This is a genomic window from Streptomyces sp. NPDC042346 (assembly GCF_055581845.1).
The window spans coordinates 152,094-206,619 of record NZ_JBVJEH010000006.1; the positions used below are offsets into that span (position 1 = coordinate 152,094).

Genomic DNA, 54,526 nt, shown 5'->3' on the forward strand with positions numbered 1-54,526 from the left:
CCCGCGGGGGCCCCCCCCCTCCCCCCCCGCGGGCCCCCCCCCCGGCCGGGTGGCCCACATGTTTTTGGTCCGGCAGGGGGCCCCCCCCCCCCCCCGCGGGGGCCGGGGGGGGGGGCCCCCCCCCCCCCCCGCTGCGGTACAGCCGTGCTCAGCCACGATCGGCCGTGCTCAGGCGGTCGGACGCGATCAGGCGTCGACCTTCTCCATGACCTCGTCGCTGACGTCGAAGTTGGCGAAGACGTTCTGCACGTCGTCGCTGTCCTCCAGCGCGTCGATCAGCTTGAACATCTTGCGCGCGCCATCCTCGTCGAGCTCGACCTGCATGGTCGGGACGAAGCTGGACTCGGCCGAGTCGTAGTCGATGCCGGCCGCCTGGAGAGCGGTACGGACCGCGACCAGGTCGGTGGCCTCGCTGATGATCTCGAAGGACTCACCGAGGTCGTTGACCTCCTCGGCGCCGGCTTCGAGGACCGACTCCAGGACGTCGTCCTCGGACAGCTCGCCCTTGGGGAGAACGACGACGCCCTTGCGGTTGAACAGGTACGAGACCGAGCCCGGGTCGGCCATGGAACCGCCGTTGCGGGTCATGGCGACGCGTACGTCGGAGGCGGCGCGGTTGCGGTTGTCGGTGAGGCACTCGATGAGCACCGCGACACCGTTCGGGCCGTAGCCCTCGTACATGATCGTGGCGTAGTCGACGCCGCCGGCCTCAAGGCCGCCGCCGCGCTTGACCGCGGAGTCGATGTTCTTGTTCGGGACCGAGCTCTTCTTCGCCTTCTGGATGGCGTCGTAGAGCGTCGGGTTGCCGTCCGGGTCGGCACCGCCGGTGCGGGCCGCGACCTCGATGTTCTTGATCAGCTTCGCGAAGAGCTTGCCGCGCTTGGCATCGATCACGGCCTTCTTGTGCTTCGTCGTAGCCCATTTAGAGTGGCCGGACATCTGCCTGTCTCCTTCGCGTAACCCTTTACTGAACGAACCCGAGAGATCCTACCGGGATCGGATCAGCTCGCGGCGCGCACCATGTCGACGAACAGGCCGTGGATTCGGTGATCCCCCGTGAGCTCGGGGTGGAACGAGGTCGCCAGGATGTTCCCCTGCCGCACGGCCACGATGTGGCCGCCGTGCTCGGCCAGGACCTCGACCTGCGCACCGACGGACTCGACCCACGGGGCCCGGATGAAGACGCCCTCGACGGGGCCGTCCTCGACGCCCGTGACGGTGACTCCGGCCTCGAAGGACTCGTTCTGTCGCCCGAAGGCGTTGCGGCGGACGATCATGTCGATGCCGCCGAAGGTCTCCTGGCCCGAGCGCGGGTCGAGGATCTTGTCGGCGAGCATGATCAGCCCGGCGCAGGTGCCGTAGACCGGCAGCCCCGCGGCGATGCGCTCGCGGAGCGGCTCCATGAGGCCGAAGAGCACGGCCAGCTTGGAGATGGTGGTGGACTCGCCACCGGGAATGACCAGGCCGTCGACCTCGGCGAGCTCCTCGGGGCGCCGGACCGGCCTGGCCACGGCGTCAGCCGCGGCCAGGGCGATCAGGTGCTCCCGTACGTCGCCCTGGAGGGCCAGGACACCAATGACGGGAGAGGGGTTCATCGGTGGTTACCAGCCCCGGTTGGCGTAGCGCTCGGACTCGGGGAGGGTGTCGCAGTTGATGCCGACCATGGCCTCGCCCAGGTTGCGGGAGGCGTCCGCGATGATCTTCGGGTCGTCGTAGAAGGTGGTGGCCTTCACGATGGCGGCGGCGCGCTTGGCCGGGTCGCCCGACTTGAAGATGCCGGAGCCGACGAAGACGCCCTCGGCGCCGAGCTGGCGCATGAGCGCGGCGTCGGCGGGGGTGGCGACACCACCGGCGGAGAACAGCACGACCGGCAGCTTGCCGAGCTCGGCGACCTCCTTGACGAGCTCGTACGGGGCGCGCAGCTCCTTGGCGGCGGCGAACAGCTCGTTGTTGTCGAAGCCGCGCAGCTTGGCGATCTCGTTCTTGATCTGGCGCAGGTGGCGGACGGCCTCGACGACGTTGCCGGTGCCGGCCTCGCCCTTGGAGCGGATCATGGCCGCGCCCTCGGCGATGCGGCGCAGGGCCTCGCCCAGGTTGGTGGCACCACAGACGAAGGGGGTCGTGAAGGCCCACTTGTCGGAGTGGTTGACCTCGTCGGCCGGGGTCAGGACCTCGGACTCGTCGATGTAGTCGACGCCGAGGGACTGCAGGACCTGGGCCTCGACGAAGTGGCCGATGCGGGACTTGGCCATGACCGGGATGGAGACCGCGCCGATGATCTCTTCGATCATGTTCGGGTCGGACATACGGGCCACGCCGCCGTCCTTGCGGATGTCCGCGGGGACCCGCTCCAGGGCCATGACGGCCACGGCGCCGGCGTCCTCGGCGATCTTCGCCTGCTCGGCGTTGACCACGTCCATGATCACGCCGCCCTTGAGCTGCTCGGCCATGCCGCGCTTGACGCGCGCGGTGCCGGTCTCGGGGGACTGGAAGGTGGTGGAAGGCGTGGTGGACACAGGTACCTCACTCGTGACAACAGGGGTTGACGACAAGATGAGGAAACAGGCCACAAGGGGTCCACATCAAGGGCCAATGTGGACCCGGTGGATCGTTTTCCCAGGTGACGAGGGTTCAGGCCGGGCGATCGGCAAGGGCCACCGGCGGCTCGTCGTCCATTTCGAAGGCCAGCGGGAAGGGCGCGTGGCCTGCGAGGCGGAACCAGCGGACCTTGCGGTGGCGGCGCAGGGCGCGGGCGGCCCGTACGGCGTCGTTGTGGAAGCGGCGCGCCATCGGCACCCGGCGCACGGCCGCGGCCAGCTCCTCCGCGGCCTCCGGGCCGCCGGGCGCCTCCCGTACGAGCTCCACCTGCTCGGGCTCGCCGAAGACGGCCCGCAGGGCCTGGCTGAGTTCGCTCTCGGCGACCTCGCGCTGGTCCTCCTCGGCCTGCCGGGCGGCGTGCGCGGCCTCGTACAGCACGATCGAGGCGGCGGGGTCGAGGACGCCGGAGGTGGCCAGCTCCTGGGTGACCGAGGCCCGGCGCAGGAGCTGGGCGTCCAGGGCGGCGCGGGCGGCGTCGATGCGGGAGTGCAGCCGGTCGAGCCGCCCGGCGGTCCAGCTGAGATAGACGCCGATGAGAATCAGCGCGACGACGGTCCAGATCAGGGTTTCGGTCACGGGCGCACAGGCTACCGGGACGGCCCCCCACCCCGTTGTGGGCATGCGTCCCGCGGGGGCGGGACGGGTGCCCACACGGGGTGGGAGTGGAGGCGGGCGGGGCCTCCCTACAGGCCCAGTCGCGCGCGGAGGCCGACGCGTTCGTCCGTGTCCACCGCCGCCGCCCCGTCCGTGACCGTCTCGTAGACGGCGAGGATGTCCGCGCCGACCGTGCTCCAGTCGAAGCGCCGCACGTGCGACGAGCCCCGGGCGCTCAGCTCCGCGCGCCGCGTCTCGTCGCCCAGGAGCCGGATCGCCGCGTCCGCGAGCGCGTCCGCGTCCTCGTTGGCGAAGAGCTCGCCCGCGCCGCCCTGGTCGAGGACCTGGGCGAAGGCGTCGAGGTCGGCGGCGAGGACCGGCGCGCCGGCCGACATCGCCTCGACGAGGATGATGCCGAAGCTCTCGCCGCCGGTGTTGGGCGCCACGTACACGTCGACGCTGCGCAGCAGCCGCGCCTTGTCCTCGTCGCTGACCATGCCGAGGAACTCCACCCGGGAACGCATCGCGGGCGGCAGCGAGGCCACGGCCTCCTCCTCGTCACCCCGGCCGGCGACGAGCAGCCGGGCCCCCGGCCGCTCCGTCAGGATCCTGGGGAGGGCGCGCATGAGGACGGGCAGGCCCTTGCGCGGCTCGTCGATCCGTCCGATGAAGCCGAGCGTCTCGCCCTGCCACTCCTTCTTCGGTTCGGCGCGGGCGAAGAAGTCCACGTCGACGCCGTTGGGGATGAGCACGGCGTCGCCGCCGAGGTGCTCGACGAGGGTCCGTCGCGCGTACTCGCTCACCGCGATCCGGGCGCTGATCTTCTCCAGGGCGGGCTGGAGGATCGGGTACGCGGCGATCATCGCCCGCGACCGCGGGTTGGAGGTGTGGAAGGTCGCCACGATCGGCCCCTGCGCCGCCCAGCAGGTGAGCAGTCCCAGCGACGGCGAGGTCGGCTCGTGGATGTGGACGACGTCGAAGGTGCCGTCGTGGAGCCAGCGTCGTACCCGGGCGTGGGAGAGGAAGCCGAAGTTCAGCCGGGCCACCGAGCCGTTGTACGGGACGGGTACGGCCCGGCCGGCCGAGACCACGTACGGCGGGAGCGGCGTGTCCTCGTCGGCGGGCGCGAGGACGGAGACCTCGTGTCCGAGCCGGATGAGGTGCTCGGCGAGGTCGCGGATGTGGAACTGGACGCCGCCCGGCACGTCCCAGGAGTACGGGCAGACGATGCCGATCCTCACGCGCCGCGCTCCCCGTCCCGCGCCGGGGCCTCGGGGCGCGCCGGGGTCTCCGGGCGTGCCGGGGTCTCCGGGCGTGCCGGGCCCTCCTTGCCTGCCGCGTCCTCCGGGCGTTCTTCCAGGTCGGCGAGCCACAGTCGTTGCAGCATGTGCCAGTCCTCCGGGTGGTCCGCGATGCCGGCGGCGAAGGCGTCGGCCAGCGCCTGTGTCGTCACGGCCGTCCTCTCGGCCCGCGTACCGGACTCCGGTACGTCGACGGGCGGGTGGATCCGTCCCCGCATGACCGACGTGTCGTCGTACCAGAGCGTCACCGGCAGCAGCAGCGCGCCCGTCTGCTGCGCGAGGATCGCCGGGCCGGCCGGCATCCGCGCCGTGTCGCCGAAGAACGTGACCTCGATGCCGGACGCCGACAGGTCGCGGTCGGCGACCAGGCAGACCAGCCCGCCGGCCCGCAGCCGCCGCGCGAGCGTCCCGAAGGCGGAGCCCCCGGTGTGCGGGAGGACCTCCATGCCGAGGGACTCGCGGTAGGCGACGAAGCGGTCGTACAAGCTCTCCGGCTTGAGCCGCTCCGCGACCGTCGTGAACGGCAGACCGAGCGAGCGGGTCACCCACACACCCGCGAGGTCCCAGTTGGCGAGGTGCGGCAGCGCGATGATGACGCCCCGCCCGGAGGCGACCCCTTCGAGCAGGTAGTGGGCGTCCTTGATGTCGACGTCGCTGTCGACCCGCTCCTTGCTCCACGTCGGCAGCCGGAAGGACTCCATCCAGTACCGCATGTACGAGCGCATGCCGGCCTGGGAGAGTTCGGCGAGCCGCTCGGGCGTGGCGTCCGGCACCACGCGCGCGAGGTTGGACTCCAGCCGCAGGACGCTCTTGCCGCGCCGCTTCCACGTGAAGTCGGCGATCCGGCGGCCGAGGCCGGTCGCGACCGGCTCCGGCAGTTTCTTCACGGTCGACCAGCCGAGGCCGTACAGCCCGTCGGTCAACCGGTCCTTGAGTGCGCTCACGACGTCGCCTCGCTCCCCCTGGCCGCGGCGTCCGCCTCGGCCGACTCGCGCCGTACGGTCACGACGCGCTGCCCCAGGGTCACCGCGCTGCCGACCGCCACGATCCACAGGGCGATCGGGAGCAGCACCTGGACGCCGGGCACGCCGAAGGCGTGCAGTCCGGCGAGACCGGCGGCGACCAGCGAGATGACGAGGCGCTCGGCGCGCTCGATCAGCCCGTTGACGGCGACCGGCAGGCCAATCGATTCGCCACGGGCCTTGGTGTACGAGACGACCTGGCCGCTCGCGAGGCAGAAGATCGCCACGGCGCACATCACGTTGTCGTCGCCCTTGCCCGCGTACCAGAGCGCGAAGCCGCCGAAGATCGCGCCGTCCGCGACCCGGTCGAGCGTCGAGTCGAGGAACGCCCCCCACCGGCTGGAGATCCCCGCCTGCCGCGCCATGTTGCCGTCGACGAGGTCGGAGAAGACGAAGAGGGTGATGACGATCGTGCCCCAGAAGAACTCTCCCCGGGGGAAGAAGACCAGCGCACCGGCCATCACTCCCGCCGTGCCGATGAGCGTGACCGCGTCGGGGCTGACGCCCCGGCGGAGCAGAAACGCGGCGAACGGTGTGAGGACACGCGTAAAAAAGGCACGCGCGTACTTGTTCAGCATGGCCTTCCCGAGGTTCGGTGGGCCGCGCGGCCCCTACGACCACCGGCTCACCCATCGTAGCCACGCGCGTGCCGCCGACGCGGCGGGCACCCTTCACCGCCGCGTCGCCGTCCCCCCGCGGCCCCGTCCGTGTACGACGTATGGACGCGTCCCGAAGCCGGTGCAAAGCTCGAAGGACCACCGCGGGCACCCGCAGGAGCCGCACCGCGACACGCCACTCCCCCGCGCCCGCGTCCCGCCGCACCGTGCGAGCAGTCGGGAGGAACACATCATGGGTGACAAGGCGAACACGGCCGCCGGAGCCGCCGGCAGGGCTTTGACGGCCGACCGGCCCGCGTCCGTACGGAACGTGGTGCTGGTCGGCCACAGTGGATCGGGCAAGACGACCCTCGTCGAGGCGCTCGCCCAGACCGCCGGGGCGGTCAACCGGGCCGGCCGCGTCGAGGACGGCGGGACGGTCTCCGACTACGACGAGATCGAGCACCGCCAGCATCGCTCCGTACAGCTCTCCCTCGTCCCGGTCGGCTGGGACGGGTTCAAGATCAACCTCCTCGACACCCCCGGGTACGCCGACTTCGTCGGGGAGCTGAGGGCCGGTCTGCGGGCGGCGGACGCGGCCCTCTTCGTCGTCTCGGCCGCGCAGGAGGCCGATGCCGTCGCCGCCTCCACCCGCATGGTCTGGGAGGAGTGCGCCGCCGTCGGCATGCCCCGCGCCATCGTCGTCACCCACCTCGACACCGCCCGCACCGACTTCACCGAGCTCACCGCCGTCTGCGCCGACCTCTTCGGGCGCGACGACCCGGACGCCGTCCTCCCCCTCTACCTGCCCGTGCGCGGCTCCGAAGGGGCCGACGGGCACGCGCCCGCCACGGGGCTCGTCGGTCTGCTCTCGGAGCGGATCCTCGACTACTCGACGGGCGTACGACGCGAGGAGGAGCCCGACGAGGGCCAGCGGGAGCTGATCGCGGAGGCCCGCGCCCGGCTCATCGAGGGGATCATCGCCGAGAGCGAGGACGAGACCCTCATGGACCGCTACCTCGGCGGCGAGGAGATCGACGTGAAGACGCTCGTCGACGACCTGGAGAAGGCCGTCGCCCGGGGCAGCTTCCACCCGGTCCTCGCGGCCGCCCCCGCCGCCGACGGCGGGACGCAGGGCCTCGGCACCCTCGAACTCCTGGAACTGATCACCGGCGGCTTCCCCTCCCCGCTGGAGCACGTGCCGCCGGCCGTCACCACGCCCGACGGGCAGCCCCGGCCGCCGATCGCCTGCGACCCCGACGGCCCGCTGGTCGCCGAGGTCGTCAAGACCGCCGCCGACCCCTATGTCGGCCGGATCTCCCTGGTACGGGTCTTCTCCGGCACCCTCCGCCCCGACGAGACCGTGCACGTCTCCGGGCACGGCCTGACCGACCGGGGCCACGAGGACCACGACGTCGACGAGCGGATCGGCGGCCTCAGCTCGCCGTTCGGCAAGCAGCAGCGCCCCCTGCCGCACTGCATCGCCGGGGACCTCGCCTGTGTCGCCCGGCTCGGCCGCGCCGAGACCGGCGACACGATCTCCGCCAAGGACGACCCGCTCCTGATGGAGCCGTGGAGCATGCCGGAGCCCCTGCTGCCGCTCGCCGTCGAGGCGCACAGCAAGGCCGACGAGGACCGGCTCTCGCAGGGCCTCGCCCGGCTGGTCGCCGAGGACCCGACCATGCGCCTCGAACAGAACCAGGACACCCGCCAGGTGGTGCTGTGGTGCCTGGGCGAGGCCCACCAGGACGTCGTCCTCGAACGGCTCCGGGGCCGGTACGGGGTCCAGGTCGACGCCGTGCCGTACAAGGTGTCACTGCGCGAGACCTTCGGCGGCGCCTCGGGGGGCCGGGGGCGGCACGTCAAGCAGTCCGGCGGCCACGGCCAGTACGCGATCTGCGAGATCGACGTGGAGCCCCTGCCGGCGGGCAGCGGCATCGAGTTCGTCGACAAGGTCGTCGGCGGAGCGGTCCCGCGCCAGTTCGTCACCTCCGTCGAGAAGGGCGTCCGGGCCCAGGCCGCCCGGGGCGTCGCCGCCGGCTACCCGCTCGTGGACGTCCGGGTCACCCTGCGGGACGGCAAGGCCCACTCGGTCGACTCCTCGGACGCCGCCTTCCAGACGGCCGGCGCGCTCGCGCTGCGCGAGGCGGCCGCCGACGTCCCCGTCCACCTCCTGGAGCCGGTCGCCGAGGTCAGCGTCCTCGTCCCCGACGAGTACGTCGGCCCGGTCATGAGCGATCTGTCGGGGCGGCGCGGCCGGGTCGTCGGCACCGAGCAGGCCGGTCCTGGGCGGACGCTGGTCAGGGCGGAGGTGCCGGAGCTCGAGATCAGCCGGTACGCGATCGACCTGCGCTCCGTCTCGCACGGCGCGGGCCGGTTCGACCGCGTGTACGCCCGGCACGAGCCGATGCCCCCGCACCTCGCGGACAGGATCCGCGAACAGGCCGAAAAAGGTGCGTAGTTGACGGAGCGACAGCGGTGAACGTCCGCCCGGCGCGCACCGGGCGGACAGCATTCGGCCGTCGATATCCACAGGCCGTGACGCATCAGCCAGTACCCGGTTACGCTGTGGTGCCCAGCTCAGAAGGTGTGCCGGGCGCGGCAGTTGGGAACAGCCCGCACAAGTACTCGCGGCGATGGGGGCGGCAGTGGCTTTCGACGGATTCGGACCCGGGGCACAGATTCCTCTCCAGGGGTCGGACGGACGCACGGCGGCGACCCATGCCCTGGCCTCCGTCGCGTACCGCGACAGCCCGGTCGAGGCGATCCTGGACGCCAACAACGACCTGCACAAGTCGACGGTCAAGGAAGGGAGGTGGAACAAGCTCTTCCATCCCGACCTCGGCGAGGCCTTCTCCCGCGCGGTGCAGGTCCGCATGCTCGGCGGCGGCCGCAAGGCCCTCGTCCAGTCCTTCGGCGCCGAACCCCAGCCGGTCGTCGAGCACTGCCTCGCCGCCTCCCGGATCCGCCGGCAGCGCGACAGCAGGCTGACCCTCGTCACGTTCTTCTGCGGCGTGCTCTTCCTGCCCGGCCTGCTCCTCTGGCTCGGCGTCATCCAGCTCCGCCGGATCGCCGCCGGCTCCGCGAGCAGGCGCACGAGCACCGTCGGCACCGCGCTCCTCGTCGCGGCGGGCCTCTTCGCCCTGCTCGTGCTGATCAAGCTGCCCTTCGACGGGATCCTGCCGAACTATCTGCGCGCCATGATCGTGGCTCCGGTCGCCGGCTGGTTCTTCGCGCGCCGGATCTGCGAGAAGACCGCCGTCGACCTGCGCGCCCAGTGGACGTCCCTGCTCAGCGGCGGCGGCGCCGGCCCGAAGATCCCCGAGGCCGTGCCCCAGGATCCGGGCGAGAAGGCCGCCGAGGCCCTCCGGCTGAACCTGGAGAAGCTCACCGCCGAGCAGCAGTCCAACATCGTGTTCTACGCGGGCACGAAGGGCATCCTCGGCATGGGCACCCGCTGGGGCAGCTGGACCCTCGCCGAGGAGCTCGTCCCGCAGCCCGGTCGGGAGATCCACGACTTCCGCGCCTGGGACGTCATACGGAAGATCCACGACCAGCTCACGCTCCTGGAGCGCGGCTCCCTGAAGACGGGCTTCCCCAAGCCGACCGTCAAGCACTGGATCGTCTCGCCGGTGGGCGAGGGCGCCGACGAGGTGACCCGTCCCGAGGGGGACAGCATCGTCCACTTCCAGGTCAAGCCGCACGAGATACAGCGCATCTGCAACGACCAGCAGTTCGGCGCCGGCAACCGCCACTACCTCGGCGTGCAGTTCACCCTGTGGGACGGAAACCTGGTCCTCACGATGCTGGTCACCGTCACCTCGCTCCACCACACCCTGCGGGTCGAGGTCACCGGCCACGCCCTGGGCCCCGTGCACTCCCTCTTCACCGCGAAGCCCAAGGCGAAGACCAAGGAGGTCTCGAAGGCCGTCCGCTTCTGGGAGACGCGGGAGATCCAGCAGCCGCTGATGGAGACCGACGAGGTGGTCCGTCTCGCGGTCCGCGCCCCGCTCTCCTGGTACCCGCCGCTCCTGGACTTCCTCGGCGGCAAGCTGGTCCTGCCCGAGCCCTTCGGCCTCCGCCACGCCTGGGCGGGCCCGCTCTGGAAGAACCGCTTCATGGCCGACGACGCCATCCGCATGGCCACGCCGGTGCTGCGGGCCGTCCACTCCGCGACGGTCAAGATGCTCGACGACCACGGTGTCGACACCGAGCGCTTCACCAACCGCTCGCTGCTCCTCGGCGGCGGCGTCCAGGACCCGGGCCCCAAGAAGGCCGACGTCTACGACGCCTGACCGGTCACGCACGACGGACGACGGCCCGGGTCGAGTGACCCGGGCCGTCGTCCGCGTACGGATCGGACCGCTCAGACGCCGGTCGGCCAGGCGTCGGCCAGCATCTTCCGGGTGTCGGCGAGCAGCTGCGGCAGCACCTTGGTGTGCCCGACGACCGGCATGAAGTTGGTGTCGCCGCCCCAGCGCGGCACCACGTGCTGGTGCAGGTGCGCGGCGATCCCGGCGCCCGCGACGGCGCCCTGGTTCATGCCGATGTTGAAGCCGTGCGCACCCGACGCCGCCCGCAGCGCGACCATCGCGCGCTTGGTGAAGTCGGCGAGCTCGGCCGTCTCCGCGACGTCCAGGTCCGTGTAGTCCGCGACGTGCCGGTACGGGACGACCATGAGGTGACCGCCGTTGTACGGGTACAGGTTGAGGACCGTGTACACGCTCTCGCCGCGGGCGATCACCAGACCGTCCTCGTCGGACTTCGCCGGAATCGAGCAGAACGGACAGCCGTCGTCGGCCCCCGGCCCGGTCGGCTTGTTCTCGCCCTGGATGTACGCCATCCGGTGAGGCGTCCACAGGCGCTGGAACGCGTCCCGCGTCCCGACTCCGATCTGCTGCTCCGGCTCAGTCGTCATGCTGTGCAGCATATTGCGTCGCCCGTTCGGAACGTGTCGCCGGGGCGGAAGATCCATGCAGCCGCCATGCTGATCCGATGAGCGAAAGGCCACCGAAACCGCCCCGACAGGAACGCTGGGACCGCCGCATGGAGACCCCGCTCGCCGTGGCCTCCCTCGCCTATCTGACGGGCTATGCGATCCGGGTCCTCGGTCACCGCGGTCTCCCCCAGGCCTGGCTCGACCTCTGCCTCGCCGTCACCCTCGCCTCCTGGGCCGTCTTCATCGCGGACTACGCGGTACGCCTCCGCCTCAGCCGCCTCGGCCCGCTCCGCTTCGTCCGCACCCATCTCCTCGACACGGTGGTGCTGGTGATACCTCTGCTGCGTCCGGTGCGGATGGTGAGCATCTACGACCGGGTGCAGCGCCGCCACGACAAACCACGACTCGGTCTCTACGCGCGCGTGATGGTCTACGCCGGCCTCACCACGAGCCTGCTGGGCTTCGCCGGAGCCCTCACCGTCTACAAGTACGAGGTGGACGCCCCCGGCGCCACGATCGTCACCTTCGGCGACGCGGTGTGGTGGGCCTGCGCCACGCTCGCGACGGTGGGGTACGGGGACGTGACCCCGGTGACCACCATGGGCCGGGTGACGGCGGTGGGCGTGATGGCCTGCGGGCTCGCGCTGCTCGGCGCGGTGACGGGTTCGTTCTCGTCCTGGCTGATCCAGGCGTTCACGCGGGAGGACGAGAAGAGGCCCCCGGGGGATTCCCCGGGGGCCTGATCACGCATGAGGCCTGATCACACGTGAGGCCGTCAGACCTGGACGCGGTCCTCGACGATCTTGGCGATCTTGGCGATGGCCTCGTCGACGGGGATGCCGTTCTCCTGCGAACCGTCGCGGTAACGGAAGGAGACGGCACCGGCGGCCATGTCCTCGTCACCAGCGATGATCATGAACGGGACCTTCTGCTTCTGCGCGTTCCGGATCTTCTTCTGCATCCGGTCCGAGGAGGAGTCGACCTCGACCCGCAGACCCTGCTTCTTCGCCTTGGCGGCGAACTCCTGGAGGTAGTCGATGTGGGCGTCGCCGATCGGGATACCGGTCGCCTGCACCGGCGCCAGCCACGGCGGCATCGCACCCGCGTAGTGCTCCAGGAGCACCGCGAAGAACCGCTCGATCGAACCGAAGAGCGCACGGTGGATCATGACCGGCCGCTGCTTGGTGCCGTCCGGGGAGGTGTACTCCAGGTCGAAGCGCTCCGGCAGGTTGAAGTCGAGCTGCACGGTCGACATCTGCCAGGTACGGCCGATGGCGTCCCGCGCCTGCACCGAGATCTTCGGGCCGTAGAACGCGGCGCCGCCCGGGTCGGGGGTCAGCGGGAGGCCCTGCTTCTCGGCGACCTGCTGGAGGACCGCGGTGGCCTCCTCCCACACCTCGTCCGAGCCGACGAACTTCTCCGGGTCCTTGGTGGACAGCTCCAGGTAGAAGTCGTTCAGACCGTAGTCGCGGAGCAGGTTCAGGACGAAGGTGAGGGTCTTGTCCAGCTCGTCCGCCATCTGCTCGCGGGTGCAGTAGATGTGCGCGTCGTCCTGGGTGAAGCCGCGCGCCCGGGTCAGGCCGTGGACGACGCCGGACTTCTCGTACCGGTACACGGTGCCGAACTCGAACAGGCGCAGCGGCAGCTCCCGGTAGGAGCGCCCGCGCGCGTCGAAGATCAGGTTGTGCATCGGGCAGTTCATGGGCTTGAGGTAGTAGTCCACGCCCTCGTCGAGCTGCATGGGCGGGTACATGCCCTCGGCGTACCAGTCCAGGTGGCCCGACTTCTCGAACAGCTTGCCCTTGGTGGCGTGCGGCGAGTAGACGAACTCGTAGCCCTCCTCCTCGTGGCGCTTGCGCGAGTAGTCCTCCATGACCCGGCGGATGATGCCGCCCTTGGGGTGGAAGACCGCGAGGCCGGAGCCGATCTCGTCCGGGACGGAGAAGAGGTCGAGCTCGTTGCCGAGCTTGCGGTGGTCGCGCTTCTCGGCCTCGGCGAGGAAGTCGAGGTGCGCCTTCAGCTCGTCCTTCGACGGCCAGGCGGTGCCGTAGATGCGCTGGAGCATCGGGTTCTTCTCGCTGCCGCGCCAGTAGGCGGCCGCGTTGCGCATGAGCTTGAACGCCGGGATGTTCCGGGTGGTCGGCAGGTGCGGACCGCGGCAGAGGTCCTTCCAGCACAGCTCGCCGGTCTTGGCGTCGAGGTTGTCGTAGATGCTCAGCTCGCCGCCGCCCACCTCGACGTTCGCGCCGTCGTCGGTGGAGGCGGCGCCCTTGATGCCGATGAGCTCCAGCTTGTACGGCTCGTCCGCGAGCTCCTCGCGGGCGGCCTCGTCGGTCACCACGCGGCGGGAGAAGCGCTGGCCGCGCTTCTGGATCTCCTGCATCTTCTTCTCGATGACCTTGAGGTCCTCGGGAGTGAAGGGCTTCTCGACGTCGAAGTCGTAGTAGAAGCCGTCCCGGACCGGCGGGCCGATGCCCAGCTTGGCCTCGGGGAAGAGCTCCTGCACGGCCTGGGCCATGACGTGGGCGGTGGAGTGGCGCAGGATCTCGAGACCGTCCGGGGAGGAGATCTCGACGCCCTCGACGACATCGCCCTCGGCGAGCTCGTACGAGAGGTCCTTCAGCTCGCCGCCGACGCGGGCGGCGATGACGGTGCGGTCGTCGGCGAAGAGGGCACCGGCGGTGGTGCCCGCGCTCACCGCCCTCTCCTCTGCTTCCGAGGCGGACTGGACGGTCACACGGACTTCAGACACTGGTGTTCTTCTTCCCTTGGGGCGCAGGCAGGCACGAGGTGCCGGCGCCGACGATGTGCGACAGAGACGAGGTGCCGCATCACGCCGATCTTACCGAGCCGACCGGCCCGCCCGCGCAACCATTTCTCCCGCCCCGCGACCCACCCGTCGCACCACCCATCAGCTCCGTCACCCCTCGTCCGGGCCGCACGCCTCCTCGAAGAAGTCGAGGTTCTCGTGGAGCGACTTCATCAGCCGGTCCCGTTCCGCCTCGTCCACCTGCACGGGGACGACCCCGGAGGCGTCGGTGAGGCGCCGGAAGCCGCCCCGGCTCTCCAGACGGCCGACGACCCTGATGGGGAGCCCGACGAGATGGGCGTGGACGGCGGTGCGGTACGCCTCCTCGCCGAGGGTGACGCGGACGTGCGGGACCTCCGCCCCGCCGAGCACCCGCAGCCGGACGGTGCCGTCGCCGCGCGGCCCCGAGCGCCGCATGCGGACGACGGCCCCCGTGATGCGTACCGGTACGGAGGGCTCGTCCGTCAGGTAGCGGGCGCTCGCCTCGCGCAGCGCGGGCAGGTCGCCCGGCGAGAACTCGACGGGTTCGGGGCGGGCGGCGCACCCCTCGGGCGCTCCGGCCGCCGGGGCCCATTCGAGGGCGATCCTGGCGCCCTCGGTGCCCCGGACCAGGGCGACGAGGGCCTCGGTGAGCTCGCGGCTGACGCCCGCCTCGACGGCGGCGTCGAAGGCCTCCATGCCGCCGGTGGCCCGCTGGTAGTCGGTGGCCTCCCGGGCCGCGTACAGCGCGTGGTAGAGCCGGACGGCGATCGGCCGGCCCGGTTCGACGGGCAGGAAGGCGGTCAGGCCGCGCCCGCCGGGCGCCGCGCCCACGACGACGGTCTCCAGGGAGGCCTGGGCGGGCCTGCGGTGGCGGGCGCCGTGGTATCCGGCCCGGCCGCGCACGGCGAGGGCGCCCGCGAGGAGCAGCTGGCGGGCCGCCGACCTGAGCTGTTCCTGCACCGTCCAGGGGACCGTGCCGGCCGGGCCCGGCGGTACGTCGCGCCACCAGCGGATCTCGTCGCTGGGGACGGTGAGGCCGGTGAGGACCTCGCGCGCGGACGGCGTGCCGCTGTGGGCCAGGGCGGCGAGCGCCTCGCCCAGCAGGTCCTCGCAGTCCGGGAAGGCCCGGCTCTCCGGGACGAGCAGGCTGGTGCCGCCGCTTCCCGTGCCGCCGCCCGGGCCGCCGGGCGGCGTCCAGCGGCTGTAGCGTCCGGCCGCCCCGCCGCGCCGCCGCCAGCCGTGGCGGGCGAGGAGGGCGCCGAGGACGCGCGGGTCGACCCGCCCGGGGTCGGGCGGGCCCTGCGTGTCGGCCCAGGGCCCCGCGGGCGGTGCGGGGATCCCGGTCCAGGGCCCGGGGGTGTCGCCGGGCGCCGGGTGGGGCCGGTAGGGCGGCGGTACGGAGCCGGAACCGCGCCCGCCGCCCTCGCCACCGGTTCCGTACCCGCCACCGGCTCCGTACCCGCCGTCGGGGTCGTCGATCGGTCGGTGCATCAAGGTCTCCCTCCCACGCCGACCCGGGTCATGATCTCGCAGAGCGCCCGGTCGTCGAAGATCCGCGCCGTCGGGATGCGCACCGTGGTCCGGCGGCGTCCCGTGACCGGGTGTCCGGCCAGGTTGATCCAGTAGCAGCAGTGCCGCAGGTCGAGCCGGTCGTGGCTCGCCCTGAGCCAGTCCTCCTGCGTCCTCGGGACGAGCATCACGACCAGGATCTTGTGGACGGACACCGGCGTCCTGGCGAGCTTCACGAGGTGGTCGTTGTCCAGGGTGAACGAGAACGCGTTTCCCGGCGGGTGCGGCGGTATCTGGTAGGTGCACTTGAGCTGCACCTTGATGGTCACTTCGTCGTCGACGGTGTGTGCGGGAGAGCCGTGGCTGACGTGCCAGTCGATGCCGTTGTCCGGAAACGGCTGGGACAGCGAACAGCCGGCCGCCGCGGCGACCGCGTGGAGGTAGCCCACCTGGAGGGTCTCCATGCAGGCGGTGGTGGCGAGTGAGCCGCGCGTCGATGCTGCCCGCTGGGGCGGCAGCCCTCCCGACTCGGGCTGGGCGAGCGCCATGTCGATTTCCTTCCCCGTCCCTGGTGTTGTCACCGGTCCGCGTACGGCGCAAACAGTGCGGGTATCACCGTTTCGGGCAGGGGGTTGGCCATCTGCCGCTGGGGTGCGAGGAGTTCGGGGATGACAACGCACTGGTACGAAGGGCCCTTGGCCGCTTTCGACACGGAGACCACGGGAGTCGACGTCGAGGAGGACCGGATCGTTTCGGCCGCCCTCGTCGTGCAGGACACGTCAGGGGCGCGTCCGCGGGTGACGCGCTGGCTGGTCAATCCGGGCATAGCCGTGCCCGAGCAGGCCACCGCGATCCACGGCCTGACGGACGATCACCTCCAGCGGAACGGCCGGTGGCCGGCTCCGGTGATGGAGGAGCTGGCACGGGCGCTCGCCGACCAGACCGCCGCGGGGCGGCCGCTCGTGGTGATGAACGCACCGTTCGACCTGACGATGCTGGACCGGGAGCTGCGCCGGCACCGGGCGTCGTCGCTGGGGACCTACCTGGGGAGTTCGCCGCTGTGCGTGCTCGACCCGCGGGTCCTGGACAAGCACCTGGACCGGTACCGCAAGGGCCGCCGCACGCTCACCGACCTCTGCGCGCACTACGAGGTGGAGCTGGCCGGGGCGCACGACGCGGCGGCCGACGCGACGGCGTCGCTGGAGGTCGTACGGGCGGTGGCGCGGCGATTCTCGTCCCGGCTCGAACGGCTGACCCCGGCGGAGCTCCACACGCTCCAGGCGGTGTGGCACGCGGCCCAGGCGCGCGGGCTCCAGGCGTGGTTCACGCGGCAGGGGACGCCGGAGACGGTGGACCCGGCATGGCCGCTGCGGCCGGAACTGCGCACGGCGGCCTGACACATGGGGCGGGCCGACGCGGCTTCCGCACGGCAAAGGGCCGCATGACAAAGGCCGGTCCGTCTTTCGACGGACCGGCCTTTCCCGGTGGGCGATACTGGGATCGAACCAGTGACCCCTTCGGTGTGAACGAAGTGCTCTCCCGCTGAGCTAATCGCCCGGGAACGGGTTGAACCATACAGGCCCGCGCGGGTTTCCTTCAAACCGCCCGCCCGTCGCCCGACCACCGCCGACCACCGCCCCTCATCGGCGCTCTTCGAGCGACCCCTTCATACGGGCGGCGAGTCCGCGTCGGCCGCTCCGCATCATCAGCGCGTGGTTGGCCCGGAAGACGGGCCGTCCGGGGACGGCGAGGACCCGCAGGAGCCGGGCGTGGACCTCCACTTCCTGCTCGTACACGGCGCGGGTACCGGCCCCTTCCGCCGTGAGCGTCCAGCGGACCCACCCTTCAAGGTCCCCGCCGAGGCCGACCTCCAGGATCCGGGCGCCGGGGTCGCTGCGCAGGGCGCGGACGGTGACGACGAGCTCGTACGGGAGGAAGGAGCGGAAGCGGGCGGTGCCGGTGGTGTCGTCGAGGGGGACGACCTCGCGGACCTGGGGCCACCAGAGCGGGTACTCCGCGCCGCGTTCGAGCACGGCGTAGACGGCGTCGGGCGGGGCGGCGAGCCGCCAGACACTCCGGAAGCGGTACCGGCACCAGTCCATGCCCCCAGTCTGGGGTACTCAGGCCCGGATCTGAGTACGGCGACGCATTCCCGTCACCTGTGGCCGGGGCCACACTCCGGGTATGGACACTTCCCTGCCGCCCGCGGACGAGCTGGTGCTCGTCGACCGCGAGCTGGCGCAACTCGACGCGCGCCGGACCCAGTTGCTGGCCCGCCGGGCCTGGCTGATCCGGGCGCTGTACGCGCCGGCCACGGCGGCGCCGCCGCTGTGGCCGGCGACCAGGGCGGTCGCGGACTCGACCCCGCGGAGCGCGCAGAACGTGCTGCTGACGCTCGGCGGAACGCTCCTGACGATCGCCGCGGTCGCCTTCACGCTGGTGAGCTGGGGCTCGATGGGCATCGGCGGCCGCGCGGCGGTGCTGCTCGTGGTGACCTCGGCGGCCCTGGCCGCGCCGGTGGTGCTGCTGCGGAGGGGTCTGGTCTCGACGGCCGAGTCGGTGGGGGCCCTGGGCCTCGTCCTGATGGTCCTCGACGCGTACGCGCTGCACCGGGTGGCGCTGGCCGGCACCGACGGCCTGGGCTACGCGGCGGTCGCGTCCGCGGTCCTCGCGGGCGTGTGGACGGCGTACGGCTCGGCGCTCCCCCGGCTGCGGATCCCGCTGCCGGTGGCCGTGGTCGCGGCCCAGCTGCCGCTGCCGCTCGGCGTGCTCGCGGCCGGGGGCGGGCCGACGACCTTCGCCTGGGCGGCACTGGTCACGGTCGCGGCGGACGTCGCGCTGGCACTGTGGACCACCCGCCCGGCGGCGGTCCGGATCACGGCGACCACCGGGGCGACGGCGCTGGGCGCCTGGTCGCTCCTGACGGGCGCGTGGCTCTCCCTGACCTCCCCGTGGAGCGGCGCGCCGCTCCTCCTGGCGGGTACGGCGCTGACCCTGTACGTGGCCTGGCGCCGGCCCCCGCTCGCGCCGGCGGCCTCGGCGCTCGCGGGCCTGTCGGCGGTGGCCGCCCTCGGCGGCCTCCTCCGCGCGGCGCTCCCGGCGGACTGGGCGGTCCCGGGGTACGTGCTGTGCGGTCTCGCCCTGGCGTCGGTGTGGCGCGCGGGGACGTCCGGCGCCGCGGACCGGACGGCCGCGGGTCCGGCACCGACCCCGCCGGCGACCGGGGGTGCCGCCTCGCCGGAGCCCGGTGCTCCCGCTGCCGCACACCCTCGCCCGGAGTCCGGTGCTCCCGCCGACGCACGTCACCCAGGCCCGGAGGCCGACGCTCCCGCGGGCACAGCACCCGGGACCGCGTGGCTGCCGCGCGGCGTCCGGCTCGGGCTGGCCGCCGCCGGGGCCGGGGTCGTGGCGCTCGGTGCCCTGTGGGCGCTGCCGCCCGCCGCCGCGGGTCTGCTGGGGCCGGCGGGCCGCACGACGGACGTGTGGTCCGGCGAGCACGCCGAGCGCGCCCTGACCTCGTACCCGGCGACCGCCGCCCTGGTCCTCCTCGTGACCGCTCTCGCGCTCGCGGCCGTCCCCCGGCTGTGGGCCCGCTGCGGCGCGCTCGCGGCGGTCTGGTCGCTCCTGACGGCCCTGCCGGTCTCCCTGGAGCTGCCGTACGCGCCGACGCTCGTCCTCCAGCTCCTCACGACGGCGGCCGCGCTCACGCTCGCCGTCCGCCCCGGCCCGCTCCTGCGTGGACTGCGGCAGAGCGAGGCGCCGGACGCGGCGGCCGGACAGCCCTCCGGGCCCGCCGTGCCGCCGCTCCCCGGCCCCGGGTCCCCGTGGGGCACCTGGTCGCCCCGGCAGCCCCGGACGCGGGCGGGCGTCCTGGAGCCCCGTGCCGTGCTCGGCTGGTGCGGGTACGCCGGCGGGCTCGCGTCCGCCGTGAGCGCGGTCGCGCTCGCCCTGGACGTCCGCGGGGCCACCTTCGCCTCGCTGGGGGTGCTGCTCGGCCTCTTCGCAGGTGTCGCCGTGCTCGGGGAGGGCGCGCGCCGGGTGGTGTCCGCCTGCGTCGCCGTGTTCGCGGCGACGGGCATCGTGTTCGCGGTGGCGGCCGCCGCCGGGTTCGAGGACCACTGGACGGCGCTCGCCCTGCTCCTGGTCCCGGCGGCCACCGCCGCGCTGGGCTCCCGGACGCGTACGGGCCCGGTGGCCCTGGCGGCCGAGATCTCCGGCGCCTCCGTGGGGCTGCTCGCCCTGGGGATCGCCGCGTCCCGGCCCGCGTTCCTCGCGCTCGCGCTCGCCCTCGGCGGAGTGATCGCGGCGGCGACGGCGGTCCGGCCGGAGCGGCGTCGGTTCGCCTCGTGGACGGCGGCGGTCCTGTTCCTCCTCGCCACCTGGGTGCGGCTCGCGGTCTCGGACGTGACGACCCCGGAGGCGTACACGCTGCCGGTGACGGTGCCCGCGCTGGTCGTCGGCTTCCTGCGGCGGCGCCGGGACCCGGAGGCCTCGTCCTGGACGGCGTACGGCCCCGGTCTCGCGGCGACGCTGCTGCCGGGCCTGCTCGCGGCCTGGGTGGACCCGGACTGGGTGCGCCCGCTGCTCCTGGGGGTCGCGGCGCTCGTCGTGACGCTCGTCGGCGCGCGGTTCCGGCTCCAGGCGCTGCTCGTGCTGGGCGGCGCGGTGCTGGCCCTGGACGGGCTGCACGAGCTGGCCCCGTACGTCGTGCAGGCGGTGGGCGCGCTGCCCCGCTGGCTGCCGCCGGCCCTCGCCGGGCTCCTGCTGCTCGCGGTGGGCGCCACCTACGAGCAGCGGCTGCGGGACGCCCGGCGGCTGCGGGAGCGGCTGGCGCGGATGCGGTGACGCACCGGGAACGCCGAAGGCCCGGAGACGGTGTCCGTCTCCGGGCCTTCGGGCCGGGTGGTGGGCGATACTGGGTTCGAACCAGTGACCCCTTCGGTGTGAACGAAGTGCTCTCCCACTGAGCTAATCGCCCGGGCGCACCGCAAACATTACCCCATGTCAGCGGGGCTCCCGAACCATCGGAAGGTCACTCGTCGATCTTCCACGGCATGACGAAGCCGAACTTCCAGAGGTAGACGGCGAGCACGGCGGCGATGATCACCAGGCCGATGGTGGTGAGGATGATGTTCCTGCGGCGGACCTTGGGATCGAGGGCGCGCTGGGCGGCCTCGGTGACCTTCCGCTTGGTCCAGCGGAGCACGAGCTGTGCCCAGACGAACTCGGTCGCCCAGATCGCCATGCCGCCGAAGATGACCAGCCAGCCGGGCCCGGGCAGCGGCAGCATCACGATGCCCGCGCCGACCACGGCCAGTCCGACGATGAAGACACCGACCTGCCAGCTCAGGTGCAGGCCTCGTCGGGACTTGATGAACTCCGGTGCGCGGGATCCCAATTCGGCTTCCTGGCCGGCTGCGGAATCCCCTGTGCGCTCGTCACTCTCCGCATGCATACCCCCCAACTTACCGGACGCGAGGGGCCAACCGGTATGGCGGTATTACCCAAAGTTACATACCGCCATCCGAGCTACCTGAACGATCACAAAACCGACAGAGGGGTTTACAACGGCACTGGAGGTGGCATGTCGATTTCGCCGACGTGCGAATCCCCGAGCGCACACTGAGCGAAAGGCCCTGGCGCTTATGAACACCACGGTCAGCTGCGAGCTGCACCTGCGCCTCGTTGTGTCGAGCGAGTCCTCACTGCCTGTACCCGCGGGCCTGCGGTATGACACGGCCGATCCGTATGCCGTGCACGCCACCTTCCACACCGGAGCCGAAGAGACGGTCGAGTGGGTCTTCGCCCGCGACCTTCTTGCCGAGGGGCTGCACCGGCCCACCGGCACGGGCGACGTCCGCGTCTGGCCATCCCGTAGTCACGGCCAGGGAGTCGTCTGCATCGCGTTGAGCTCACCCGAGGGAGAAGCCCTGCTCGAGGCCCCGGCGCGGGCTCTGGAGTCGTTCCTGAAGAGGACCGACGCCGCCGTGCCACCGGGCACCGAGCACCGGCACTTCGATCTCGATACGGAGCTCTCCCACATCCTGGCGGACAGCTGAGCCAGGCCGAGAGCCGCACGACGCCGTCCGACTCGGGGCGACGGCGCCGCGTGGGCAGTCACATAGGCACGACGACGGCGTTCCCCACCGCGCAGCCGGCGCGGTGGTGGGCGCCGTTGTCCCTTTCCCGGCCGCGCTAGAGTCAGCGCCATTCCGCGGGCGCCCGCCCGCGGCCGGCCAGGGAGCGAATCGTGCTGATCCCCCACGACACCCGGATCGCCCTCGACACCGTCGTCGATCTGATGAACACGTCACCCCAGGGCGACCGTCCCGACGAGCTCGCGGACCTCGAAGGGCTGCGGACCTTCGTCCACGCCCACAAGATCAGCGACGTGGGCGTGCTCGGCGCCGACGACCTGCGGGCCGTGCGCGAGGTGCGCGAGAAGTTCGCCGCGGTCTTCTCGGCCCCCGAACCCCGCATCGCGGCCCCGCTGATCAACCAGCTCGTGGCGGCGGCGGGCACCACTCCGCAGCTCACCGACCACGACGGCTACGACCTGCACGTGCACTACTTCGCGCCGGGCGCCTCGGTGGCGGACCATCTCAGCGCCGACTGCGGCATGGCCCTCGCGTTCATCGTCGTGGCGGGCGAGCAGGAGCGGCTGCGGCGCTGCGAGGCGCCGGACTGCGGCCGGGCCTTCGTCGATCTGTCCCGTAACCGCTCGCGCCGCTACTGCGACAGCCGCACCTGCGGAAACCGCCTGCACGTGGCCGCGTACCGGGCGCGCCGCAAGGAAGCCGCGGGCTGACGGCCGAGGCGCCCCCTCGGCCCGCTCACAGCATGAAGAGGTCGTGCACGGCGGCCGTGAGCAGCAGACAGCCGATCACCGCGAGGAAGATCATCAGCGGTGGCTGGGAGAGCGCGAACAGACAGCCGCGCGGCTCTTCCACGGGGAGGTCGGCAGCGCCGGCGGCATCGGGTGCGGCGGGGACGGGTTCCCGCGAGGTATCCAGCATCTCGGGGGGATGATGACGCACACCCCGCCCGGGAAATCCCGAAACACGCCCCATGGCAAGGTCTTCACCCCTTCCCGTGGATCACGGGAACGGGAACCGCCAGAAGTGATCAGATTCCGTGCTTCTTCAGAATCGCCTCGATGTCGCTGAAGTCCTCGCCGGCAGGCTGGCCGGCCTGGCGGGCCTGGCCGGCCTGAGGCTTCGGCGCCACGGCGCGCGAGGGCGAGGAAGCGGCCGGGGCCACGGCGGGCCGCTCCGCTCCCCCGGTGGTCTCCTTGCGGCCGCCCCTGCGCCGCTCGACGGCCCGCGTGGACGAGAGGAGCAGCCAGGCGCCACCGAGCACGCCGAACCCGGCCCAGGCCACGGGGCTGAAGGCCGTGTCGGCGATCCAGGCCACGGCGCCGGTCATCACGAGACCCAGCGGCACCAGGGCGTAGGCGGCGATCCGGGCGGCGGACAGGTAGCGCTTCCGGTACGCCGTGATCCCGGCGATGCCCAGGCCCGCCACGGCCGCCGCGGAGCAAATGGTCTCGGCGAGCATGCGATCCTCCTGGTCCGGGTGATACGTCCCTTCCATCCTGCACCGCCGAGGGCACCCGGGGCCACGTCCCGGGGCCCTTCTCAGGGAGATCTCGGGGTCGCCACGGCCGGATCTCCTCCCCAGGGCCCGGTGAGGGACACTGCTGGCATGAACGACTCCACCACCGCGCCCGCCTCCCCCGTCGTCCTGGAGGCCTGGTTCGACCTCCAGTGCCCCGACTGCTTCGTGGCCCTCGACGACGTCCGCGCCCTGCGCGAGACGTACGGCGACCGCCTCGACGTACAGCTGCGCCACTTCCCGCTGGCGAAGCACAAGCACGCGTACGCCGCCGCCCAGGCCGCCGAGGAGGCCTTCGAGCAGGGCAAGGGCTGGCCGTACGTGGAGGCGCTGCTCGCCAGGACCGCCGAGCTCGGAGACCGGGGCGAGCCGGTGCTCCTGGAGGTGGCGACCGAACTGGGTCTCGACGCCGAGGAGTTCGACACCGCGCTGATCGACGGGCGCCACCTGCTGACCGTCGACGCGGACGAGGCCGAGGGCAAGGCGATCAAGGTCACCGGCACCCCGACCTATGTGATCGACGGCGAGCGCCTCGACGGCGGCCAGAGCCAGGACGGCCTGCGGCAGCGGATCGCGGAGATCGCCGACCGCCTCCTGAAGGGCTGACCGACCCCCTACAGAAGGTCCTTGGCGCTGTTCACGTAGGTGGTCCGGTAGCCGAGGGACTCGTAGAGCCGGATGGCCGGGGTGTTGCCCGCGAAGACGTGGAGTCCGAGCAGTTCGTCCCCGGTCTCCCGCGCGACCCGCTCGGCGAGCAGCATGAGGGCCCGGCCGTAGCCGCGGCCGCGCTGCTCCTCCGCGACCTCGATGTCGTACACGAAGGCGGTCCACCGTCCCGGTTCGAGCTCGATGCGGCCGGTCCACAGGAAGCCGGCGGGCCGCCCGTCCCGGACGACCACGTGGATCGCGATGCCGGGGGTGGCCAGGCCCTGCGGGAGGTACCGGCGGTGGCTGTCGTCGGCCTTGGCGCGGGCCTGGTCCGCGGGGACGCCGCGGTCGATCCAGCTCTGCGCGAAGGCCTCCTTGGCCCGCGCCTCCCATTCCGTGAACTCGCTGCCGGTCATGGGCCGGACCTCGACGCCCTCCGGCAGGGCCGGCGGCTCGGCGGCCAGTTCCTTGACCATGTTCCGGCTGCGTTCGGTGTAGCCGAGCGCCCGGGCCATCCGCAGCCCCGCCTCCGCGTCGGCGGGCACCGATATCTGCACCTCGACACAGCCCCAGCCCCGCAGCACCTCCTCGGAGGCGAGCGCGGCGACCGTGCCCCGGCCCCGCCGCCGGTCCGGCTCGTCGACCCGGAGTCCCCGGATCACCCCCGAGGCGGCACCGAAGCCCGGATCGGTCGAAAGATGGACGGAACCGACGCGGCGGCTGTTCACGCACACGTCGTAGGTACGGGAACGGCCGCCGTCGGGCGTCTGCTGAAGCGGCTCGGCCGGCCGCAGGGTGGTGGTCATCATGGGTGTTCTACCCACCCTCGGGCGGTCCGTCATCCGGATTTACGCGCGACGGTTCACCCGGGGCCTGTCAATGGGGCCGTGCACGCGCGGCCGTTCAGGCGCGGCCGTTCACGCCGGGCCGTTCACGCCAGGCGCGGGTCCCGGTCCTGGGCCGCGCGCTCGTCGAAGATCCGCATGGCCTTGGCGGTGACCGACCCGGGAGCACCGGTGAGCGTGCGCCCGTCGACGCGGTGCACGGCCTGGACGTCGCGGAGCGTCGAGGTCAGGAAGATCTCGTCGGCGGTCTCCAGGACGTCCAGCGGCAGGTCGGTCTCCTCGGCACCGGTCCACTCCACGGCGAGGGCGCGGGTGATGCCCGCGAGGCAGCCGGAGGCGACGGGCGGGGTGTGGAGCGTGCCGTCGAGCACGACGAAGACGTTGGAGCCGGTGCCCTCGCAGAGCTGCCCCACGGTGTTGCCGAAGAGCGCCTCGGAGGCCCCCTGCTCGCGCGCCCTGGCGAGGGCGACGACGTTCTCCGCGTACGAGGTGGTCTTCAGACCCGCGAGGGCGCTGCGCTCGTTGCGGGTCCAGGGCACGGTGATCACGGCGGTGGAGTCGGCGCGGCGGACGGTCTCGCCGAGTCCGACGACGAGGCTGCCGCCGGCGTCGCCGCGCTCCGAGCCGAGCGGGGAGAGACCGCCGGTGTACGTGATCCGCAGCCGGCCGAGCTCCATCGGGTTGGCGGCGAGGACGGCGGCGCAGGCGCGGCGGACCTCGTCGAGGTCCGGTTCGGGCAGGCCGAGACCGCGGGCGGAGCGGGTGAGGCGCTCCAGGTGGAGGGTGAGAGCAAACGTTTCGCCACGCTCGGCCTTGACGGTCTCGAAGACGCCGTCGCCGACGGTCAGCCCGTGGTCCAGTACGGAGACCAGGGCGGCCTCCGCGTCGTGCAGTCCGCCGTTGACCCAGAGTTTCATCGAGAGATGGCCTTTCCGCTCGCCTCGTAGGCGCCTGACTCGTAGGCGCCCGACGCTATCGCGACCAGCCGGGACGCCTTCAGCTCGGTCTCCTCCCACTCGCGCTCCGGGTCGGAGCCCCAGGTGATCCCGGCGCCGGTGCCGAAGCGGAGGACGCCCTCGGGGCGGTCGATCCAGAAGGTGCGTATGCCGACGGCCAGCTCGGCGGTGCCCGCGTCGGCGTCGACCCAGCCGATGCCTCCGCAGTACGGGCCGCGGGGGGCGGCCTCCAGGGCCTCGATGATCCGCAGGGCGCTGGACTTGGGCGCGCCGGTGACGGAGCCGGGCGGGAAGGTCGCGTCGAGGAGCGCGGGCCAGCCGGCGTCCTCGCGCAGGAGGCCGGTGACCGTGGAGACGAGGTGGACGAGGCCGGGGTGCTCCTCGATCGCGCAGAGGGCGGGGACGGCGACGGAGCCGGTCTCGCTGACGCGTCCCAGGTCGTTGCGGACCAGGTCGACGATCATCACGTTCTCGGCGTGGTCCTTGGGGAGGAGGTCGGCCGCGGTCCGGCCGGTGCCCTTGATGGGACCTGAGGTGATCAGGGCCCCTTCGCGGCGGAGGTAGAGCTCCGGGGAGGCGGTGGCGATCTCCACGCCGTGGGCGGGCAGCCGAATCGTTCCGGCATAGGGAGCCGGGTTGCCCCGCGCGAGCAGCGCGGTCAGCGCGTCGACGTCGGCGGCGGCCGGGTCCGGCAGCGGCGCGGTCAGCACCCGGCAGAGGTTCGCCTGGTAGACCTCGCCCCGCGCGATGTGCTCGCGCACGCGCCGGACGCCCGCGGTGTACGCGGCGCGGTCGAGCGAGGACGTCCAGTCGCCGGTCCCGGGGCCCCGCCAGGCGCCCGGCACGGGCGCGGGAACCGGGTCGGCCCGCACATCGCCGAAGCGGGCGCAGGTCAGACGGCCTTCGAAGTCCGCGCAGACGGCCCAGAAGCCGGTGGAGTCCAGGGCCTCGGGGTCATGGGTGACGTCCCGGAGATCGGTCGCGACGAGGCCGCCGAAGCGGGCCAGGGGAGCAAAGTCGTGCACGCATCGAGTCTAGGTCGGGTGGAGCGGGTCCCCGGGTCGTGTGCGCGGGGCGTGTGCGCCGGGGCTCCGTGCCACCCGGGGAACACGGCGAGTGAACGCCGCGCGAACCCTCCGGGGCGTCCGGCCGGGCACCCCGATCGGCCCGCAGGTCAGCACGCTGCGGAAACGCGTTTTTGTACTGGCCCAGGAATCCGCTAGAGTTCAACACGTCGCCGGGACGCGCAAGCGGAACGGAAACGACAAGCGGACGTGGCTCAGTTGGTAGAGCATCACCTTGCCAAGGTGAGGGTCGCGAGTTCGAATCTCGTCGTCCGCTCGATGTGGGGGATCTTCCCGAACCCCTGTTATCACTCCTGGTGGAGTGGCCGAGAGGCGAGGCAACGGCCTGCAAAGCCGTCTACACGGGTTCAAATCCCGTCTCCACCTCCAAGGACGATTAGCTCAGCGGGAGAGCACTTCCCTGACACGGAAGGGGTCACTGGTTCAATCCCAGTATCGTCCACTGGATCTTCGGATCCTGGATCTCCGGATCCCCCGCGCGATTAGCTCAGCGGGAGAGCGCTTCCCTGACACGGAAGAGGTCACTGGTTCAATCCCAGTATCGCGCACACAGCACCCGGCACCGTCGTTCACGACGTGTCCACCACCCGCGCGATTAGCTCAGCGGGAGAGCGCTTCCCTGACACGGAAGAGGTCACTGGTTCAATCCCAGTATCGCGCACGCAGTATGGAGTATCTTCGGATACGACGTGTGCACAACCCCGCGCGATTAGCTCAGCGGGAGAGCGCTTCCCTGACACGGAAGAGGTCACTGGTTCAATCCCAGTATCGCGCACCACCTGAAGAAGCCCCCGGCCGCGGCCGGGGGCTTCTTCGTGCTCGGGATCCTCAGGAGGAGAAGAGCATCCGGCCGAAGCCGCGCTGGCGGTAGTGACCGCCGTGGTGGCCGCCCTGGTGCGGGGCACCCCAGGCGGGGGCCGCGGGGGCGGGCTGCGCCGGGTAGGCCGCCGGCGGGGCGGGCGGGGCCTGCTGGGACCACTGGGACTCCAGGCGGGTCAGGGCCTCCAGCTCGCCGAAGTCCAGGAATATCCCGCGGCAGCCGCTGCACTGCTCGATCTGGACGCCGTTGCGGTTGTACGTGTGCATGGCCGCATGGCACTTGGGACACTGCATGCTCGGCTCAACTCCCTGACATTGCCGTTCGAATGGTGGCTTCACCTTACGTGGACGCCGAAGGGGCCGATTCGGTTCGGTACCCGGCGATACGGGCACAGGTGTCGATCATCACGCCCTCGACCTCGTCGAGCGGCCGGCGCTCGGCCGTGGACTTGGCGACGGCCAGGGCCGCCGTCTGGACCGTCAGCGCCCGGGCCGGGACGTCGAGTTGGACCCATGGATCGGCGCCGACGGCCGGGCCGCCCGCCTCCTGGTACGCGCCGAGGAAACGGGACCACACCTCCGGCGGCAGGATGCCGGCCGCGAACCAGGCGGCGGGGCGGGCCAGATCCCACGCGGGATCGCCGACGCCGAGGTCGTCGATGTCGATGAGCCGCCAGGGGCCGTCGCCGACCGGCCGGGGCTCGCGCACCAGTTGACCGAGGTGGAAGTCGCCGTGACAGAGCAGCCGGGGACCGGACGCGCCGGCGTCGGGGGTCGTCCGCCAGGCGCTCAGCACGGTGGCGGCGGCCGGGTGGTCCGGCGCCGTCCTGCGCATGCGGTCCACCGCGAGCGACACCTTGAGCGGGGCCCGCATCGCCGGGAGCCGCGCCGCGAGGGCCGGCGGGGGCGCCGTGCGGTGGAGCAGCGCCAGGAGCCGTGCCGCGTCCTCCCAGGGAGCGGCGTCGGGGTCGTCCGGGGCGACGGGCGATCCGTACGGCCAGACCGTGACGGTGCGGCCGTCGGCCTCGGACCCGGCCTCGGTCCCTGTCTGCCTCGGGACCGGGAGCGGGAGCGGCGGGAGGAGCACGCCGTCGACGTCGGGGTGGGCGGCGAGGGCCAGGCGGGCACGGTGCGCCTCGGGGTCGGTGTCGGGGGCGTGCGCCTTGGCCACCAGGGCCCCGTGGCGCACGACCGTCCCGTCCTCCCGGTCGGCGAGCACGCCGATCAGGCCGCTCGCGCAGTGGCAGGGCTCGCCGGGGCGGTGAGCCGCCGCGCGTGCCACGGCAGCGAGGCGGTCGAGCCGGGCCGGCGGTGGTGGTGTTGGGGTTGGGGTGGCCTGTGAGGGCCTGGCGGCGGGGTCCACGCGGGGAGCGTACGCGGCGGTCGGCGACGACCGGGTGGAGGGACCCCGTTCCGGGAAGCGCGAAGGCCGGTCAGCTCCCCAGCTGACCGGCCTCACGCTGCCGTCCGTCACACCCCCGTCCCCACGGGGTTGATGGCCGGATGTCCCCGACCCGGGCCGCTCTCCCAGGTCCGGGCGCTGTTCAGCGCCCCAACATCACGCCCACGGACGACGCCTGTGTGACCACTGCTTCCCAGCCGCCGAAGACGACCACCAGCAGGGCCGCGAGAGGGAGGACCATGGCCGTGGCCACCAAGGGGTGACGACGGCCCGAAGGGCTGGTGGTCGACCGCGGTGCCGTGTACGCCATGGTTCCTCTCCTGTCGTGTCTGGCGCGGCGGGTGCGTGACCTCGGGGGACGAGTGCTGCACCCGCCGCTGACAACAACACTAGGGATCGGGCGGCGCCGGGACGTCATGCCCGCGTACCGACTTCCGGGCCTCCCGGAGGATGACGCCCGGCCGCGCGACGTACTCCCCTGGGTGGAGACGACGGTCCGGAAGTGGGGGTGTTCCCGGAGGGGTCCGCCCGTCCGGGCAGGTCACCGGGCGTGACATCGCTCACTTCACCGGGCCTTCTCCTCGTCTCGGGCCCCCGAGGCCCGGGAAGCCGTCCGCAGGGGCTTGTCGTGCCCTTGTCGACCCTTCGTCAAGTGATCTGTGGAGAAGGGGGGTTGGGCCGGGTCCGGCTCTGCTCGGCTTCTTCCCTTCCCCCTCAGCACTGACAATCGATCCCGGTGCGAGGGCGCGGCCTATGAGCACGTTCGGGCGCCACTACGTAAGCTGTGCCACGTCGAACGGACGAGGGGACGGACATGGCGATGATGCGGCTCCGGCGCGAGGATCCGCGGATCGTCGGGTCGTTCCGGCTCCACCGCAGGCTGGGGGCCGGCGGGATGGGGGTCGTGTACCTCGGGTCCGACCGGCGCGGTCAGCGCGTGGCGCTCAAGGTGATCCGGCCGGACCTGGCCGAGGACCAGGAGTTCCGGTCGCGCTTCGCCCGCGAGGTGTCCGCGGCCCGGCGGATCCGCGGCGGCTGCACGGCCCGGCTCGTCGCCGCCGACCTGGAGGCCGAGCGCCCCTGGTTCGCCACGCAGTACGTGCCCGGCCCCTCGCTGCACGACCGGGTCGCCGAGGAGGGCGGGCTGCGCGCCGCCGACGTCGCCTCGATCGGGGCCGCGCTCTCTGAGGGCCTGGTCGCCGTCCACGAGGCCGGCGTCGTCCACCGCGACCTGAAGCCCTCGAACATCCTGCTCTCCCCCAAGGGCCCCCGGATCATCGACTTCGGCATCGCCTGGGCCACCGGGGCCAGCACCCTGACCCATGTCGGTACGGCCGTCGGCTCCCCCGGCTTCCTCGCCCCCGAGCAGGTGCGCGGCGCGGCCGTCACCCCCGCCACCGACGTGTTCTCGCTCGGTGCCACGCTGGCGTACGCGGCGATGGCCGACTCGCCCTTCGGGCACGGCAGTTCCGAGGTCATGCTCTACCGGGTCGTGCACGAGGAACCACAGCTCCACGGAGTCCCCGACGCCCTGGCCCCGCTCATCCGGGCCTGCCTGGCGAAGGACCCCGAGGAGCGTCCCAGCACCCTCCAGCTGTCGATGCGGCTCAAGGAGATCGCCGCCCGCGAGGCACAGGGCCTGCCCGCCTCCCGTCCGCCCGTCCAGCGCGAGCGCGCCGAGGAGCGGAACGTCGTCCGGCCCACCGAGCGCTACACGGAGCGGGACACCCGCGGCCAGGGCCCCGAGCGGGACGCGGAGCGCGAGCAGCGGGGGCAGGCGCGGGGCGCCGCACCGGCCTCACGGCCCTCGGCAGGGCCCCGGACCGGCGGCTCGCGCGCTCCCCAGTCCCGTCCCGGCACCCGGCCGGGCGGCCGCTCGACGTCGACCGGCCGCCGTCCCGCCAACCCCCGCCTGCTGCGGCAGCGCCTCTTCGTCTTCGTGGTCGTGACGCTGGTCGTCGCCCTGGGTATCGCCGCCGCGCAGGCCTTGCAGGGCTGAGGCCTTCCTCGAACGACCACAAGCCGACCGGGAGGTCGTGGGACCTTCCCGTCGGCTTGGTGGTGGGTGGTGGGTGGTTGTCTTTCAGGACTCCGGGCGGCCCGTTGCCACCGCGTAGAACGCCACCGCCGCCGCCGCGCCCACGTTGAGCGAGTCGACGCCGTGCGCCATCGGGATCCGGACCCACTCGTCGGCCGCGCGCAGCGCCTGCGTCGACAGGCCGTCGCCCTCCGCGCCGAGCATCAGCGCCACCCGCTCCAGCCGGTGCGGGGCCGCCTCGTCGATCGACGTCGCCTTCTCCGCCGGAGTGAGCGCGAGGAGCTTGAAGCCCGCCTCCCGTACCGCCTCCAGGCCGCGGGGCCAGGTGTCCAGGCGGGCGTACGGGACGGAGAAGACCGCGCCCATCGACACCTTGACCGAGCGCCGGTAGAGCGGGTCCGCGCAGTCCGGGGAGAGCAGGACGGCGTCCATGCCCAGCGCGGCCGCGCTGCGGAAGATGGCGCCGATGTTGGTGTGGTCGTTGACCGACTCCATGATCACCACCCGGCGGGCGCCGGCGAGCAGCTCCGTCGCGTCCGGAAGCGGCTTGCGCTGCATGGAGGCGAGGGCGCCGCGGTGCACGTGGTACCCGGTGACCCGTTCGGCGAGGTCCGGCTGGACCGCGTACACCGGCGCCGGGACCTCGTCGATGACGTCGCGCATGACGTCGACCCACTTGGCGGAGAGCAGCATCGACCGCATCTCGTACCCGGCCTGCCTGGCCCGGCGGATGACCTTCTCGCCCTCCGCGATGAACAGGCCTTCGGCGGGCTCGCGTCTGCGCCGGAGTTCGACGTCGGTCAGGCCGGTGTAGTCGCGCAGGCGCGGGTCGTCGGGGTCGTCGATCGTGATGAGTTCGGCCACGGGGTGATACTGCCTTGTCCGGGGTGTCGTGCCAATGTGTGCGGCGGTGTGCGACCGGGTCGGGTTACCTCTCGGTACCGGCCCGGGTCACTTCACCAGTTTGTCCGGGCCCTCGGTGACGACGTCTCCGATGACGATGACGGCCGGCGGGCGGACCTCCTCGGCCTTGACGGTCTCGGCGACCGTCGCGAGCGTGGCGTCCACCCGGCGCTGGGTCGCCGTGGTGCCCTCCTGGACCAGCGCCAGCGGGGTCTCCGGGTTCTTGCCGTGTGCGATGAGCGCCTCGGCGATCTTTCCGATCTTGTCGACGCCCATGAGGATGACGAGGGTGCCGGTGAGCTTCGCGAGGGACGCCCAGTCGACGAGCGAGCGCGGGTCGTCGGGAGCGACGTGCCCGCTCACCACCGTGAACTCGTGGGCCACCCCGCGGTGCGTGACCGGGATGCCGGCCGCGCCCGGGACCGAGATCGAGCTGGAGATGCCGGGGACCACCGTGCAGGCGATGCCTTCGACGGCGAGCGCCTGGGCCTCTTCCATGCCCCGGCCGAAGACGAAGGGGTCGCCGCCCTTGAGGCGGACGACCGACTTCCCGGCCTTCGCGTGCTCGATGAGCGCGTTGTTGATGGCCTCCTGGGCCATGAAACGGCCGTAAGGGATCTTGGCCGCGTCGATCACCTCGACGTGCGGGGGCAGCTCGTCGAGGAGGTCGCGCGGGCCCAGCCGGTCGGCGATGACCACGTCCGCCTCGGCGAGCAGCCGGCGGCCGCGAACGGTGATCAGGTCCGGGTCGCCCGGGCCGCCGCCGACCAGGGCGACGAAGGGGGTACGGGAGCGGTGCGCGGGTGCGGCGAGCGAGCCGTCGCGGAGGCCCTCGACGATCGCGTCGCGCACGGCGGCGGAGCGGCGGGGGTCGTGGCCGGTGAGCACCGCGACCGTGACGCCCGCGTCGCGGCCGGTCGCCGGGGTCCAGGCGGTGGCCGCCTCGGCGTCGTCGGCGCGCACGCACCAGGTGCGGGTCCGCTCGGCCTCGGCGGAGGCCGCGGCGTTGGCCGCCGCGTCGGTGGTGGCCACGAGTGCGTACCAGGTGTCGGCGAGGTCACCGTCCTCGTACCGCCGCTTCACCCAGGTGATCTCGCCGGCCTCCGCCATCGCGTCCACGGAGGGGGTCGCGGACGGGGAGATCAGCGTGATCTCGGCGCCCGCGGCGATCAGCGCGGGCAGCCGGCGCTGGGCGACCTGGCCGCCGCCCAGGACGACGACGCGTCGGCCCGCTAGACGCAGACCGACGGGGTAGGCGGGGTGCGCCGCGATCTCGGTGTGCTCGGCCATGGGTGGGCGGCTCCTCGGAGAGGCTGTGAGGGTGCGGGGCCGCTGCTGCGGTGGAGCGGCTGGTGGTGCTGGTGGGGCTGGTGGCGTTGCCTGGGGCTCACGATATCGGGGGTGCGTGGCCGTCACGCTGTGACGGATCTCCCGGTCGGTGCGTCCGTGCGCGGGGGCCGCGCAGGGGCCGTGCTCGGGACTGCATGTTTTACGGCGCCTTCGGGCGCATGAGGTCCGGAGGCTCTGATGCGCCACAAAACACGCTCTACGTCCCGAACACACGGCCCCTGCGCGTCCCCCACTCCCGTGCGTGGGTGGGGGACGCGCCGGTGGTGCTACTTCTCGGTGACGCCCGCCGAGTCGAACGTGGCCACCTCGTGCATCGCACGGGCCGCGCTCTGGACCAGGGGCAGGGCGAGCAGGGCTCCCGTGCCTTCGCCGAGGCGGAGGTCCAGGTCGACCAGGGGGCGCAGGCCCAGCTTGTTCAGGGCCGCCACGTGGCCCGGCTCCGCGCTGCGGTGACCGGCGATGCAGGCCGCCAGCGACTCCGGGGCGATCGCGCGGGCCACGAGGGCCGCCGCTCCGGTGGAGACGCCGTCGAGGATGACCGGGGTACGGAGCGAGGCCGCGCCCAGGATCAGGCCGACGAGGGCCGCGTGCTCCAGGCCGCCGATCGCCGACAGGACGCCGATCGGGTCCGCCGGGTCCGGCTTGTGCAGGTCGAGGGCGCGGCGGACCACGTCCACCTTGCGGGCGTGCGTCTCGTCGTTGATGCCGGTGCCGCGACCGGTGACCTCGGCGGCGTCGACCCCGGTGTAGACCGAGATGAGCGCGGCGGACGCGGTGGTGTTCGCGATGCCCATCTCGCCGGTGAGGATTGCCTTGTTGCCGGCGGCGACCAGGTCGCGGGCCGTCTCGATGCCCACCTCGATCGCGGCCAGGACTTCTTCGCGGGTCATCGCGAGGCCCGTGGTGAAGTCGCCCGTGCCCGGGCGGACCTTGCGGGGAAGGAGGCCGGGGGTCGCCGGGAGTTCGGAGGCCACGCCCACGTCGATCACGCAGACCTCGGCGCCGACCTGGTTGGCGAACGCGTTGCAGACCGCTCCCCCGCCGAGGAAGTTGGCCACCATCTGGCCCGTGACCTCCTGCGGCCAGGGCGTGACGCCCTGGGCGTGGACACCGTGGTCGCCCGCGAAGATCGCGACCGCCGCCGGCTCCGGGATCGGAGGAGGGCAGATGCGGGAGAGGCCGGAGAGCTGCGCCGAGATGATCTCCAGCATGCCCAGGGCCCCTGCGGGCTTGGTCATGCGCTTCTGGCGCTCCCACGCCTCGCCGAGCGCCTTGGCGTCCAGCGGGCGGATGTTGGCCACGGTCTCCTGGAGCAGGTCGTGCGGCTCCTCGCCGGGCAGGGCGCGGCGGCCGTACGTCTCCTCGTGGACGACCCAGGCCAGCGGGCGGCGCTTGGACCAGCCCGCCTGCATCAGCTCGGGCTCCTCCGGGAACTCGTCGACGTATCCCACGCAGAGGTACGCGACGACTTCGAGGTGCTCGGGCAGGCCGAGCGTACGGACCATCTCGCGCTCGTCGAAGAAGCTGACCCAGCCGACGCCGAGGCCCTCGGCGCGGGCGGCGAGCCAGAGGTTCTCGACGGCCAGCGCGGAGGAGTACGGGGCCATCTGCGGCTGCGTGTAGCGGCCCAGGGTGTGGCGGCCGCCCCGGGTCGGGTCGGCGGTCACGACGATGTTGACCGGGGTGTCGAGGATGGCCTCGATCTTCAGTTCCTTGAACTGCTTCGCCCGGGCCTTCGGCAGCGACTTGGCGTAGGCGTCGCGCTGCCGCTGGGCCAGCTCGTGCATCGTCTGCCGGGTCTCGGCGGAACGGATGACCACGAAGTCCCAGGGCTGCGAGTGGCCGACGCTGGGGGCCGTGTGGGCGGCCTCCAGGACGCGGAGCAGCACCTCGTGCGGGATCGGGTCGGAGCGGAAGCCGTTGCGGATGTCGCGGCGCTCCCGCATCACGCGGAGGACGGCCTCGCGCTCGGCGTCCGCGTAGCCGGGGGCCGGCGCGTCGGTGGAGTGGGAGGGGTTGACCTCGGACGGCTGGGCCTCGGAGGCCGGGATGTCGGAGGGTGCGACGTCGGAGGCCGGGGCGTCGGCGAGCTGGGCGTCGGGGGCTGTGACGTCGGCGGTTGCCACGTCGAGCGCCTGGGCCTCGGGGGCCTGGGCCGGCTGCTCTTCGGCCTCGGTGAGTTCGTCGGTGACGGTGAGCTCTTCGGCGGCCTTGAGCTGTTCGGCGTCGGCGGCCGTGGGCTGCTCTGCGTCGGTGAGCTCGTCGGCTTCCACCAGCTCCGTGGCGTCCACGAAGCCTTCGGCCTCGGGCGTCGCCACGAGCTCGGTCTCCGGGGCCACGGCGGCCTCGATCGGCGCCTCCACCTCGGTGACGGCCTCGGGCTGCGCCGCCGGCGCGTCCGCGGGCTCGGTCGGGGCGGGCTGCTGCGGCTGTTCGGGCGTCACGGCCTCGGCCGGGGCTTCCGCCACCGCCTCCGGCTCGGGGGCCTGCTCGGGCAGGGGCTCGGGGGTGGCCTCCGCCACGACGAGGATCTCCTCGACAGGGGCGGCCTCGACGAGGACCTGCTCCGCCGGCGCCTCGGCGACGGGCTCCGGCAGGGCGTCCACCTCGGGCTCCGGCGCCTGCTCGGCCTCGGGCGTGGGGACGGGGACGGGGACCTCGGCGGCGGGCTCGGCCTCGCGCGGCGCGGGCACGGTGGCCTGGGGCTCGGCCTCGGCGAGCTCCGGGGCCGCGGGCCCGGTCGGCTCCTCGGGCAGCTCGGGAGCGACGGCCACCGGGGCCTCGGCCGGTTCCTCGGTCTCGGCGACCGGGGTCGGGGCGAGGTGCGGGGCCGTCGGGACGGAACCCTCGACCTGGACGAACTGTCCCGTCGGCGGGACGACCGTTTCTGCGGGGAGGACCGGCTGGGGTGCCAGGGCCTCCTGCGGCTGCGCGGCCCACGGCTCGGCGCCCTGCGGCGCGAGCTGCTGGTCCTGCGGGATGTCGAAGTACTCGGGGCCCGTCGTCGGCGGTCCCGGGTTGCGTACGGGCATCGGCGCGGGTCCGGTGGCCACGACCGGCGTGGGCTGCGGGGCCGGGGCGGGCGCGGCGGCCGGGCCGCGGTCGGCGAGCGAGAGCACGACGCCACCGGTGGCGTCGGGCACGGGCGGGCCCATGTGCAGCGGGCGCCGGGCGGGCGGCGGGGTCGGAGCGCCGGCGGGCTGCGGTACGCGGACGCCGCCGAGGTCGACCGAACCGGTGTCGCGGCCCGCGGCCTCGTGGGCGCCGGTGTCGAGGATGCCGGGCTCGTAGCCGTGGTCGGCGAGGACGGGCTCCTGCGCGGCGACGGGGACGCCGTGCGCCGGGGTGCCCTGGACGGGAGTGCCCTGCGCCGGGGTGCCCTGGGCGGGAGTGCCGTGTGCCGGGGTGCCGTGCGCCGGAGTGCCGTGCGCCGGAGTGCCGTGCATCGGCGTCCCGTGCGCCGGAGTGCCGACGGGCTGGGCCTGCTGCGGGGTCTGGCCCTGGGGGGCGGTCAGGACGTCCGCGAGGACGAAGGGCTCCGGGAGCGGGTCGGTGAGCGGGTCGCCCATCGGGGCCGCCTGCGGAGCGACGGGCACGGGCTGCATGCCCTGGTGCGGGACGACGGGGGGCACCTGCGGCGCCGGTACGGCGACCGGCGGCGCGGGCGCGACGCCCGGCGGGTGCTCGCTCCAGGCGCCCTGGGCGCCCGGCATGAGGAGGATCTCGTCGTCCTCGGCTGCGTGCTCGGAGGGGTCCAGGAAGGTGTACGCGCCCGGTGCGGGGATGCCCGGCTGCTCGACCATGCCTGCGTTCTCCGGCAGTCCCTCGCCCGAGACCTGGCCGGTGTCCGTCATGCGTACCCCTCGCCCATCGCTTGTACTTCCTTCAGACCTGCGCCCGTCGTGAACAACGAGCGCGCGCGCCGCGCGGCACGAAGGACGCGCGGACACCCACTCATTGTCGCGGCCCTCGGCCGTCGTGGCAGGCAGATCCGCCACGGCGTTCTGTGGACTGCGCCACGTCGCGCGGTCCCCCCTTTGCTGCGTACCACATCGGCGGGCCGAAAGGGCCGCCGATTCGAGACATCACGAGCGAAATGCCGAACGCCTTGGTGCGGTACAACAATCGGCCAGCCTACCTGGCTCAGTGGAGCGGCAGGGTCACGGGGCGCCGTCGCTCCTGCGTCCGGCCAGCAGGAAGACCACCGAACGCTCGCGCTCCGACCAGTCGGCCGGGTCGAGTCCGACGGTCTGGAGGAGGACGCTCTCGACGGCGTAACCGCCGTCGGCGAGCGCGGTGCCGATGGCCTCGGCCTCGTCGCGGGTGGAGGCGTGGGCGACGATGCGCTCGGGGCGCCGGTCGGTGCAGGCGGTGACGACGGGGACGCCGCCGGCCGCGATGCGGACGACATCGGGTTCGGGCAGGTTCTCCAGGACGTGCGGGGCGCGGCCCGGGACGGTCTGGAGCGGTACGCCGTGGCGGCGGGCGGCCGCCTCGGTGCGGGCACAGGCGGCCGGGTCGGTGTCCACCGCGATGACGGCGGCGCCGAAGCGGGCGGCCTCGACGGCGAAGGCGCCGCCCGCGCAGCCGATGTCCCAGACGAGGTCGCCGACGCGGGGGCCGAGGCGGGCCAGCTGGGCGGCGCGCAGGGCCGGGTCCTCGCCGGCTCCGGGCCGGGTCGGCGGGGTCGTATCGGGGGCGCCTGGGGCGTACCCCCGGGGGCCGTACCCCTCGGGGGCGTATTCCTCGGCCGGCAGGCCCCAGCCGCGTACCGACCGCACGGCCGGGTCCTGGCCCATCAGCCAGGGGACGGTCGGGGTGCCGGTGCCCCCTGCGCCCACTCCCCCGATGACGAGGACGACGTTGGGGTCGCGCCAGGCGTGGTCGGCGGCCCTGTCGGAGGTGAGGACGGAGACCTGTTCGCGGTCGGTGCCGAGCTCCTCGCAGACGACGAAGGTGCGGTGGACCCCGTCGAGGAGGAGGGCGAGTTCGGCCGGTCCCGCGCCCGGCGAGGTGAGGACGGCGACCTTGGGGTGGGCGCGGCAGACGTTCACGGCGCGGCGCAGGGTGCGCTGGTGGGCGACGACGATCCGGGCGTCCTCCCAGGGCATTCCGGCGCGGGCGAAGGCGGCGGCGACGGAGGAGACGGCGGGGACGACCTCGACTTCGAGGCCGTGCTCGGGGGCGCGCAGGATGCGGACGACGCCGAAGAAGCCCGGGTCGCCGTCGGCGAGGACGACGGCGGTGCCGCGGTGGCCCGCGATGCGGCGGGCGGCGAGGTCGACGCTGCCGAGGCGGATGCGTTCGGCGGCGGGGGGCACCTCGGGCAGCGCCAGGTGGTGGGCGGCGCCGGCCACGAGGGTGGCGGCGGACAGCGCGGACCGGGCCGCCGAGGTGAGGGGCGAGCCGTCCCAGCCGATCACCGTGACCCGGTCGGCCATCGTCGTCTGTCTCCTGTGGTGTTGTCGCAGGTCGGGGGCGTGCCGAGCGTACCCCGGGTCGGCCTCCGGGGCTCAGCTCCAGTCGGTGTACGAGGAGTATCCGGCTTCGGCCATCTGGTCGGCGAGGCCGTCGAGGTCCTCGGGGAGGAGGCCCCAGAGGATGAAGTCGGTGCGCAGCTCGGTCCAGCTGCCGTCCTCGGTGCGGGTGCGGGCTATGCAGGCGTTGCGGAGGACGCCTTCGCTGATGCAGCCGATCTTCTGGGCGACCTGCTGGGAGGCGGTGTTGTCCGCCGCGGTGCGCAGTTCGAGGCGTTCGAACTTCTGGTCGCCGAAGAGCCACTGGGCGGTGGCGAGGGCGGCTTCGGAGGCGTATCCCTCGCCGCGGGCCCAGGGGGCGATGATGTAGGAGAGCTCGGTGGAGCGGACACGCCAGTTGGTGTTGCCCAGTTGGACGATGCCCACGAGTCGCTGGGTGAGGAACTCGGTGACGGCGAGGTCGAGTCCGCGGCCGGCGGCGCGTTCGGTGGGGGCGTACTCGGTGATCCAGCGGCGGGCGGCGTCCTCGGTGTACGGCTGGGGGACGGCCGTCCAGGCGCCGACCATCTCGTCGTTCATCATCTCGGCCAGGGCCGGGGCGTCGGCCTCTTCGAGCGCGCGCAGCACCAACCGGTCCGTGTTGATGGAGATGTCCGGAAAGGTGGTAGTCATGCTCAGCTCCATGCCGTGGACCGTCCGAATCGACCGTGAACGCACAGCATGCAGCATGCGGCCGTCGGTGCGCATGGCCGGGTGGGGTGTGCGGGGGAACGCGACGAAGGCCCCGCGCATCGGACGGGATGCGGGGGCCTTCGGCACAAGGACTGTACGGGGGAACCGGTCTGACGGTTCCTCGGATACCGGGCCCTACTTGGCGACGGCGCCGAAGGCCGGGATGACCGAGCCCTTGTAGGTGTCCTCGATGTACTTCTTCACCTCGGGCGAGTTGAGGAGCTTGGCGAGCTTCTGCACGCGGGCGTCCTTCTCGTTGCCCTCCTTGACGGCGAGGAAGTTGGCGTACGGGTTGCCTTCGGCCTTCTCCAGGACGAGGGCGTCCTTCGCCGGGGAGAGCTTGGCCTCGATGGCGTAGTTGCCGTTGATGACGGCGGCGTCGACGTCGTTCAGGGCGCGGGGCACGGTGGCGGCCTCCAGCTCCTTGAACTCCAGGCCCTTCTTGTCGGTGATGTCGGAGATCTTGGCGTTGGTTCCGACGCCCGGCTTGACGGTGATCAGGCCGTTCTCGGCGAGCAGCTGGAGCGCGCGGCCGCCGTTGGTGGTGTCGTTGGGGACCGCGATGGTCTGGCCCGGCTTGATGTCCTTCACCGACTTGAGGCTCTTGGAGTAGAGGCCCAGCGGCTCCAGGTGGACGTTGACCACGGGGACGATGGTGGTCTTGTTCTTCTGGTTGAAGTCGTCGAGGTACGGCTTGTGCTGGAAGAAGTTGGCGTCGACCTGGCCGGACTGGGTAGCGGTGTTCGGCAGGACGTAGTCCGTGAACTCCTTCACCTCCAGCTTCAGGCCGGCCTTCTCGGCCAGGTTGTCCTTGACGTAGTTGAGGATGTCGGCGTGCGGCGTCGGGGACGCGGCGACGACGAGCGGCTTGGAGGTGTCGCCGGAGCCGGCCGAGTCCTTGGTGGAGGACGGGTCCGAGGAGGTGCCGCAGGCGGTGAGGCCGAGGGCGAGGGCGGCGGTGGCGGCGATACCGGCGGTGAGCTTGATGTTCTTACGCACGAAGAGTGCCTCTTTCCGGTGGTGCGGTGGACGCCTGGACAACAAGTCCGGGCTGTTCTTCGAAGAAACGAAGCCTTGGGGGTGGGGCGTACGGCTCAGGCCGTGCGGCCCCGGCGGGCGAGGAGCCGGACGGCTCCGTCGCCGATGAGCTGGATGACGGTCACGATGAGGACCAGGACGACGACGGTGACGAGCATGAACGTGGTGTCGAAGCGCTGGTATCCGTAGGTGACGGCCTTGGAGCCGAGGCCCTCGCCGCCGACCGCGCCGGCCATCGCCGAGTAGCCGATGAGCACGATCACCGTGGTGGTGACGCCCGAGACGAGCGAGGGCAGGGACTGCGGGAGCAGCACCTTGCGGACGATGGTGGGGATGCCGCCGCCCATGGCCTGGACGGCCTCGACGAGCCCGTGGTCGACCTCGCGGATCGCCGTCTCGACGAGTCGCGCGAAGAAGGGGATGGCGCCGATGGCGAGCGGCACGATCATCGCGGTGGGACCGATGAAGGTGCCGACGACGAAGGTGGTGAAGGGGATCAGCGCGATCAGCAGGATGATGAAGGGCAGCGAACGCCCGATGTTCACGATCGCACCGACGACCTTGTTCACCGGCCGGTTCTGCAGCAGTCCGCCCTTGTCCGTGAGGACGAGGAGGATGCCGAGCGGCAGGCCGCCGAGCACGGTGACGACGGTGGCCCAGAGGACCATGTAGAGCGTGTCGACGGTGCCCTGCACCAGCAGGGGCTGCATCTCGGACCAGGTCACTTGGCACCTTCCTTGGCCAGTACGGGCACGGTGTCGGCCGGCGCGGCGTCCGCCGCGGCGGCTGCGTCGGCTTCATCGAGGTCGACGCGTTCGACCTGGAGGCCCTGCTCGCGCAGGAAGCCGACCGGGACGACGTTGTCCTCGTACCGTCCGGGGAGCTCGATCCGCATCCGGCCGATCTGCTTCCCGCTCACGGTGTCCATCGCCGCCCCGAGGATCGAGATGTCGATGTTGTAGGTGCGGGAGAGCTGGGAGATGACCGGCTGGGTCGCGGACTCGCCGTGGAAGGTGACGTCGACGACCGTGCGGTCGGGGCCGGTGGGGGCGCCGCTGACCGGGAAGAGCTCGGCCGCCAGCTGGGAGCCGGGGGTGGCGAGCAGTCCGGTGACGGTGCCGGATTCGATGACGCGGCCGTGCTGCATCAGGGCGGCGGAGTCGCAGATCGTCTTGACGACGTCCATCTCGTGCGTGATGAGCAGGACGGTGAGGCCGAGCTGCTGGTTGAGGTCGCGCAGGAGTTGGAGGATGGAGCGGGTGGTCTCCGGGTCGAGGGCGCTGGTGGCCTCGTCGGAGAGGAGGACCTTGGGCTTGCCGGCGAGGGCGCGGGCGATGCCGACGCGCTGCTTCTGGCCGCCCGAGAGCTGGCCCGGGTAGGACTTGGCCTTGTCGGCGAGGCCGACGAGGTCGAGGAGTTCGAGGGCACGGCGGGAGCGTTCGGCGCCGGAGACGCCGAGGATCTCCAGGGGGAGCTCGATGTTGTCCTTGACCGTGCGGGAGGACAGCAGGTTGAAGTGCTGGAAGACCATGCCGATGCTGCTGCGCGCCCGGCGCAGGTCCTTCCCGGCGCGGCGGCTCTTTCCGGCGAGGGCGGTGAGGTCGACTCCGTCGACGGTCACGGTGCCGGAGGTGGGGCGCTCCAGGAGGTTGACGCAGCGGATGAGCGAGGACTTGCCGGCGCCGCTCTGGCCGATCACGCCGAAGACCTCGCCCTCACGGACGTGCAGGTCGACGCCGTCCAGAGCGGTGACCTGGCGGCCGCGCGACTCGTAGACCTTGGTCAGGCCCGAAGTGGTGATCACAGGGTTTCCGTCACTGTCGAGTGCGCGGCGCGGGGTCCGCCGGGCACGGGGCATACGTCGTTCGGACAGTCAGGCGCACGGAGGCCGGTCCGGCGAACGGCCGGAGGCAGCGTGTGCGCGGGGCAGGCACGGTCCACCGCCGGTGGGCGGGAGGATCGGCTGGCCGTCGGGTCTCGCTTCGGGGCGCGAGACTCTGGCGGGGGCCCTCAGAAGGCGCACATTCGACACATACAACGAGCACCGGGCGTCGTGATCGCCTCGGTCGCAAGGGTGCGGCTGCTCGTCGTGGTCATGTCTGCAAGTAAAGCATGCGCAGTCGCGAACGAAAGGGGGGTGTCCGCATAGCGGACGCCCCTGAGATGCCATACGGACACTCGGCGGGGCCCGCGCGGTCCTCTTCCTTCCGTGTGTGGCCTGCGGGGACGGGCCCGGCCGGCGGGTGTCGGCGGCGGCGTCCGGCGGGGTGGGAGCGGACGGCGGTGTGGCCAAGGCCACGGTCCGTGCGAAGAGGTGGGGGCGGGCGCGCACGGGGGGCGAGCGCATCGGGCCTTTCGGACCGTAATACCCTCGGGCGCATGCTCGACGCCCTGACGGTCACGGTCTCCGTGGCCGCGCTCGCCCTCGCCGCCTGGTGCGGCTTCGCCGCCTTCCGGGACCAGCCGACCAAGGACTGGCACTTCATCGGCATGGCCGTGGTGACCTTCCTGGTCCTGGCCCAGCTGATCGTCGGCATCGTGCAGCTCGTGCGCGGCGACAAGGCCGAGGAGGGCACGACGATCTTCGTCGCCTATCTGCTGGGCGCCCTGTGCGCGGTGCCGATCGCCGGGTTCATGTCGCTCGCGGAGCGCAGCCGGTGGGGCTCGGCGACGGTGGCCGCCGGTGCGGTCGTCCTCGCCGTACTCGAAGTGCGTCTCTACGACATCTGGACGGTGGGCTGACCATGACCGAGACACAGGAGAAGACCGCGCGGGGCGCGAGGAACCGTCTCGTCTCTGGCCCCGGCATCCTGCTCGTCTGGCTGTACGGCGTCATGTCGGTCGGCGCGGTCTCCCGCTCGATCTACCAGATCGCGACCGAGTTCGACCGGGCGCCGCTCGCGTACGGTCTGTCGGCGGTGGCGGCCGTGGTCTACGCCTTCATCACCTACACGCTGGTACGGGGTGGGGAGACGGCCCGCAGGGCGGCGCTGGTCTGCTGCGCCGCCGAGCTCGCGGGCGTCCTGATCGTGGGGACGTGGACGCTGGTGGAGCCGTCCGCCTTCCCCGACGCGACGGTCTGGTCGGACTACGGCTACGGCTACCTCTTCATTCCGGTCCTGCTGCCGCTGACCGGAATCTGGTGGCTCCGCCGGTCGCGTACCGCGACTGCGACTGCCGTCTGAGCCTGCGTCTACACCCGAAGGCTGCCGCCTGTGTCAGGCGGCGGCCTTCTCCAGGGTCACCAGGGTGAGCTTCGGGCCCAGTTCACGGGCCGCCACCTGCGCGTACCCCTTGCTGCGGTAGAGCCGCAGATTGCCCTCGCTGCGATGGCCGGTGAAGAGCTGGAAGCGCTTGGCGGAGGGCTCCGCCGGTGCGGCGTCGGCGCCGAAGTGGCGCTCGATGCCGTCGAGGAGGCGGCCGCCGAGGCCGTGGCGCTGCATGCGCGGGTGGACGATCAGCTTGGCGATCCGCACCGTGCCGTCCTCGTCGAGGCGGGCCCGCACCGAGGCGACGACCTCGTCGCCGAGCCGGGCCACCAGGCCGTACCCCTCGTCCAGTTCTGCGCGCAGGGCGTCGAGCGACTGGGTGAGCGGTTCGATGGACCAGTCTCCGTACAGCTCCGCCTCGCTCTGGTAGCAGAGGTACTGCAGCTTCAGGATGTGCTCCGCGTCCTGCGCGTCCGCTGCTGAGATGGTCACGCTCAGGCCCATGTGTGCACGCCTCCCGCTCATGTGGTTCGCCGTCGGTTTATCGCACCCTTCCCCGTCGGCCGGGGGCGGGAACCTCTGCAGCCAGCATTCTGCGCAGGCATCCCAGGCAACGGGAACGCATCGGCCCCAGACTGCCCTGTGAGATACCCAACTCTCCTGCGATTTCCCGGTAGGTCGGGTCCTCCGGATCGAGCATCGCGGTGAGCAGGCGCGGGCAGCGGCCGGGTGTCCGCGTGACCGCGGCGCGCAGGGTGCGGTGCCGTTCGGCGACGAGGAGGGAGGCCTCCGGGGAGCCGTGCGGGCCTTCGGTGTCCGGCGGCGGGGCGGGCTCGTCCTCGTAGGGGCGCTCCCGGTCGGTGGTCCGGCGGGCGCGGCGGGCCTCGGCACGGACGGCGCGGCGCAGCCAGTCGGCGGGGCGCTCGGGGGCGCCCGTCTCCTGGAGGCGCTCCAGGAGACGGAGCCAGACGGCCTGTTCGAGGTCGCCGGGGTCGACGCCGGCGGCCGGGGCCTCGGCGTCCGACTCGGCGGCGAGCAGCGGGGCGAGGGCGGCGAGGAGGCCGGGGTCCGCGGGCGAGTCGGAAGCGGAGGTGGAGGCGGGGGTGGGGTCCGCAGGTGCGGAAGCCGGGGTGGGGACGGAGGCGGGGGTGCGGACGGCGGCCCGGGCGGGGGCCGCGTGCGTCGTGGTCTCGGGGGTGGTCATGACCGGCACGATGTCCGGGCGTGCGGGCGCGGTTGCGGTGCGGGGCGTAAACCACCCGGGAGGAGGTCGTGCGGCTTCGGGCCGCGCGGCCTCCTCCCGGGTCCCTCGGTCAGTCGCGGGCGGCGGCCGTGAAGTCCGCAGCGGCGAGCAGCGCGGTGTCGGGGTTGTCGGAGAAGATGCCGTCGATCCCCGTCTCCAGGTACCGCTTCAGGGCCCCGAAGGCGTCGCCGTAGGCCGTCGGGTCCGTGCCCCGGCGGAAGTCGGCGGGCAGGAAGCTGTTCTCGTTGCGGTGGGTGTACGGGTGGAGGACGAGGCCCTCGGCGTGCGCGTCGCGGACGAGGGTGGTCGGGGTGCCGAGCCGTCCGGTCGCGTCCTTCGGGATGACCAGGTCGAGCGTGGGGCCGATGCCCTGTGCGTACGAGGCGATCCAGCGCAGGCCCTCGGGCGTCACCAGGTCGGCGACGGTGCGCGGGTCGCCCGCCTCGACGAAGTCCCAGGGGCGGCTGGTCGCGCCGGAGAGCAGGACCACTCCCGGGGAGTCGACCAGCTTCGCCAGGCGCTGGATGCTGCTGGGTTCGAAGGACTGGAGGAAGACCGGGGAGTTCGCGCGGTGGCGTCCGTAGCGGCGCAGGAGCTTGGCGAGCCGCTCCTCCAGGCCGAGGCCGAGGGAGCGGAAGTAGGTGGGGTGCTTGGTCTCGACGTGCAGCCAGACGTCGCGGCCCCGGCGGCGGCCCTCCTCCTCGGCCCAGCGCAGCACCTCCTCGAAGGTGGGGATCGTCCAGCGGCCGTCGTAGAGGGTGTTCTCCTGGCGGACGGCCGGAATGCGCTCCTTGGCCCGCAGGGTCTTGAGCTCGGCGAGCGTGAAGTCCTCGGTGAACCAGCCGGTGAGCGAGGTGCCGTCGACGCTCTTGGTGGTCTTCCGGGAGGCGAACTCGGGGTGGTCGGCGACGTCGGTGGTGCCGGTGATGTCGTTCTCGTGGCGGCAGACGAGGTGGCCGTCCCGGGTGGGGACGAGGTCCTGCTCGATGACGTGGGCGCCGAGGTCGAGGGCGTGCCGGTAGGAGCCGAGGGTGTGCTCGGGGCGGTAGCCGCTGGCGCCGCGGTGAGCGATGACGGTGGGGACGGGGAGGGAGCGGTAGCCGTGGCCGCGGCCCCGGCCGTCGGCGCGGGCCTCTTCGGCGTGGGCGGTGCCCGTGGGGAGGGCCGTCGAGGCCCCCAGTACGGCCGCGGCTCCGGCCGCTCCGAGAACGGTCCGCCGTGCCGGGGTCCGGTGCTCGCCCTGGGTCATGAAGGCTCCTCTTCGTGTGATGTCCCGCACCTGTCAACGGGGAGCTCCGACGCTAGGCACAGCGGCCCTACGGACGGCAGACCTCTGCCGAACATGGCGGAAACACACGTCAACACTGCGTATCCACTCGGTGAACCCGATGTGCGTACGGCGGTGACCCGCGAGTATCGTCGCCAGCTGCACCGTCAGCCGGCCCGCACCCCGCGCCACCCCCGGAGGAACCGTTGTCCCGTCTCGCGATCATCAAGGCAGTGCTCGGGCCGGCCATGCGCCTGATGTTCCGCCCCCGCGTGGAGGGCGCCGAGAACATCCCGGGGACCGGTCCCGTCATCCTCGCGGGCAACCACCTGACCTTCATCGACTCGATGATCATGCCGATCTGCCTGGACCGTCAGGTCTTCTTCATCGGCAAGGACGAGTACGTGACGGGCAAGGGCATCAAGGGCCGGGCGATGGCCTGGTTCTTCACCAGCGTCGGCATGATCCCCGTGGACCGGGACGGCGGTCGCGGCGGTGTCGCGGCGCTGATGACCGGGCGGCGGATCCTGGAGGAGGGCAAGATCTTCTCGATCTACCCGGAGGGCACCCGCTCCCCCGACGGCCGGCTCTACCGGGGCCGTACGGGCATCGCGCGCCTCACCCTGATGACCGGCGCGCCGGTGGTGCCGTTCGCGATGATCGGCACCGACAAGATCCAGCCGGGCGGGGCGGGTCTGCCGCGACCGGGCAAGGTGACGGTCCGCTTCGGCGAGCCGATGGAGTTCTCCCGGTACGACGGGATGGACCGCGACCGCTACGTCCTGCGGGCGGTGACGGACTCGGTGATGGCCGAGGTGATGCGGCTGTCCGGGCAGGAGTACGTGGACATGTACGCCACCAAGGCGAAGGCCGCGTAACGCCGGTCCGCAGATGACGGTCCGTAGATGACGGTGCCCCCGTACAGCCCGGCTGTACGGGGGCACCTTCGTGTTCCGACGGCGTCCGGTTCCGACGGCGTCAGTGCTCGATGCCGTCCTCCAGCTTCTGGCCCCTGAGCAGGAACCAGGCCGCGACCGAGGCCGCGAGGAGGACCGCCGCGCCGACGCCGGCCGCGATCCGCAGTCCGTCGACGAAGGCGAGCTGGGCGGCCGACACCAGGGCCGTCGCCGCGTCCGGGGCGAGGGCGCCCGAGGCCTCCACGGCGCCGCCGAGCGACTCGTGGGCCGCCGAGGCGATGTCGGAGGGGACACCGGCCGGGGTGGCGAAGTCGCGGTAGGCGCCGGTCACGATCGAGCCGAGTACGGCGATGCCGAGCGCGGCGCCGAGTTCGTACGCGGTCTCGGAGACGGCGGAGGCGGAACCCGCCTGGTCCTTCGGGACGCTGGAGAGGATCACGTCGGCGGTGACGGTGAACGCGAAGCCGGCACCCACGCCGACGACGAGCAGGCTCGCGCCGAGCAGCGGGTAGGCGGTCGACTGGTCGAGCGTCGTCAGGACCGCGAGGGAGAGGCCGACGGCCGCGAGACCGCCCGCCACGACGGACCGCACGGAGAACCGTCGGGCGACGAGACCGGCGACGAGACCGGCCGTGACCGCGCCGACGGCGGCGGGCAGCTCGGCGAGACCGGCCTCCAGGGGCTGGCGGCCCTGGACCAGCTGGAAGAACTGGGACAGGAAGAACACCAGGCCGGAGAGGCCCAGGATGGTCAGCAGGTCGGCGAGGACGGCGCCGGAGAATCCGCGGTTGCGGAAGAGGCGCATGTCCAGGAGCGGCGCGGGCAGGGTGAGCTGCCTGCGGACGAACCAGGTCAGGGCGGCGGCACCGGCGAGGGCGGCGAGGCCCGCGTCGAGGGAGAGGCCGTGGGAGGCCAGTTCCTTGATCGCGTACACGACGGCGACCACACCGACGAGGGAGAGGCCGACGCTGGGGAGGTCCCAGGGGCCCGGGTTCGGGTTCTTCGACTCGGGGATCATCTTGATGCCGACGAGGACGAGGACGGCCATGACGGGCAGGTTGATGAGGAAGACCGAGCCCCACCAGAAGTGCTCCAGGAGGAATCCGCCGACGACCGGTCCGACGGCGGCACCGGCCGAGGCCATGGCGCCCCAGATGCCGATGGCGAGGCTGCGCTCGCGCGGGTCGTGGAAGAGGTTCCGGATGAGCGCCAGGGTGGACGGCATCAGGGTGGCACCGGCGACGCCGAGCAGCGCGCGGGCCACGATCATCATCTCGGGGCTGGTCGCGTAGGCGTTCAGGACGGAGACGGCACCGAAGGCCGTGGCGCCGATGAGCAGCAGCTTCTTGCGGCCGATGCGGTCGCCGAGGCTGCCCATGGAGACCAGGAGTCCGGCGATGACGAACGAGTAGACGTCGCCGATCCAGAGGAGCTGGGTGCCGGAGGGCTTGAGGTCCTCGGAGAGGAAGGGGGTGGCGAGGCCGAGCACCGTGGCGTCCACCGCCACGAGGAGGACGGCCAGGACGAGGACGGAAAGGGCGAGCCACCGGCCGGGGCGGCGCACGCCCTCGATATGGTCCGGGTGCTTGATGGTGCTGATGCTCACTTCTCCACGCTCCTGCGCGCTCCGCCGAGCAACAGCTCGACGATCATGTACTGAAAGTCCTTGGCGGCGACCCGGCCGTCCTGTACGGCCCAGGCGCCGGAACCGATGAGCCCGTAGAGGGCCTCGGTCAGCCAGGCGGGGGTCAGATCGATCCGGAAGGTGCCCTGCTCCTGGCCGCGCCGGAAGAGGTCGGAGACCCGGGCGTCGAGGCGGGCCCAGCCGTCGTTCTGCTGGTCGCCCTCGAAGAGCTGGTTCTCGGTCACGAGGAACGACAGCAGCGGAGCCATCGGCTCCATCCCGGCGACGAGCCGGCGTACGACCTCGTCGGCGGGTCCGTCGTCGAGGCGGGCCTGATCGACGGCCGCCTCCAGCTCCTGGAGCCCGAGCTCTTCCAGAGCCCTGACCAGGGCATCGCGCCCGGCGAAGTGCCGGTGCAGCGTGGCCCGGCCGATCCCGGCGGCCCGCGCGACCTCGTCCATGGTGGCGGTCGACTTGCGGGAGAGCAGGGCGGCGGCACTGTGGAGCACCTGGGTGCGATCGACTGACATGAGACGACCATACACCGAATGAGACATCAATGTCTCATTCTTAAGGATGAGGCAGAGGCAGGACGAGAAAAAGCGCCGCCGCCCTCCGGTCGTCCGGAGGGCGGCGGCGCCGCGAGCGTGGTGGTCGCCCTGTTCCTACTTCTGCTTCTTGGCCTCGGCCCAGGCGTGCTGGATCACCAGGTCCGCCTTGACCTCGACGAGCTGGGTGGCGACCGCCGAGGGGGCGGTGCCGCCGCGGCCGTCGCGGGAGGCGAGGGCGCCGGAGACGTTGAGGACCGTGCGGACCTCGGGGGTGAGGTGCTCGGAGATCTTGGCGAACTGCTCGTCCGTGAGCTCGTCCAGCTCCTTGCCCTCGGACTCGGCGACCTTCACGCACTCGCCGGCCACCTCGTGCGCCACCCGGAACGGCACGCCCTGCTTGACCAGCCACTCCGCGATGTCCGTGGCGAGCGAGAAGCCGGCGGGGGCCAGCTCCTCCATGCGCTCGCGGTGGACCGTGAGCGTGGCCATCATGCCGGTGAAGGCGGGCAGCAGGACCTCCAGCTGGTCACAGGAGTCGAAGACCGGCTCCTTGTCCTCCTGGAGGTCACGGTTGTACGCGAGCGGGAGGGCCTTGAGGGTGGCGAGCAGGCCCGTCAGGTTGCCGATGAGACGGCCCGACTTGCCCCGCGCCAGCTCGGCGATGTCCGGGTTCTTCTTCTGCGGCATGATCGACGAGCCGGTGGAGAAGGCGTCGTGCAGGGTCACGAAGGAGAACTCCTTCGTGTTCCAGATGATGATCTCCTCCGCAATGCGGGAGAGGTTCACACCGATCATCGCCGTGATGAAGGCGAACTCCGCCACGAAGTCACGGGAGGCCGTGCCGTCGATCGAGTTGCCGACCGAGCCGCGCTCGAAGCCGAGGTCCTTGGCGACCGCCTCCGGGTCGAGGCCGAGCGAGGAGCCCGCGAGGGCGCCGGAGCCGTACGGGGAGACGGCCGTCCGGGTGTCCCACTGGCGCAGCCGCTCGCCGTCCCGGGAGAGGGACTGGGCGTGGGCCAGGACGTGGTGGGCGAAGAGCACCGGCTGCGCGTGCTGGAGGTGCGTACGGCCGGGCATGGCGACGTCCGCGTGCGCCTCGGCGAGGCCGACCAGGGCGTCCTGGAGGTCGGCGATGAGGCCGCCGATGACGCGGGCGTGGTCGCGGAGGTACATCCGGAAGAGGGTGGCGACCTGGTCGTTCCGGGACCGGCCGGCGCGCAGCTTGCCGCCGAGGTCGGCGCCGAGGCGCTCCAGGAGGCCGCGCTCCAGGGCGGTGTGGACGTCCTCGTCGGCGATGGTGCCGACGAAGGAGCCGTCGGCGACGTCCGCCTCCAGCAGGTCGAGGCCCGCGAGCATACGGGTCAGCTCGTCCTCGGTGAGCAGGCCCGCCTTGTGCAGCACGCGCGCGTGGGCGCGGGAGCCGGCGATGTCGTACGGCGCGAGACGCCAGTCGAAGTGGACCGACGCGGACAGCTTCGCGAGGGCCTCGGCGGGGCCGTCGGCGAACCGGCCGCCCCAGAGCCGGACGTCACCGTTGTTGCTGCTCACAGCTACTACTCCTCGGGAGGGTGGGTGTACGTGTGCGGGTCACGCCAGGTCGCGCCGGGCGGCGATCGCGCACCCTCTAGTAGGCATAACTATGCAATGGACCGTATGTTTTGTCAACGCGAGGCACGGCGTCCCGCCTGCCGGTCCCGTGTGGGATCGATGGCGCCCTGCCTGCCGGTCCCGTACGGGATCGATGGCGTCCCGCCTGCCGGTCCCGCACGGGTTCGGGCCCGGGAACCGTCTCGGGCGCGACCGGGGGCGGGGGTGGGCGACCGGGGCTTGAGACGGCGGGGCTCCCCGGTAGTGGAGCGGGCAGAATGCCCGCCATGGGTAAGACATACGAACATATCGACGGGCGGCTGCGGGACTTCATCGAGGCGCAGCCGGTGTTCTTCACCGCGACCGCCCCGCTCTCCGGGGACGGGCACGTCAATCTGTCGCCCAAGGGGCGGCAGGGCACGCTCGTCGTGCTCGACGAACTGACCGTCGCCTATGTGGACTTCGGCGGCAGCGGCGCCGAGACCATCGCGCACCTGCGGGAGCCCGGCAACGGGCGCATCACGCTCATGTGGACCGCGTTCTCGGGGCCGCCGACCGTGGTGCGGGTCCACGGGCGCGGCGAGGCGGTGCTGCGGGACGACCCGCGGTGGGGCGAGCTGTTCGCCCGCTTCCCCGCCGAGGCCGTCGAGGGGCAGGGCAGCGCCCGGGCGATCATCCTGGTGCACGCGCGCCGGGTCAGCGACGCCTGCGGCTTCGCCGTCCCGCTGATGGAGTACCAGGAGGACCGGCAGCTCCACGCCGACTACTTCAACCGCAAGACGGACGAGGAGTTCAACGCGTACTGCGAGCGCAAGGTCGCCACCAGCCTCGACGGGCTGCCCGCGCTGCCGCTCCCGCTGCCGCCGCTTCTGCCCGCCGAATAGCCGCACAGCAGGGGCGGGGGTAGCGGCGCCCGCCTAGCGTCGCGGCCATGCGCACCCTTACTCGTCCTCGGCGCCGCCCTGCTCTCCCTCGGCGGCGTGCCCGCGCCCGTACCCGCGCCGCTGCCCGCGCGGATGGCGGACACCGGCGGGGGCTCGCAGCTGCTCACCGCCGAGGCCGCGGATCCCGACTCCACCACCGGCACGCTCACCTGGTGGGACCGGCGGGGTGGGCGGTGGGTGAAGGCGGGGTCCGCGCCCGCGCGTTTCGGCGCGAAAGGGCTCGCGGAGGGCGCCGGGCGGCGGCAGGGTACGAACACCACGCCCACCGGGATCTACCGGCTGCCGTACGCCTTCGGTGTGCGGGCCCGGCCCGCCGGGACCCGCTTCCGCTATGCCCGGGTCACCGAGCGCTCCTGGTGGTGCCAGGACAACGGCTCCCGCGCGTACAACCGCTGGGTCGAGGGGCTGCCCCGGGACTGCCGGGCGGCCGAGGCCGAGCACCTCGTCTCGTACGGCACGCAGTACGCGCACGCGCTCGTCATCGGCTTCAACTACGACCGTCCCGTGCGCGGCCGCGGGGCCGGGATCTTTCTGCACGTCAACGGGCGCGGGGCGACGGCCGGTTGTGTCTCCGTACCGGCGGACGCCCTGCGCGCGGTCCTCGCCTGGGTGGATCCCGCGCGCCGGCCGCACATCGCCGTCGGCACGCGGAGCGGTCCGACGGCGATCACGCGGTACTGACCGGCGTCGGGGTCAGCGGTCCTTCTGCGCCAGGCGCAGCAGGTGGTCGGCGAGTGCCTGGCCGCCCGTCGGGTCCCGGCTGATCAGCAGGAGGGTGTCGTCGCCCGCGATCGTGCCGAGGATCGCGTGGAGTTCGGCCTGGTCGATGGCCGACGCGAGGAACTGGGCCGCGCCCGGCGGGGTCCGCAGCACCACCAGGTTGGCGGAGGCCTCGGCGGCGATCAGCAGTTCGCCGGAGAGGCGACGCATGCGCTCCTCCTTGGCTGACTCGCCGAGCGGGGCCTGCGGGGTGCGGAAGCCGCCCTCGCTGGGCACCGCGTAGATCAGCTCTCCACCGGTGTTGCGGATCTTCACCGCGCCGAGCTCGTCGAGGTCGCGGGAGAGCGTCGCCTGAGTGACGCTCAGCCCGTCGTCCGCGAGGAGCTTGGCGAGCTGGCTCTGCGAGCGCACCGGCTGCCGGTTGAGGATGTCGACGATCCTGCGGTGGCGTGCGGTGCGGGTCTGCGGAACGGACGGCCCGCCGTGCTCGTTCTCCTGCGCGTCGGTCATCGTCGTCTCATTCTCCGGTTCGTCCTTGCCCGTTCGCCACGTCGAGGACTCCGGGGAGGGCCCGGAGGAAGGCGTCCGCCTCGGCGTCGGTGAGGACCAGCGGAGGCATGATCCGTACGACATCGGGGGCGGGCGCGTTCACCAGGAGGCCGGCGTCCTGAGCCGCCTGCTGCACCTGGGGTGCGAGGGGCTCGGTGAGCACGATACCCAGCAGGAGGCCCGCACCACGGACGTGGGAGACCAGCGGGTGGCCGAGACCCTCGATTCCCTGGCGCAGCCGCTCCCCGAGCGACTTGACGTGGTCGAGGGCCGCGTCGGCCCCGAGGGTGTCCAGGACGGCGAGTCCGGCGGCGCAGGCGATGGGGTTCCCGCCGAAGGTGGTGCCGTGGTGGCCGGGGCCGAAGAGCTCCGCGGCCGGGCCGAAGGCGACGGTCGCGCCGATCGGGAGGCCGCCGCCGAGGCCCTTGGCGAGGGTCACGACATCCGGCTGGACGCCTTCGTGGGCCTGGTACTCGAACCAGTGGCCGCAGCGGCCGATCCCGGTCTGCACCTCGTCGAGGACGAGGAGCGTGCCGGTGGCGCTCGTGATCTCCCGGGCGGCCTTGAGGTAGCCGGGGGGCGGGACGACGACGCCGTTCTCGCCCTGGATCGGCTCGATGATCACGAGGGCCGTGTCCTCGGTGACGGCGGCGCGCAGCGCTTCGGCGTCGCCGTACGGGACGTGCGTGACGTCACCGGGCAGCGGCAGGAAGGGCGTCTGCTTGCCGGGCTGGCCGGTGAGCGCGAGGGAGCCCATGGTCCGGCCGTGGAAGCCGCCCTGGGTGGCGACCATGTGGGACCGGCCGGTGAGCCGGCCGATCTTGAACGCGGCCTCGTTGGCCTCGGCACCCGAGTTGCAGAAGAAGACCTTGCCGGGCCGGCCGAATAGGCCGAGGAGCCGCTCGGCGAGGGCGACGGGCGGCTCGGCGACGAAGAGGTTGGAGACGTGGCCGAGGCTCTGGACCTGCCGGGTCACGGCCTCGACGATCGCCGGGTGCGCGTGACCGAGGGCGTTGACGGCGATGCCGCCGACGAAGTCGAGGTACTCCTTGCCGTCGGCGTCCCAGACCTTGGCGCCCTCACCGCGGACGAGGGGCAGCTGGGGGGTGCCGTAGTTGTTCATGAGGGAGCCCTGCCACCGCTGGGTCAGCTGCTCGTTGCCGGTGCCGCTCATCGGTCCCCCTGTCCGTCCGGCACGACCATCGTGCCGATGCCCTCGTCGGTGAAGATCTCCAGCAGGATCGAGTGCTGGACCCGGCCGTCGATCACGCGGGCCGTGGTGACCCCGTTCCGTACGGCGTGCAGGCAGCCCTCCATCTTGGGGACCATGCCGCTGGAGAGCTCGGGCAGCAGCTTCTCCAGCTGGCTCGCGGTGAGCCTGCTGATGACCTCGTCGCTGTGGGGCCAGTCCTCGTAGAGGCCCTCGACGTCGGTCAGGACCATCAGCGTCTCGGCACCCAGCGCCGCAGCGAGTGCCGCAGCCGCCGTATCAGCATTGACGTTGTAGACATGTCCGTCGTCCTGGGAGCGGGCGATGGAGGAGATGACCGGGATCCGGCCGTCCTCCAGGAGCGCCTCGATGGCGCCGGTGTCGATGGCGGTGATCTCACCGACCCGGCCGATGTCGACCGTCTCTCCGTCGATGACCGGCTGGTGCT

General features: G+C 72.4%; 52 protein-coding genes and 8 tRNA genes (1 of these 60 running past the window's edge). 20 read left to right on the plus strand and 40 right to left on the minus strand.

What is annotated here, in order from left to right; translation table 11 throughout:
- Positions 1 to 186: 186 nt before the first annotated feature.
- The 7 genes from ACZ6K0_RS24520 to pgsA all read right to left on the minus strand — a co-directional run bounded on the left by ACZ6K0_RS24520 (position 187) and on the right by pgsA (position 6,093).
- On the minus strand, positions 187 to 939 hold the full coding sequence (locus tag ACZ6K0_RS24520; protein ID WP_376411226.1) for a YebC/PmpR family DNA-binding transcriptional regulator: 753 nt from the start codon (positions 937 to 939) through the stop codon (positions 187 to 189).
- Positions 940 to 1,001: 62 nt separating this feature from the next.
- A complete protein-coding gene (pdxT, locus tag ACZ6K0_RS24525; RefSeq protein ID WP_376411229.1) occupies positions 1,002 to 1,595 on the minus strand; it encodes a pyridoxal 5'-phosphate synthase glutaminase subunit PdxT in 594 nt (197 codons plus the stop codon).
- A gap of 6 nt (positions 1,596 to 1,601) precedes the next feature.
- Complete coding sequence (gene pdxS, locus ACZ6K0_RS24530) at positions 1,602 to 2,516, minus strand: pyridoxal 5'-phosphate synthase lyase subunit PdxS (RefSeq protein ID WP_056649994.1); 915 nt, start codon at positions 2,514 to 2,516, stop codon at positions 1,602 to 1,604.
- Between the two features lie 115 nt (positions 2,517 to 2,631).
- Positions 2,632 to 3,174 (minus strand): LemA family protein, encoded by a 543-nt coding sequence (locus tag ACZ6K0_RS24535; RefSeq protein ID WP_376411233.1) that lies wholly within the window; start codon positions 3,172 to 3,174, stop codon positions 2,632 to 2,634.
- 107 nt (positions 3,175 to 3,281) lie between these two features.
- A complete protein-coding gene (locus tag ACZ6K0_RS24540) occupies positions 3,282 to 4,433 on the minus strand; it encodes a glycosyltransferase family 4 protein (protein WP_376411236.1) in 1,152 nt (383 codons plus the stop codon).
- The gene (locus ACZ6K0_RS24545; protein WP_376411239.1) at positions 4,430 to 5,437 is read right to left on the minus strand and encodes a phosphatidylinositol mannoside acyltransferase; all 1,008 of its coding nucleotides are present in this window, start codon (positions 5,435 to 5,437) and stop codon (positions 4,430 to 4,432) included. The genes ACZ6K0_RS24540 and ACZ6K0_RS24545 overlap by 4 nt, the downstream gene beginning before the upstream one ends.
- Positions 5,434 to 6,093 (minus strand): phosphatidylinositol phosphate synthase, encoded by a 660-nt coding sequence (pgsA, locus tag ACZ6K0_RS24550; RefSeq protein WP_056650007.1) that lies wholly within the window; start codon positions 6,091 to 6,093, stop codon positions 5,434 to 5,436. The genes ACZ6K0_RS24545 and pgsA overlap by 4 nt, the downstream gene beginning before the upstream one ends.
- 271 nt (positions 6,094 to 6,364) lie before the next feature.
- Here pgsA and ACZ6K0_RS24555 point away from each other — a divergent pair, with 271 nt between their 5' ends.
- Both ACZ6K0_RS24555 and ACZ6K0_RS24560 read left to right on the plus strand, forming a co-directional pair.
- Positions 6,365 to 8,572, plus strand: a complete 2,208-nt coding sequence (locus tag ACZ6K0_RS24555; RefSeq protein ID WP_376411243.1) for an elongation factor G-like protein EF-G2 — start codon at positions 6,365 to 6,367, stop codon at positions 8,570 to 8,572.
- A gap of 175 nt (positions 8,573 to 8,747) precedes the next feature.
- The gene (locus ACZ6K0_RS24560) at positions 8,748 to 10,406 is read left to right on the plus strand and encodes a hypothetical protein (protein WP_376411246.1); all 1,659 of its coding nucleotides are present in this window, start codon (positions 8,748 to 8,750) and stop codon (positions 10,404 to 10,406) included.
- A gap of 71 nt (positions 10,407 to 10,477) precedes the next feature.
- On the opposite strand, the gene ACZ6K0_RS24565 is transcribed toward ACZ6K0_RS24560, so the two are convergent.
- Positions 10,478 to 11,041, minus strand: coding sequence for an HIT family protein (locus tag ACZ6K0_RS24565; RefSeq protein ID WP_376411249.1), 564 nt, complete (start codon positions 11,039 to 11,041; stop codon positions 10,478 to 10,480).
- A 65-nt stretch (positions 11,042 to 11,106) separates the two neighbouring features.
- On the opposite strand from ACZ6K0_RS24565, the gene ACZ6K0_RS24570 reads away from it, so the two are divergent.
- Entirely contained in the window at positions 11,107 to 11,793 is a 687-nt protein-coding gene (locus tag ACZ6K0_RS24570; RefSeq protein WP_376411251.1) for a potassium channel family protein, read from the plus strand.
- 32 nt (positions 11,794 to 11,825) lie between these two features.
- On the opposite strand, the gene thrS is transcribed toward ACZ6K0_RS24570, so the two are convergent.
- The 3 genes from thrS to ACZ6K0_RS24585 all read right to left on the minus strand — a co-directional run bounded on the left by thrS (position 11,826) and on the right by ACZ6K0_RS24585 (position 15,898).
- Positions 11,826 to 13,802 (minus strand): threonine--tRNA ligase, encoded by a 1,977-nt coding sequence (thrS, locus tag ACZ6K0_RS24575; RefSeq protein ID WP_469234665.1) that lies wholly within the window; start codon positions 13,800 to 13,802, stop codon positions 11,826 to 11,828.
- A gap of 168 nt (positions 13,803 to 13,970) precedes the next feature.
- Complete coding sequence (locus ACZ6K0_RS24580; protein WP_469234663.1) at positions 13,971 to 15,332, minus strand: hypothetical protein; 1,362 nt, start codon at positions 15,330 to 15,332, stop codon at positions 13,971 to 13,973.
- A complete protein-coding gene (locus ACZ6K0_RS24585) occupies positions 15,332 to 15,898 on the minus strand; it encodes a DUF4365 domain-containing protein (RefSeq protein WP_376411259.1) in 567 nt (188 codons plus the stop codon). The genes ACZ6K0_RS24580 and ACZ6K0_RS24585 overlap by 1 nt, the downstream gene beginning before the upstream one ends.
- Before the next feature lie 120 nt (positions 15,899 to 16,018).
- Between ACZ6K0_RS24585 and ACZ6K0_RS24590 the strand changes: the two genes are divergently transcribed.
- On the plus strand, positions 16,019 to 16,747 hold the full coding sequence (locus ACZ6K0_RS24590) for a 3'-5' exonuclease (protein WP_376411262.1): 729 nt from the start codon (positions 16,019 to 16,021) through the stop codon (positions 16,745 to 16,747).
- An 88-nt stretch (positions 16,748 to 16,835) separates the two neighbouring features.
- Here ACZ6K0_RS24590 and ACZ6K0_RS24595 read toward each other — a convergent pair.
- Positions 16,836 to 16,907 (minus strand) — tRNA-Val (locus ACZ6K0_RS24595).
- An 83-nt stretch (positions 16,908 to 16,990) separates the two neighbouring features.
- Complete coding sequence (locus ACZ6K0_RS24600; RefSeq protein WP_376411265.1) at positions 16,991 to 17,452, minus strand: SRPBCC family protein; 462 nt, start codon at positions 17,450 to 17,452, stop codon at positions 16,991 to 16,993.
- Between the two features lie 82 nt (positions 17,453 to 17,534).
- Here ACZ6K0_RS24600 and ACZ6K0_RS24605 point away from each other — a divergent pair, with 82 nt between their 5' ends.
- Positions 17,535 to 20,195, plus strand: coding sequence for an SCO7613 C-terminal domain-containing membrane protein (locus ACZ6K0_RS24605; RefSeq protein WP_469234661.1), 2,661 nt, complete (start codon positions 17,535 to 17,537; stop codon positions 20,193 to 20,195).
- Between the two features lie 58 nt (positions 20,196 to 20,253).
- On the opposite strand, the gene ACZ6K0_RS24610 is transcribed toward ACZ6K0_RS24605, so the two are convergent.
- Positions 20,254 to 20,328: transfer RNA gene (locus ACZ6K0_RS24610), tRNA-Val, on the minus strand.
- Between the two features lie 54 nt (positions 20,329 to 20,382).
- On the minus strand, positions 20,383 to 20,805 hold the full coding sequence (locus ACZ6K0_RS24615; protein WP_376411271.1) for a TIGR02611 family protein: 423 nt from the start codon (positions 20,803 to 20,805) through the stop codon (positions 20,383 to 20,385).
- Between the two features lie 190 nt (positions 20,806 to 20,995).
- Between ACZ6K0_RS24615 and ACZ6K0_RS24620 the strand changes: the two genes are divergently transcribed.
- Together ACZ6K0_RS24620 and ACZ6K0_RS24625 are read left to right on the plus strand one after the other, a co-directional pair.
- Positions 20,996 to 21,409 carry an SsgA family sporulation/cell division regulator gene (locus ACZ6K0_RS24620; protein WP_015032345.1) on the plus strand — a complete coding sequence of 138 codons (414 nt, stop codon included), beginning with the start codon at positions 20,996 to 20,998 and terminating at the stop codon, positions 21,407 to 21,409.
- 191 nt (positions 21,410 to 21,600) lie between these two features.
- On the plus strand, positions 21,601 to 22,158 hold the full coding sequence (locus ACZ6K0_RS24625) for a CGNR zinc finger domain-containing protein (RefSeq protein WP_376411274.1): 558 nt from the start codon (positions 21,601 to 21,603) through the stop codon (positions 22,156 to 22,158).
- 25 nt (positions 22,159 to 22,183) lie between these two features.
- Here ACZ6K0_RS24625 and ACZ6K0_RS24630 read toward each other — a convergent pair whose 3' ends face one another.
- Together ACZ6K0_RS24630 and ACZ6K0_RS24635 are read right to left on the minus strand one after the other, a co-directional pair.
- The gene (locus ACZ6K0_RS24630) at positions 22,184 to 22,366 is read right to left on the minus strand and encodes a hypothetical protein (RefSeq protein ID WP_376411277.1); all 183 of its coding nucleotides are present in this window, start codon (positions 22,364 to 22,366) and stop codon (positions 22,184 to 22,186) included.
- A gap of 109 nt (positions 22,367 to 22,475) precedes the next feature.
- A complete protein-coding gene (locus ACZ6K0_RS24635) occupies positions 22,476 to 22,907 on the minus strand; it encodes a hypothetical protein (RefSeq protein WP_469234659.1) in 432 nt (143 codons plus the stop codon).
- A gap of 147 nt (positions 22,908 to 23,054) precedes the next feature.
- Between ACZ6K0_RS24635 and ACZ6K0_RS24640 the strand changes: the two genes are divergently transcribed.
- On the plus strand, positions 23,055 to 23,570 hold the full coding sequence (locus ACZ6K0_RS24640) for a DsbA family protein (RefSeq protein ID WP_376411282.1): 516 nt from the start codon (positions 23,055 to 23,057) through the stop codon (positions 23,568 to 23,570).
- 8 nt (positions 23,571 to 23,578) lie between these two features.
- Here ACZ6K0_RS24640 and ACZ6K0_RS24645 read toward each other — a convergent pair whose 3' ends face one another.
- The 3 genes from ACZ6K0_RS24645 to ACZ6K0_RS24655 form a co-directional block, all read right to left on the minus strand.
- Positions 23,579 to 24,418, minus strand: coding sequence for a GNAT family N-acetyltransferase (locus tag ACZ6K0_RS24645; protein WP_376411285.1), 840 nt, complete (start codon positions 24,416 to 24,418; stop codon positions 23,579 to 23,581).
- A 125-nt stretch (positions 24,419 to 24,543) separates the two neighbouring features.
- Positions 24,544 to 25,374, minus strand: coding sequence for an aminotransferase class IV (locus tag ACZ6K0_RS24650; RefSeq protein WP_469234656.1), 831 nt, complete (start codon positions 25,372 to 25,374; stop codon positions 24,544 to 24,546).
- On the minus strand, positions 25,371 to 26,438 hold the full coding sequence (locus ACZ6K0_RS24655; protein WP_469234654.1) for a chorismate-binding protein: 1,068 nt from the start codon (positions 26,436 to 26,438) through the stop codon (positions 25,371 to 25,373). The genes ACZ6K0_RS24650 and ACZ6K0_RS24655 overlap by 4 nt, the downstream gene beginning before the upstream one ends.
- A 243-nt stretch (positions 26,439 to 26,681) precedes the next feature.
- Between ACZ6K0_RS24655 and ACZ6K0_RS24660 the strand changes: the two genes are divergently transcribed.
- From ACZ6K0_RS24660 to ACZ6K0_RS24685, 6 genes are all read left to right on the plus strand, one after another.
- A tRNA-Gly gene (locus ACZ6K0_RS24660) sits at positions 26,682 to 26,754 on the plus strand.
- Positions 26,755 to 26,793: 39 nt separating this feature from the next.
- Positions 26,794 to 26,867 (plus strand) — tRNA-Cys (locus ACZ6K0_RS24665).
- A 1-nt stretch (position 26,868) separates the two neighbouring features.
- Positions 26,869 to 26,940, plus strand: a tRNA-Val gene (locus tag ACZ6K0_RS24670).
- A gap of 34 nt (positions 26,941 to 26,974) precedes the next feature.
- Positions 26,975 to 27,046, plus strand: a tRNA-Val gene (locus tag ACZ6K0_RS24675).
- Between the two features lie 41 nt (positions 27,047 to 27,087).
- Positions 27,088 to 27,159: transfer RNA gene (locus ACZ6K0_RS24680), tRNA-Val, on the plus strand.
- A 42-nt stretch (positions 27,160 to 27,201) separates the two neighbouring features.
- A tRNA-Val gene (locus ACZ6K0_RS24685) sits at positions 27,202 to 27,276 on the plus strand.
- A 50-nt stretch (positions 27,277 to 27,326) separates the two neighbouring features.
- On the opposite strand, the gene ACZ6K0_RS24690 is transcribed toward ACZ6K0_RS24685, so the two are convergent.
- From ACZ6K0_RS24690 to ACZ6K0_RS24700, 3 genes are all read right to left on the minus strand, one after another.
- A complete protein-coding gene (locus tag ACZ6K0_RS24690) occupies positions 27,327 to 27,611 on the minus strand; it encodes a TFIIB-type zinc ribbon-containing protein (protein ID WP_376411295.1) in 285 nt (94 codons plus the stop codon).
- 46 nt (positions 27,612 to 27,657) lie between these two features.
- Positions 27,658 to 28,599, minus strand: coding sequence for a phosphotransferase (locus ACZ6K0_RS24695; RefSeq protein ID WP_469234652.1), 942 nt, complete (start codon positions 28,597 to 28,599; stop codon positions 27,658 to 27,660).
- A gap of 262 nt (positions 28,600 to 28,861) precedes the next feature.
- Positions 28,862 to 29,029 (minus strand): hypothetical protein, encoded by a 168-nt coding sequence (locus tag ACZ6K0_RS24700; protein WP_024758747.1) that lies wholly within the window; start codon positions 29,027 to 29,029, stop codon positions 28,862 to 28,864.
- Positions 29,030 to 29,533: 504 nt separating this feature from the next.
- Here ACZ6K0_RS24700 and ACZ6K0_RS24705 point away from each other — a divergent pair.
- Entirely contained in the window at positions 29,534 to 30,718 is a 1,185-nt protein-coding gene (locus tag ACZ6K0_RS24705) for a serine/threonine-protein kinase (RefSeq protein ID WP_376411301.1), read from the plus strand.
- A gap of 84 nt (positions 30,719 to 30,802) precedes the next feature.
- Here ACZ6K0_RS24705 and ACZ6K0_RS24710 read toward each other — a convergent pair whose 3' ends face one another.
- The 8 genes from ACZ6K0_RS24710 to ACZ6K0_RS24745 form a co-directional block, all read right to left on the minus strand.
- Complete coding sequence (locus ACZ6K0_RS24710) at positions 30,803 to 31,621, minus strand: TrmH family RNA methyltransferase (RefSeq protein ID WP_317593825.1); 819 nt, start codon at positions 31,619 to 31,621, stop codon at positions 30,803 to 30,805.
- Between the two features lie 87 nt (positions 31,622 to 31,708).
- A complete protein-coding gene (gene cobA / locus ACZ6K0_RS24715) occupies positions 31,709 to 32,950 on the minus strand; it encodes a uroporphyrinogen-III C-methyltransferase (RefSeq protein WP_469234649.1) in 1,242 nt (413 codons plus the stop codon).
- A 326-nt stretch (positions 32,951 to 33,276) separates the two neighbouring features.
- On the minus strand, positions 33,277 to 36,864 hold the full coding sequence (cobT, locus tag ACZ6K0_RS24720; RefSeq protein ID WP_469234647.1) for a nicotinate-nucleotide--dimethylbenzimidazole phosphoribosyltransferase: 3,588 nt from the start codon (positions 36,862 to 36,864) through the stop codon (positions 33,277 to 33,279).
- A 306-nt stretch (positions 36,865 to 37,170) separates the two neighbouring features.
- Entirely contained in the window at positions 37,171 to 38,451 is a 1,281-nt protein-coding gene (gene cbiE, locus ACZ6K0_RS24725; RefSeq protein WP_469234645.1) for a precorrin-6y C5,15-methyltransferase (decarboxylating) subunit CbiE, read from the minus strand.
- A 72-nt stretch (positions 38,452 to 38,523) separates the two neighbouring features.
- Positions 38,524 to 39,159: a GNAT family N-acetyltransferase gene (locus ACZ6K0_RS24730; protein ID WP_376411314.1), complete on the minus strand. Its 636-nt coding sequence runs from the start codon at positions 39,157 to 39,159 to the stop codon at positions 38,524 to 38,526.
- A gap of 195 nt (positions 39,160 to 39,354) precedes the next feature.
- Positions 39,355 to 40,218, minus strand: a complete 864-nt coding sequence (locus tag ACZ6K0_RS24735; RefSeq protein WP_376411317.1) for a MetQ/NlpA family ABC transporter substrate-binding protein — start codon at positions 40,216 to 40,218, stop codon at positions 39,355 to 39,357.
- 95 nt (positions 40,219 to 40,313) lie between these two features.
- The gene (locus ACZ6K0_RS24740; protein ID WP_376411320.1) at positions 40,314 to 40,982 is read right to left on the minus strand and encodes a methionine ABC transporter permease; all 669 of its coding nucleotides are present in this window, start codon (positions 40,980 to 40,982) and stop codon (positions 40,314 to 40,316) included.
- Positions 40,979 to 42,061 carry a methionine ABC transporter ATP-binding protein gene (locus ACZ6K0_RS24745; RefSeq protein ID WP_376411323.1) on the minus strand — a complete coding sequence of 361 codons (1,083 nt, stop codon included), beginning with the start codon at positions 42,059 to 42,061 and terminating at the stop codon, positions 40,979 to 40,981. Before ACZ6K0_RS24745 ends, ACZ6K0_RS24740 begins: the two co-directional genes overlap by 4 nt.
- A gap of 575 nt (positions 42,062 to 42,636) precedes the next feature.
- On the opposite strand from ACZ6K0_RS24745, the gene ACZ6K0_RS24750 reads away from it, so the two are divergent.
- Both ACZ6K0_RS24750 and ACZ6K0_RS24755 read left to right on the plus strand, forming a co-directional pair.
- Positions 42,637 to 42,999, plus strand: a complete 363-nt coding sequence (locus tag ACZ6K0_RS24750) for a hypothetical protein (RefSeq protein WP_376411327.1) — start codon at positions 42,637 to 42,639, stop codon at positions 42,997 to 42,999.
- Positions 43,000 to 43,001: 2 nt separating this feature from the next.
- On the plus strand, positions 43,002 to 43,442 hold the full coding sequence (locus ACZ6K0_RS24755) for a hypothetical protein (RefSeq protein WP_376411329.1): 441 nt from the start codon (positions 43,002 to 43,004) through the stop codon (positions 43,440 to 43,442).
- Positions 43,443 to 43,475: 33 nt separating this feature from the next.
- On the opposite strand, the gene ACZ6K0_RS24760 is transcribed toward ACZ6K0_RS24755, so the two are convergent.
- From ACZ6K0_RS24760 to ACZ6K0_RS24770, 3 genes are all read right to left on the minus strand, one after another.
- Complete coding sequence (locus ACZ6K0_RS24760; RefSeq protein ID WP_376411332.1) at positions 43,476 to 43,970, minus strand: GNAT family N-acetyltransferase; 495 nt, start codon at positions 43,968 to 43,970, stop codon at positions 43,476 to 43,478.
- A 37-nt stretch (positions 43,971 to 44,007) separates the two neighbouring features.
- Complete coding sequence (locus ACZ6K0_RS24765; protein ID WP_469234641.1) at positions 44,008 to 44,670, minus strand: sigma-70 family RNA polymerase sigma factor; 663 nt, start codon at positions 44,668 to 44,670, stop codon at positions 44,008 to 44,010.
- Positions 44,671 to 44,779: 109 nt separating this feature from the next.
- Complete coding sequence (locus ACZ6K0_RS24770) at positions 44,780 to 45,958, minus strand: glycerophosphodiester phosphodiesterase (protein ID WP_376411335.1); 1,179 nt, start codon at positions 45,956 to 45,958, stop codon at positions 44,780 to 44,782.
- Between the two features lie 224 nt (positions 45,959 to 46,182).
- On the opposite strand from ACZ6K0_RS24770, the gene ACZ6K0_RS24775 reads away from it, so the two are divergent.
- Complete coding sequence (locus tag ACZ6K0_RS24775) at positions 46,183 to 46,854, plus strand: lysophospholipid acyltransferase family protein (RefSeq protein WP_376411338.1); 672 nt, start codon at positions 46,183 to 46,185, stop codon at positions 46,852 to 46,854.
- A gap of 100 nt (positions 46,855 to 46,954) precedes the next feature.
- Here ACZ6K0_RS24775 and ACZ6K0_RS24780 read toward each other — a convergent pair whose 3' ends face one another.
- The 3 genes from ACZ6K0_RS24780 to argH form a co-directional block, all read right to left on the minus strand.
- On the minus strand, positions 46,955 to 48,499 hold the full coding sequence (locus ACZ6K0_RS24780; protein WP_376411340.1) for an MFS transporter: 1,545 nt from the start codon (positions 48,497 to 48,499) through the stop codon (positions 46,955 to 46,957).
- The gene (locus ACZ6K0_RS24785) at positions 48,496 to 49,047 is read right to left on the minus strand and encodes a TetR/AcrR family transcriptional regulator (RefSeq protein WP_376411343.1); all 552 of its coding nucleotides are present in this window, start codon (positions 49,045 to 49,047) and stop codon (positions 48,496 to 48,498) included. Before ACZ6K0_RS24785 ends, ACZ6K0_RS24780 begins: the two co-directional genes overlap by 4 nt.
- Positions 49,048 to 49,182: 135 nt before the next feature.
- A complete protein-coding gene (gene argH, locus ACZ6K0_RS24790; protein WP_376411346.1) occupies positions 49,183 to 50,616 on the minus strand; it encodes an argininosuccinate lyase in 1,434 nt (477 codons plus the stop codon).
- Positions 50,617 to 50,942: 326 nt separating this feature from the next.
- Between argH and ACZ6K0_RS24795 the strand changes: the two genes are divergently transcribed.
- Together ACZ6K0_RS24795 and ACZ6K0_RS24800 are read left to right on the plus strand one after the other, a co-directional pair.
- Positions 50,943 to 51,539, plus strand: coding sequence for a pyridoxamine 5'-phosphate oxidase family protein (locus ACZ6K0_RS24795; protein WP_469234639.1), 597 nt, complete (start codon positions 50,943 to 50,945; stop codon positions 51,537 to 51,539).
- A gap of 96 nt (positions 51,540 to 51,635) precedes the next feature.
- On the plus strand, positions 51,636 to 52,280 hold the full coding sequence (locus ACZ6K0_RS24800; RefSeq protein ID WP_469234637.1) for a L,D-transpeptidase family protein: 645 nt from the start codon (positions 51,636 to 51,638) through the stop codon (positions 52,278 to 52,280).
- Between the two features lie 12 nt (positions 52,281 to 52,292).
- On the opposite strand, the gene ACZ6K0_RS24805 is transcribed toward ACZ6K0_RS24800, so the two are convergent.
- The 3 genes in view from ACZ6K0_RS24805 to argB are tightly spaced (at most 7 nt apart) and all read right to left on the minus strand, a layout consistent with a single transcriptional unit that may run on beyond the window.
- A complete protein-coding gene (locus ACZ6K0_RS24805; RefSeq protein ID WP_024760660.1) occupies positions 52,293 to 52,829 on the minus strand; it encodes an arginine repressor in 537 nt (178 codons plus the stop codon).
- Between the two features lie 7 nt (positions 52,830 to 52,836).
- Positions 52,837 to 54,042: an acetylornithine transaminase gene (locus ACZ6K0_RS24810; protein ID WP_469234635.1), complete on the minus strand. Its 1,206-nt coding sequence runs from the start codon at positions 54,040 to 54,042 to the stop codon at positions 52,837 to 52,839.
- On the minus strand, positions 54,039 to 54,526 hold the 3' portion of the coding sequence (argB, locus tag ACZ6K0_RS24815) for an acetylglutamate kinase (RefSeq protein WP_376411358.1). The gene runs 436 nt beyond the window's last position; 488 of the gene's 924 nt are visible here — the last part of the coding sequence; its start codon lies off the right edge, out of view; the stop codon is at positions 54,039 to 54,041. The genes ACZ6K0_RS24810 and argB overlap by 4 nt, the downstream gene beginning before the upstream one ends.

Excerpts from the sequence above, each read along its gene's own strand:
- ACZ6K0_RS24555 (WP_376411243.1), top strand. The coding sequence starts at position 6,365 with ATGGGTGACAAGGCGAACACGGCCGCCGGAGCCGCCGGCAGGGCTTTG.
- ACZ6K0_RS24645 (WP_376411285.1), bottom strand. The coding sequence starts at position 24,418 with ATGACCACCACCCTGCGGCCGGCCGAGCCGCTTCAGCAGACGCCCGAC.
- ACZ6K0_RS24630 (WP_376411277.1), bottom strand. The coding sequence starts at position 22,366 with ATGCTGGATACCTCGCGGGAACCCGTCCCCGCCGCACCCGATGCCGCC.
- pdxT (WP_376411229.1), bottom strand. The coding sequence starts at position 1,595 with ATGAACCCCTCTCCCGTCATTGGTGTCCTGGCCCTCCAGGGCGACGTA.
- ACZ6K0_RS24600 (WP_376411265.1), bottom strand. The coding sequence starts at position 17,452 with ATGGACTGGTGCCGGTACCGCTTCCGGAGTGTCTGGCGGCTCGCCGCC.
- ACZ6K0_RS24700 (WP_024758747.1), bottom strand. The coding sequence starts at position 29,029 with ATGGCGTACACGGCACCGCGGTCGACCACCAGCCCTTCGGGCCGTCGT.
- ACZ6K0_RS24570 (WP_376411251.1), top strand. The coding sequence starts at position 11,107 with ATGAGCGAAAGGCCACCGAAACCGCCCCGACAGGAACGCTGGGACCGC.
- ACZ6K0_RS24730 (WP_376411314.1), bottom strand. The coding sequence starts at position 39,159 with ATGACTACCACCTTTCCGGACATCTCCATCAACACGGACCGGTTGGTG.
- ACZ6K0_RS24605 (WP_469234661.1), top strand. The coding sequence starts at position 17,535 with ATGGACACTTCCCTGCCGCCCGCGGACGAGCTGGTGCTCGTCGACCGC.
- ACZ6K0_RS24785 (WP_376411343.1), bottom strand. The coding sequence starts at position 49,047 with ATGTCAGTCGATCGCACCCAGGTGCTCCACAGTGCCGCCGCCCTGCTC.
- cobT (WP_469234647.1), bottom strand. The coding sequence starts at position 36,864 with ATGACGGACACCGGCCAGGTCTCGGGCGAGGGACTGCCGGAGAACGCA.
- ACZ6K0_RS24620 (WP_015032345.1), top strand. The coding sequence starts at position 20,996 with ATGAACACCACGGTCAGCTGCGAGCTGCACCTGCGCCTCGTTGTGTCG.
- ACZ6K0_RS24650 (WP_469234656.1), bottom strand. The coding sequence starts at position 25,374 with ATGAAACTCTGGGTCAACGGCGGACTGCACGACGCGGAGGCCGCCCTG.
- pgsA (WP_056650007.1), bottom strand. The coding sequence starts at position 6,093 with ATGCTGAACAAGTACGCGCGTGCCTTTTTTACGCGTGTCCTCACACCG.
- ACZ6K0_RS24585 (WP_376411259.1), bottom strand. The coding sequence starts at position 15,898 with ATGGCGCTCGCCCAGCCCGAGTCGGGAGGGCTGCCGCCCCAGCGGGCA.
- ACZ6K0_RS24580 (WP_469234663.1), bottom strand. The coding sequence starts at position 15,332 with ATGCACCGACCGATCGACGACCCCGACGGCGGGTACGGAGCCGGTGGC.
- ACZ6K0_RS24795 (WP_469234639.1), top strand. The coding sequence starts at position 50,943 with ATGGGTAAGACATACGAACATATCGACGGGCGGCTGCGGGACTTCATC.
- ACZ6K0_RS24810 (WP_469234635.1), bottom strand. The coding sequence starts at position 54,042 with ATGAGCGGCACCGGCAACGAGCAGCTGACCCAGCGGTGGCAGGGCTCC.
- ACZ6K0_RS24760 (WP_376411332.1), bottom strand. The coding sequence starts at position 43,970 with ATGGGCCTGAGCGTGACCATCTCAGCAGCGGACGCGCAGGACGCGGAG.
- ACZ6K0_RS24750 (WP_376411327.1), top strand. The coding sequence starts at position 42,637 with ATGCTCGACGCCCTGACGGTCACGGTCTCCGTGGCCGCGCTCGCCCTC.
- ACZ6K0_RS24705 (WP_376411301.1), top strand. The coding sequence starts at position 29,534 with ATGGCGATGATGCGGCTCCGGCGCGAGGATCCGCGGATCGTCGGGTCG.
- ACZ6K0_RS24770 (WP_376411335.1), bottom strand. The coding sequence starts at position 45,958 with ATGACCCAGGGCGAGCACCGGACCCCGGCACGGCGGACCGTTCTCGGA.
- cobA (WP_469234649.1), bottom strand. The coding sequence starts at position 32,950 with ATGGCCGAGCACACCGAGATCGCGGCGCACCCCGCCTACCCCGTCGGT.
- ACZ6K0_RS24635 (WP_469234659.1), bottom strand. The coding sequence starts at position 22,907 with ATGCTCGCCGAGACCATTTGCTCCGCGGCGGCCGTGGCGGGCCTGGGC.
- ACZ6K0_RS24765 (WP_469234641.1), bottom strand. The coding sequence starts at position 44,670 with ATGACCACCCCCGAGACCACGACGCACGCGGCCCCCGCCCGGGCCGCC.
- ACZ6K0_RS24805 (WP_024760660.1), bottom strand. The coding sequence starts at position 52,829 with ATGACCGACGCGCAGGAGAACGAGCACGGCGGGCCGTCCGTTCCGCAG.
- ACZ6K0_RS24590 (WP_376411262.1), top strand. The coding sequence starts at position 16,019 with ATGACAACGCACTGGTACGAAGGGCCCTTGGCCGCTTTCGACACGGAG.
- ACZ6K0_RS24560 (WP_376411246.1), top strand. The coding sequence starts at position 8,748 with ATGGGGGCGGCAGTGGCTTTCGACGGATTCGGACCCGGGGCACAGATT.
- ACZ6K0_RS24615 (WP_376411271.1), bottom strand. The coding sequence starts at position 20,805 with ATGCATGCGGAGAGTGACGAGCGCACAGGGGATTCCGCAGCCGGCCAG.
- ACZ6K0_RS24520 (WP_376411226.1), bottom strand. The coding sequence starts at position 939 with ATGTCCGGCCACTCTAAATGGGCTACGACGAAGCACAAGAAGGCCGTG.
- ACZ6K0_RS24755 (WP_376411329.1), top strand. The coding sequence starts at position 43,002 with ATGACCGAGACACAGGAGAAGACCGCGCGGGGCGCGAGGAACCGTCTC.
- ACZ6K0_RS24640 (WP_376411282.1), top strand. The coding sequence starts at position 23,055 with ATGAACGACTCCACCACCGCGCCCGCCTCCCCCGTCGTCCTGGAGGCC.
- ACZ6K0_RS24565 (WP_376411249.1), bottom strand. The coding sequence starts at position 11,041 with ATGCTGCACAGCATGACGACTGAGCCGGAGCAGCAGATCGGAGTCGGG.
- cbiE (WP_469234645.1), bottom strand. The coding sequence starts at position 38,451 with ATGGCCGACCGGGTCACGGTGATCGGCTGGGACGGCTCGCCCCTCACC.
- ACZ6K0_RS24690 (WP_376411295.1), bottom strand. The coding sequence starts at position 27,611 with ATGCAGTGTCCCAAGTGCCATGCGGCCATGCACACGTACAACCGCAAC.